The sequence below is a fragment of the Thermostichus sp. MS-CIW-25 genome (assembly GCF_054060015.1).
Window position 1 is genome coordinate 1 of the sequence record NZ_JBSSCS010000011.1, and the last position, 57,037, is coordinate 57,037.

Annotated in this window: 49 protein-coding genes and 1 tRNA gene (1 of these 50 cut by a window edge); 18 read left to right on the forward strand and 32 right to left on the reverse strand. The window is 59.4% G+C overall.

The annotated features are described in order from the left end of the window. Positions 1-177: 177 nt before the first annotated feature. From ACVWZ1_RS05835 to groES, 5 genes are all read right to left on the reverse strand, one after another. Positions 178-249: transfer RNA gene (locus ACVWZ1_RS05835), tRNA-Val, on the reverse strand. A 41-nt stretch (positions 250-290) separates the two neighbouring features. Further along, the gene (locus ACVWZ1_RS05840) at positions 291-1,454 is read right to left on the reverse strand and encodes a GuaB3 family IMP dehydrogenase-related protein (protein ID WP_457466510.1); all 1,164 of its coding nucleotides are present in this window, start codon (positions 1,452-1,454) and stop codon (positions 291-293) included. Between the two features lie 115 nt (positions 1,455-1,569). After that, positions 1,570-2,364 carry a DUF429 domain-containing protein gene (locus ACVWZ1_RS05845; RefSeq protein ID WP_457466509.1) on the reverse strand — a complete coding sequence of 265 codons (795 nt, stop codon included), beginning with the start codon at positions 2,362-2,364 and terminating at the stop codon, positions 1,570-1,572. Between the two features lie 334 nt (positions 2,365-2,698). After that, positions 2,699-4,333, reverse strand: coding sequence for a chaperonin GroEL (gene groL, locus ACVWZ1_RS05850; protein ID WP_011433224.1), 1,635 nt, complete (start codon positions 4,331-4,333; stop codon positions 2,699-2,701). A gap of 90 nt (positions 4,334-4,423) precedes the next feature. Further along, complete coding sequence (gene groES / locus ACVWZ1_RS05855; RefSeq protein WP_011433225.1) at positions 4,424-4,735, reverse strand: co-chaperone GroES; 312 nt, start codon at positions 4,733-4,735, stop codon at positions 4,424-4,426. Between the two features lie 214 nt (positions 4,736-4,949). On the opposite strand from groES, the gene ACVWZ1_RS05860 reads away from it, so the two are divergent. Continuing rightward, complete coding sequence (locus tag ACVWZ1_RS05860; RefSeq protein WP_457502860.1) at positions 4,950-5,762, forward strand: PhzF family phenazine biosynthesis protein; 813 nt, start codon at positions 4,950-4,952, stop codon at positions 5,760-5,762. Positions 5,763-5,826: 64 nt separating this feature from the next. Here ACVWZ1_RS05860 and ACVWZ1_RS05865 read toward each other — a convergent pair whose 3' ends face one another. Then, complete coding sequence (locus ACVWZ1_RS05865; protein ID WP_457385192.1) at positions 5,827-6,810, reverse strand: apocytochrome f; 984 nt, start codon at positions 6,808-6,810, stop codon at positions 5,827-5,829. Positions 6,811-7,038: 228 nt separating this feature from the next. Continuing rightward, positions 7,039-7,557, reverse strand: a complete 519-nt coding sequence (locus ACVWZ1_RS05870; RefSeq protein WP_457502830.1) for a cytochrome b6-f complex iron-sulfur subunit — start codon at positions 7,555-7,557, stop codon at positions 7,039-7,041. A gap of 183 nt (positions 7,558-7,740) precedes the next feature. On the opposite strand from ACVWZ1_RS05870, the gene ACVWZ1_RS05875 reads away from it, so the two are divergent. After that, positions 7,741-8,058 (forward strand): DUF3067 family protein, encoded by a 318-nt coding sequence (locus tag ACVWZ1_RS05875; protein ID WP_414375168.1) that lies wholly within the window; start codon positions 7,741-7,743, stop codon positions 8,056-8,058. A 123-nt stretch (positions 8,059-8,181) separates the two neighbouring features. Here the strand turns inward: ACVWZ1_RS05875 and ACVWZ1_RS05880 are convergent, their stop codons facing one another. The 4 genes from ACVWZ1_RS05880 to ACVWZ1_RS05895 all read right to left on the reverse strand — a co-directional run bounded on the left by ACVWZ1_RS05880 (position 8,182) and on the right by ACVWZ1_RS05895 (position 12,445). Further along, positions 8,182-9,522, reverse strand: coding sequence for a hypothetical protein (locus ACVWZ1_RS05880; protein WP_457502831.1), 1,341 nt, complete (start codon positions 9,520-9,522; stop codon positions 8,182-8,184). 414 nt (positions 9,523-9,936) lie between these two features. Further along, the gene (locus ACVWZ1_RS05885) at positions 9,937-10,461 is read right to left on the reverse strand and encodes a hypothetical protein (protein WP_457502832.1); all 525 of its coding nucleotides are present in this window, start codon (positions 10,459-10,461) and stop codon (positions 9,937-9,939) included. A gap of 16 nt (positions 10,462-10,477) precedes the next feature. Continuing rightward, positions 10,478-11,032 (reverse strand): phycobiliprotein lyase, encoded by a 555-nt coding sequence (locus ACVWZ1_RS05890; protein ID WP_414356093.1) that lies wholly within the window; start codon positions 11,030-11,032, stop codon positions 10,478-10,480. A gap of 135 nt (positions 11,033-11,167) precedes the next feature. Beyond that, positions 11,168-12,445 (reverse strand): S41 family peptidase, encoded by a 1,278-nt coding sequence (locus tag ACVWZ1_RS05895; RefSeq protein WP_457502833.1) that lies wholly within the window; start codon positions 12,443-12,445, stop codon positions 11,168-11,170. Positions 12,446-12,633: 188 nt separating this feature from the next. Between ACVWZ1_RS05895 and petB the strand changes: the two genes are divergently transcribed. The 3 genes from petB to leuB all read left to right on the forward strand — a co-directional run bounded on the left by petB (position 12,634) and on the right by leuB (position 15,203). Then, complete coding sequence (gene petB, locus ACVWZ1_RS05900; RefSeq protein WP_041436518.1) at positions 12,634-13,281, forward strand: cytochrome b6; 648 nt, start codon at positions 12,634-12,636, stop codon at positions 13,279-13,281. Positions 13,282-13,379: 98 nt separating this feature from the next. Beyond that, the gene (gene petD / locus ACVWZ1_RS05905; protein ID WP_011433236.1) at positions 13,380-13,892 is read left to right on the forward strand and encodes a cytochrome b6-f complex subunit IV; all 513 of its coding nucleotides are present in this window, start codon (positions 13,380-13,382) and stop codon (positions 13,890-13,892) included. A gap of 195 nt (positions 13,893-14,087) precedes the next feature. Next, complete coding sequence (gene leuB / locus ACVWZ1_RS05910) at positions 14,088-15,203, forward strand: 3-isopropylmalate dehydrogenase (protein WP_457502834.1); 1,116 nt, start codon at positions 14,088-14,090, stop codon at positions 15,201-15,203. Between the two features lie 71 nt (positions 15,204-15,274). Here the strand turns inward: leuB and dusB are convergent, their stop codons facing one another. From dusB to rnz, 5 genes are all read right to left on the reverse strand, one after another. After that, entirely contained in the window at positions 15,275-16,360 is a 1,086-nt protein-coding gene (dusB, locus tag ACVWZ1_RS05915; protein WP_414427437.1) for a tRNA dihydrouridine synthase DusB, read from the reverse strand. Positions 16,361-16,376: 16 nt separating this feature from the next. Further along, positions 16,377-16,592 carry a 30S ribosomal protein S18 gene (rpsR, locus tag ACVWZ1_RS05920; RefSeq protein ID WP_011433239.1) on the reverse strand — a complete coding sequence of 72 codons (216 nt, stop codon included), beginning with the start codon at positions 16,590-16,592 and terminating at the stop codon, positions 16,377-16,379. Positions 16,593-16,621: 29 nt separating this feature from the next. Beyond that, complete coding sequence (gene rpmG / locus ACVWZ1_RS05925; RefSeq protein WP_011433240.1) at positions 16,622-16,816, reverse strand: 50S ribosomal protein L33; 195 nt, start codon at positions 16,814-16,816, stop codon at positions 16,622-16,624. Positions 16,817-16,907: 91 nt separating this feature from the next. Beyond that, positions 16,908-17,771 carry an RDD family protein gene (locus ACVWZ1_RS05930; protein WP_457502835.1) on the reverse strand — a complete coding sequence of 288 codons (864 nt, stop codon included), beginning with the start codon at positions 17,769-17,771 and terminating at the stop codon, positions 16,908-16,910. 29 nt (positions 17,772-17,800) lie between these two features. Beyond that, positions 17,801-18,787: a ribonuclease Z gene (rnz, locus tag ACVWZ1_RS05935; RefSeq protein WP_457502836.1), complete on the reverse strand. Its 987-nt coding sequence runs from the start codon at positions 18,785-18,787 to the stop codon at positions 17,801-17,803. 374 nt (positions 18,788-19,161) lie between these two features. Here rnz and ACVWZ1_RS05940 point away from each other — a divergent pair, with 374 nt between their 5' ends. Beyond that, positions 19,162-19,533, forward strand: a complete 372-nt coding sequence (locus ACVWZ1_RS05940; RefSeq protein WP_457502837.1) for a HesB/IscA family protein — start codon at positions 19,162-19,164, stop codon at positions 19,531-19,533. Between the two features lie 35 nt (positions 19,534-19,568). On the opposite strand, the gene ACVWZ1_RS05945 is transcribed toward ACVWZ1_RS05940, so the two are convergent. The 4 genes from ACVWZ1_RS05945 to ACVWZ1_RS05960 all read right to left on the reverse strand — a co-directional run bounded on the left by ACVWZ1_RS05945 (position 19,569) and on the right by ACVWZ1_RS05960 (position 28,651). Further along, positions 19,569-20,801, reverse strand: a complete 1,233-nt coding sequence (locus ACVWZ1_RS05945; protein WP_457502838.1) for a hybrid sensor histidine kinase/response regulator — start codon at positions 20,799-20,801, stop codon at positions 19,569-19,571. A gap of 34 nt (positions 20,802-20,835) precedes the next feature. Continuing rightward, positions 20,836-25,158: a PAS domain S-box protein gene (locus ACVWZ1_RS05950; RefSeq protein WP_457502839.1), complete on the reverse strand. Its 4,323-nt coding sequence runs from the start codon at positions 25,156-25,158 to the stop codon at positions 20,836-20,838. Between the two features lie 241 nt (positions 25,159-25,399). Beyond that, entirely contained in the window at positions 25,400-28,189 is a 2,790-nt protein-coding gene (locus ACVWZ1_RS05955) for a cation-translocating P-type ATPase (RefSeq protein WP_457502861.1), read from the reverse strand. Positions 28,190-28,300: 111 nt separating this feature from the next. Further along, a complete protein-coding gene (locus ACVWZ1_RS05960; protein ID WP_414408361.1) occupies positions 28,301-28,651 on the reverse strand; it encodes a hypothetical protein in 351 nt (116 codons plus the stop codon). Positions 28,652-28,885: 234 nt separating this feature from the next. On the opposite strand from ACVWZ1_RS05960, the gene gltX reads away from it, so the two are divergent. From gltX to ACVWZ1_RS05975, 3 genes are all read left to right on the forward strand, one after another. Next, positions 28,886-30,325: a glutamate--tRNA ligase gene (gltX, locus tag ACVWZ1_RS05965; protein ID WP_457502841.1), complete on the forward strand. Its 1,440-nt coding sequence runs from the start codon at positions 28,886-28,888 to the stop codon at positions 30,323-30,325. A 79-nt stretch (positions 30,326-30,404) separates the two neighbouring features. Beyond that, positions 30,405-33,662, forward strand: a complete 3,258-nt coding sequence (locus ACVWZ1_RS05970) for a GAF domain-containing sensor histidine kinase (RefSeq protein WP_457502842.1) — start codon at positions 30,405-30,407, stop codon at positions 33,660-33,662. Positions 33,663-33,829: 167 nt separating this feature from the next. After that, positions 33,830-34,912, forward strand: coding sequence for an isocitrate/isopropylmalate dehydrogenase family protein (locus ACVWZ1_RS05975; RefSeq protein ID WP_457441722.1), 1,083 nt, complete (start codon positions 33,830-33,832; stop codon positions 34,910-34,912). A 56-nt stretch (positions 34,913-34,968) separates the two neighbouring features. On the opposite strand, the gene ACVWZ1_RS05980 is transcribed toward ACVWZ1_RS05975, so the two are convergent. After that, entirely contained in the window at positions 34,969-35,895 is a 927-nt protein-coding gene (locus ACVWZ1_RS05980) for a D-isomer specific 2-hydroxyacid dehydrogenase family protein (protein ID WP_457466500.1), read from the reverse strand. 336 nt (positions 35,896-36,231) lie between these two features. On the opposite strand from ACVWZ1_RS05980, the gene ACVWZ1_RS05985 reads away from it, so the two are divergent. From ACVWZ1_RS05985 to queA, 4 genes are all read left to right on the forward strand, one after another. Continuing rightward, entirely contained in the window at positions 36,232-37,443 is a 1,212-nt protein-coding gene (locus ACVWZ1_RS05985; protein ID WP_457502843.1) for a phosphodiester glycosidase family protein, read from the forward strand. A gap of 1,065 nt (positions 37,444-38,508) precedes the next feature. After that, the gene (locus ACVWZ1_RS05990) at positions 38,509-39,216 is read left to right on the forward strand and encodes a cob(I)yrinic acid a,c-diamide adenosyltransferase (protein WP_457466498.1); all 708 of its coding nucleotides are present in this window, start codon (positions 38,509-38,511) and stop codon (positions 39,214-39,216) included. Between the two features lie 123 nt (positions 39,217-39,339). Continuing rightward, entirely contained in the window at positions 39,340-39,921 is a 582-nt protein-coding gene (dcd, locus tag ACVWZ1_RS05995; protein WP_011433274.1) for a dCTP deaminase, read from the forward strand. Between the two features lie 83 nt (positions 39,922-40,004). Beyond that, complete coding sequence (queA, locus tag ACVWZ1_RS06000) at positions 40,005-41,168, forward strand: tRNA preQ1(34) S-adenosylmethionine ribosyltransferase-isomerase QueA (RefSeq protein ID WP_457502844.1); 1,164 nt, start codon at positions 40,005-40,007, stop codon at positions 41,166-41,168. A gap of 311 nt (positions 41,169-41,479) precedes the next feature. Here the strand turns inward: queA and ACVWZ1_RS06005 are convergent, their stop codons facing one another. From ACVWZ1_RS06005 to ACVWZ1_RS06020, 4 genes are all read right to left on the reverse strand, one after another. Continuing rightward, entirely contained in the window at positions 41,480-42,289 is an 810-nt protein-coding gene (locus ACVWZ1_RS06005) for an HAD family hydrolase (protein WP_457502845.1), read from the reverse strand. A 77-nt stretch (positions 42,290-42,366) separates the two neighbouring features. After that, on the reverse strand, positions 42,367-42,636 hold the full coding sequence (locus ACVWZ1_RS06010; RefSeq protein ID WP_414380955.1) for a hypothetical protein: 270 nt from the start codon (positions 42,634-42,636) through the stop codon (positions 42,367-42,369). A gap of 12 nt (positions 42,637-42,648) precedes the next feature. Further along, the gene (gene fabF / locus ACVWZ1_RS06015) at positions 42,649-43,929 is read right to left on the reverse strand and encodes a beta-ketoacyl-ACP synthase II (RefSeq protein WP_457502846.1); all 1,281 of its coding nucleotides are present in this window, start codon (positions 43,927-43,929) and stop codon (positions 42,649-42,651) included. 45 nt (positions 43,930-43,974) lie between these two features. Further along, positions 43,975-44,220 carry an acyl carrier protein gene (locus ACVWZ1_RS06020; protein ID WP_041436540.1) on the reverse strand — a complete coding sequence of 82 codons (246 nt, stop codon included), beginning with the start codon at positions 44,218-44,220 and terminating at the stop codon, positions 43,975-43,977. Positions 44,221-44,451: 231 nt separating this feature from the next. Between ACVWZ1_RS06020 and rpsF the strand changes: the two genes are divergently transcribed. The 4 genes from rpsF to ACVWZ1_RS06040 all read left to right on the forward strand — a co-directional run bounded on the left by rpsF (position 44,452) and on the right by ACVWZ1_RS06040 (position 46,692). Beyond that, complete coding sequence (rpsF, locus tag ACVWZ1_RS06025; protein ID WP_011433268.1) at positions 44,452-44,742, forward strand: 30S ribosomal protein S6; 291 nt, start codon at positions 44,452-44,454, stop codon at positions 44,740-44,742. Between the two features lie 73 nt (positions 44,743-44,815). Further along, positions 44,816-45,214 carry a single-stranded DNA-binding protein gene (locus ACVWZ1_RS06030; RefSeq protein ID WP_414373698.1) on the forward strand — a complete coding sequence of 133 codons (399 nt, stop codon included), beginning with the start codon at positions 44,816-44,818 and terminating at the stop codon, positions 45,212-45,214. Between the two features lie 27 nt (positions 45,215-45,241). Continuing rightward, positions 45,242-45,946, forward strand: a complete 705-nt coding sequence (locus ACVWZ1_RS06035; RefSeq protein ID WP_457502847.1) for a M14 family zinc carboxypeptidase — start codon at positions 45,242-45,244, stop codon at positions 45,944-45,946. Positions 45,947-46,158: 212 nt separating this feature from the next. After that, positions 46,159-46,692, forward strand: a complete 534-nt coding sequence (locus ACVWZ1_RS06040; RefSeq protein ID WP_457502848.1) for a universal stress protein — start codon at positions 46,159-46,161, stop codon at positions 46,690-46,692. A 4-nt stretch (positions 46,693-46,696) separates the two neighbouring features. Here ACVWZ1_RS06040 and ACVWZ1_RS06045 read toward each other — a convergent pair whose 3' ends face one another. From ACVWZ1_RS06045 to purM, 5 genes are all read right to left on the reverse strand, one after another. Further along, positions 46,697-48,181: a DUF4340 domain-containing protein gene (locus ACVWZ1_RS06045; protein WP_457502849.1), complete on the reverse strand. Its 1,485-nt coding sequence runs from the start codon at positions 48,179-48,181 to the stop codon at positions 46,697-46,699. 18 nt (positions 48,182-48,199) lie between these two features. Next, positions 48,200-49,759: a GldG family protein gene (locus ACVWZ1_RS06050; RefSeq protein ID WP_457502850.1), complete on the reverse strand. Its 1,560-nt coding sequence runs from the start codon at positions 49,757-49,759 to the stop codon at positions 48,200-48,202. A gap of 47 nt (positions 49,760-49,806) precedes the next feature. Continuing rightward, a complete protein-coding gene (locus tag ACVWZ1_RS06055; protein WP_414343288.1) occupies positions 49,807-50,592 on the reverse strand; it encodes an ABC transporter permease in 786 nt (261 codons plus the stop codon). Continuing rightward, complete coding sequence (locus ACVWZ1_RS06060) at positions 50,589-51,599, reverse strand: ABC transporter ATP-binding protein (protein WP_457387269.1); 1,011 nt, start codon at positions 51,597-51,599, stop codon at positions 50,589-50,591. Before ACVWZ1_RS06060 ends, ACVWZ1_RS06055 begins: the two co-directional genes overlap by 4 nt. A gap of 215 nt (positions 51,600-51,814) precedes the next feature. Next, entirely contained in the window at positions 51,815-52,879 is a 1,065-nt protein-coding gene (gene purM, locus ACVWZ1_RS06065; RefSeq protein ID WP_457502851.1) for a phosphoribosylformylglycinamidine cyclo-ligase, read from the reverse strand. Positions 52,880-53,023: 144 nt separating this feature from the next. On the opposite strand from purM, the gene ACVWZ1_RS06070 reads away from it, so the two are divergent. Beyond that, a complete protein-coding gene (locus ACVWZ1_RS06070; protein ID WP_457502852.1) occupies positions 53,024-54,202 on the forward strand; it encodes a septal ring lytic transglycosylase RlpA family protein in 1,179 nt (392 codons plus the stop codon). On the opposite strand, the gene ACVWZ1_RS06075 is transcribed toward ACVWZ1_RS06070, so the two are convergent. Both ACVWZ1_RS06075 and ACVWZ1_RS06080 read right to left on the reverse strand, forming a co-directional pair. After that, on the reverse strand, positions 54,203-55,213 hold the full coding sequence (locus tag ACVWZ1_RS06075) for a response regulator (RefSeq protein WP_457502853.1): 1,011 nt from the start codon (positions 55,211-55,213) through the stop codon (positions 54,203-54,205). Next, positions 55,210-57,037: the 3' portion of a PAS domain S-box protein gene (locus ACVWZ1_RS06080; RefSeq protein WP_457502854.1), read on the reverse strand. The gene runs 1,094 nt beyond the window's last position; 1,828 of the gene's 2,922 nt are visible here — the last part of the coding sequence; its start codon lies off the right edge, out of view; the stop codon is at positions 55,210-55,212. The genes ACVWZ1_RS06075 and ACVWZ1_RS06080 overlap by 4 nt, the downstream gene beginning before the upstream one ends.

The window sequence follows — 57,037 nt, forward strand, 5'->3', positions numbered from 1 at the left end:
TCCAATTTGGCGGCTTGCGACTGGGACACCTTGAGCTTGCAGGAGACGGTCAGGACTTGGGTCATGGTTCTATCATAACTTCCGCATTCCTCCCGGCACTGACCCTACGGGTACAGTGCGGGGCTCCTGCGATTTCTAGCTGAGACAGAGCTCTCAAGCTGCAAGCTCCGGTGGGGATGGGCGGTACCGGACTCGAACCAGTGACATCCTGCTTGTAAGGCAGGCGCTCTACCGCTGAGCTAACCGCCCCTGAAGGATCCCAGTCCACCGAGTTTAGCATTCCCAAGGGACTATTTCCCCATGCCCAAGCTCTGCGCCTTCTGGTACACCTTGCCCTCGGTCAGGAGGGAGGGGGCGATGCAGATCTCCACCTGCTGCATTTCTCGGAGATTGGCAGCCCCCAGGGTGGCCATGCTAGTGCGCAGAGCACCCCAGAGGTTGTGGGTACCGTCGTCCAGGCGGGCGGGGCCGCGCAAGATTTCTTCCAAGGTGCCGGTGGATCCCACGCGGATGCGGGTGCCGCGGGGCAAGATGGGGCTGGGGGTAGCCATGCCCCAATGAAAGCCGCGACCGGGGGCCTCATAGGCGCGGGCCAGGGGGGATCCGATCATCACTGCATCGGCTCCACAAGCGATGGCCTTGCAAATGTCGCCACCGGTCACCAATCCCCCATCGGCAATGATGGGAACGTAGGCGCCGGTTTCCGCCAAAAACTGCTCCCGTGCAGCGGCACAGTCGGCAATCGCTGTAGCCTGTGGTACCCCCACCCCCAACACGCCGCGGGAGGTACAGGCAGCCCCCGGGCCGATCCCCACCAAGACACCGGCAGCTCCGGCCTGCATCAGCTCCAGAGCGACATCGTAGGTAACGCAGTTGCCCACCACAACAGGAATGGACATCGACCGGCAAAATTGGGCCAGATCCAGCTTCTGCATGCCCTCGGGCACCTTGTGGTGGACGGAAACTACCGTGGCCTGAACGAAAAACAGATCCCCCCCGGCTTCAGCCACCAGGGGGCCGTATTGGGCGGCGTGGGCGGGCACGCAGCTAGCGGCGGCAATGGCGCCGGAGGCTTTAATCTGGCGGATGCGTTCTTGGATTAGCTCTGGCTTCACCGGCTCGCTGTAGAGGCGCTGCATTAGGGGCACAAACTCGTCTTTGCCCACCGACGCGATCTGAGCCAACACCTCATCGGGATCGGCGTAACGGGTTTGGATGCCATCCAGGTTCAACACCCCGAAAGCTCCCAGCTCCGAGAGCAAAATGGCCATTCGCACATCCACCACGCCATCCATGGCGCTGGCGATGATGGGGATTTGCCGTTGGATCCCTCCCAGGGTGAAGTGGGTATCCACCAGGCTGGGATCCAGCGTTCGTCTGCCTGGGGCCAGCGCGATTTCATCCAGCCCGTAAGCGCGTCTCGCCTGCCGATTGCGGCCCAGTTGCACGTCCATTTTTCCCCTGTTCTGCGGATCCCTTGTTCTTATCATGCCGCCAAGGAGGGATCCAAGGCTAGCGAGAGTTTTGTTCTTCTGGTTGGGATTTCCACCTGCGATCCCGGAGCGGGTCTCAATCCGCCCCAAAGGTTCGAGGGGGCAGGGGCGTGAAAATGTGCCCTTCTTGCAGGGTGCCGAAACTGCGGCAGCGCTCGGATCCCCAACGGAACCCGTAGAGGGCGATGTAAGCACACATCAAGGCATCCACTTGATCTTCGTAGTTTTTGAGCCGACGGCTCTTGAGGGATCCCACCTCCACTTGGAGCAACGCTTCGTGGCCCCGGAGAGCTGGGTCAGCGGCAGCCAGAGAGCGCAGATGATGCTGGTAAAGCTGCCAGGCTTGTTGCCGTTCCGGCCAGGTGCGTCGAGGGCGGGCCTTGTATTTTAGAGTGCGGCTGAGGCCAAAGAGGCTGACCAAGGCGCTGTGGGGGAAGACCTCGGTCACTTGGCGGGTAAGTTTTCCTCGCTCGATGCTGGCCTGCTCCCGAAAGCCATAACTGGCTAGGGCTTGCACCAAGGCTTCCCCTCTCACCTGGCCGTCTTTTTCTAGAAGCCGGCGGTTGGCTGGGTGGGCCCCGGCTGCATAGGCGCGAAACACCTGGTTCAGTTCTGCCTCGGCCCGCCGTTGTCCTGTGAGGTTGGGAACCCGCAAGGGCGCATCCACCGCCACCAAGCAGGGATCCCCTCCCGCCTGAGCTTGAATGTAGTCCAGGATCTCCTCATCCGTTTGGAGAATGCGGCTATCGACCAGATGGCCTGTCAAGTTTTGCCTGCCGGGATCCCCGAGCTGGACTCGCAGCGTGGCCAGACCGGAAGGGTTGCGGGTTGACCAGGCCAGATCCAGGCCAATGCAGATCAACTGAGCCACACCGCCTTCCCCTTCTCTTCAAGTTGGACAGAATCAGAGTCGTTATCAAAAAACCAGTTTGAGGCAGTTCCCGATTGCATGGCTCCGGCGCCCTCACCCCCAGCCCCTCTCCCAAAGGTAGAGGGGGATCAACGTCACAGACAGTTGCGCTGCTGTTGCATGGGTATTGGGAATGATCCCGCCGGATTGCCTGCGTCTTGATGAAAATCCACAAGAAAAGGGATCCCACCAGGGGATCCCGAAAGATTCATCCAAGATGCCTGGCCAGGAAGCGAAGTGCCCATGGGCTCTTCGGTGAGCCTCAGGGACCCACCTCGCTGTGGCGGTCAACGGATTAGTAGTCGTAGTCACTCATGCCGCTGCCGCTGCTTGCCGGTGTGTTGGTTTTGGGCTCCGGCTTGTCCACCACGATCGCTTCAGTGGTCAGCACCATCCCCGCAATGGAAGCAGCGTTTTGCAGGGCAGAACGGGTAACCTTGGCCGGGTCTACAATGCCCGCTTCGAACATATCCACGAAGGCGTCGTTCTGGGCATCGTAGCCGGTGTTGAAGGGCTTGTCTTTCACCCGCTCCAGCACAATGGAGCCGTTTTGGCCGGCGTTCTCAGCAATGCGGCGCAGCGGAGCGCCCAGAGCGCGGGCGACCAGGTTGGCCCCCACCAGTTCATCGCCGGACAGGTTGGCTTGCGCCCACTCAGTCACCACCGGGATCAGGTGTGCCAAGGTGGTGCCGCCGCCGGGAACGATCCCTTCTTCTACCGCCGCTTTGGTGGCGTTAATGGCATCTTCCAGGCGCAACTTGCGGTCTTTCATCTCGGTTTCGGTGGCCGCGCCCACTTTGATCACCGCTACACCGCCGGAGAGTTTGGCCAAGCGCTCTTGCAGTTTTTCTTTGTCGTAGGTGGAGTCGGTTTCCTCAATTTGGCGACGAATTTGCTCGCAACGGGCTTTCACAGCCGCTTCGTTGCCTTCCGCCACGATGGTGGTGTTGTCCTTGGTCACCGTGACGCGACGGGCAGTGCCGAAGGAATCGAGGCGAGCGTTCTCCAGCTTCAGGCCGCGCTCTTCGCTGATCACCTCACCGCCGGTCAGGATGGCGATGTCTTCCAGCATGGCCTTGCGGCGATCCCCAAAGCCAGGCGCTTTCACCGCCACCACGCTCAGCACACCCCGCAGCTTGTTCACCACCAGCGTGGCCAGCGCTTCTTTCTCAATGTCTTCGGCGATGATCAGCAGGGGACGACCGGCGCGAGCCACTTGCTCCAAAACCGGTACCAGGTCTTGAACCAGGGTGATCTTCTTGTCGGTGATGAGGATGTAGGGGTTTTCCAGAACCGCCTCCATCCGCTCGGTATCGGTGACGAAGTAAGGGGAGATGTAGCCCTTGTCGAAGCGCATCCCTTCCGTCACTTCCAGCTCGGTGGTCATGGACTTGCCTTCTTCCAGGGAGATCACCCCTTCGCGGCCCACCTTGTCCATGGCCTCGGCAATCATACGGCCCACTTCTTCATCGTTACCGGCGGAAATGGCCGCCACCTGGGCAATGGCTTTGGAATCTTCGACCGGGCGGGCATGTTCGGCGATTTTGTCTACCAAAAACTTCACCGCCTTGTCGATCCCCCGCTTTAGGGCAATCGGGTTGGCGCCGGCAGCCACGTTTTTCAGACCTTCCTTCACCATGGCGTGAGCCAAGACCGTGGCCGTGGTGGTGCCATCCCCAGCCGTGTCATTGGTCTTGGAAGCCGCCTGCCGGATCAAGGAAACGCCTGTGTTCTCAATGTGGTCTTCCAGCTCGATTTCTTTGGCAATGGTTACCCCGTCGTTGATGATTTGGGGGGCGCCAAACTTCTTCTCCAGCACGACGTTGCGCCCTTTGGGACCCAGGGTAACGGCTACGGCTTCTGCCAAAATATCCATGCCGTGCTCTAGAGCGCGGCGGGCTTCCTCGCTGAAAATGATCGATTTCGCCATAGTCAACCTCTCAGATGCAAACGCAGGTAAGGGTGAAACAGAATCTCAAGGATTCAATCGTTCGTTGAACTGCTGCTGAATCACTGACCATTACTGAACAATGGCGAGAATGTCCCGCTCGGCCAACAGCACATATTCATCGCTGCCCAGCTTGACTTCGGTTCCGGCATACTTGGAGTAGAGCACTTTGTCGCCGGCTTTCAGTTCCATCGGGATCAGCTTGCCCTCGTCGTTGCGCTTGCCAGGGCCAACAGCAACCACTTCCCCCACCTGGGGCTTTTCCTTGGCAGTGTCCGGCAAGAAGATCCCACCTGCGGTTTTCTCGTCCTGCTGAGCGATTTTGACCAGCACGCGGTCGCCCAGCGGCTTCAGGGTAGAGACGTTAAGAGCCACTGCAGCCATGACGAATGTCCTCCTCTTTCCATTAATTCCGCTTCCCGAGGGGAAGCGACTTAGCACTCTCGACTTACGAGTGCTAGTTTATCAGCCAACTTTCTGGCCTGACAATAGCCTTTGTCAGCGGGATCCCGCTTTTGGCAGGTGCGGTCGGGGTGCGGATCCCCCTACTTTGGGGTCTGCTGTGGGATCATGACCTGAGTTGGGCTTGGTTGAGAAGGTGTGGATCCCGTTGTTTCAGGTGGATGCGTTTACGGCAGTGCCTTTTGCAGGTAACCCCGCGGCGGTGTGTTTGCTGCCTCAGGAGCTGCCGCAGGCGCTGATGCAGGCCATTGCCGCAGAGAACAATTTGTCGGAGACGGCTTTTTTACTTCCCCAGGGATCCCAGGGCGAGGTTCCCCACTATGGTCTGCGCTGGTTTACTCCCACCACCGAGGTGAATCTCTGTGGCCACGCCACCTTGGCCAGCGCCTATGTGCTGTTGACGGAGGTGCATCCCCAGGCGGAGAGGGTAGCCTTTTCCACCCGCAGTGGCCTGTTGCAGGTGCGGCGGCAAGGGGATCGCCTGGCCATGGATTTTCCTGCTCAAACTCCGGAACCTTGGCCAGAAGCCAAGGAGCAGGTGGCAGCGGCTTTAGGGATCCCACCCGTGGAGCTATACCGGGGGGACATGGGGGTAGCGGTGCTGGCTTCGGCGGAACAAGTGCAGCAGGTGCAGCCGGATCTGGTTCAGGTTCAAGCGCTCCCCGTTCCGGGGTTGATCGTCACAGCCTCTGGGGCGGATCTAGAGGATGGGCCGGATTTCGTCTGCCGCGTTTTCGCTCCTCGGCTGGGGATCCCGGAAGATCCAGTGACGGGATCCGCCCAGTGTCTTTTGATGCCCTATTGGGCCAAACGCCTGGGTCGCTCTGAGTTACAGGCCCACCAGCTATCCAGCCGCGGCGGGGAGCTCTGGTGTCGCGATCTCGGCTCTCGCGTGGAGATTGCCGGGCAGGCTGTGCAGGTGATCAGAGGAGAGCTGAGGCTGCCTTAGAACCCTACCGAACAAAAAACACCCCGGATATGCTTCCGAGGTGCAGGCTAGGAAAGAGCTTGAGCTAGCCGAGGATTTCGGCGGCTTGAATGAGCTCCACCTGCTTTTTCTTCAGCACCAACAGCACCTGGGTAATGGTAATGGCTGCCAGGAAGGCCACCAGCCATTTCACCCGATCCGGGCTTTGCAGCACCAGATCCCGCTCCACCTGGCCAAAGCCGCCCACATTGGGATTGTTGGTGACGGGATCCCCTTCTTTGACGCTGTCTCCAACAGCAACCACCAGTTCCGGCCCAGGCGGCACCACCAGGTTTTGGATCCCGCTTTCGGTCTCGAAGCTGAGAACTCTCGTGCCCGGCAGCTCGTATTCCGGGGGCACCAGGCTGGCCAATTCAGCCGGCAGATCGCTGATATCGGAGTTGAGGGTGGCGATGTTGACTAGACGCCCGGTGGCCGGAGCGCGGAAAACGTTGTTGTTGCTGAGGCTGCCGTCGGGGTTAAGCTGACCGCGACCTCGGTTGGCCCCGATGTAAACGCGATACTTCATGAAGGCCACCGAGGGATCCTCTTTCGGGTCAGGGGCCACCACCGGGAAGACGATTTCTTGATGCTGCTCGCCCGGCAAAGGCCCGACCAGGAGGATGTTGGGCTTCGCGTCGCTGTAGGGGGTGATGTAGGTCTCGGCGGTTTCCTGCCGCTGTTCCTCGGTCATTTCGGCTTCGGTGGCCAGGCGGAAGCCCTCCGGCAAGACCACCACCGCGCCCACATTCAACCCACCCTTGCTGCCGTCTGCCAGCACCTGCTGCTTGCTCAGGTCATAGGGGATCCCAACTTTGATGGTGAACACCTGGCCGGGGGTGACTGCCTGCGGCACCTCGGCGCGAGTGGGCATGGCGTTCAGGTGGCAGTTGGCACAGACAATTTTTCCGGTCGCCTCGCGGGGGTTGTCGTAGGCCATCTGGGCGTAATAGGGGTAGGCTGCCGCCGGACGTGCCCCCATCCCCAGCAACAGCAGCAGCCCACAGAAGGCCAAGCAGATTCGCTTCATAACTCTCAGCTCAGAATGAATTTCCATCACAGGTTTAGGACACAGTCTTGGAACAGCCATCTCGACAATTTGCCCCAAATCGTTCGGCAAAAGCCGGCACAGCCAGGATCCTTACCTCACCATCCTTCTAGATCAGGGAGATCAGGGGCCGGTCAACAGTTGGACTGGAAAGGTGCTCCGCACCGCTGACGCAATTGCCTGGGCAGAACCGGCGGGATCCCTTGCCCTTTAGGTCTCCCGGAAATCAGGGCCTTGCCAGGGGCTGAAGCGAACGTTGTCGCCATCCACCGTGGCGCTCACCAGCTCCAGCGAGCGGGGAGCCGGCCCCCGAATCACCTTGCCATTGGCCGCGTACTGGGATCCGTGGCAAGGGCACTTAAACAAATTTTCCCCCACATTCCAGGGCACCACGCAGCCAAGGTGGGTGCAAACCGCGTTGAGGCCGTAGTTGGCCACCGCCCCATTGTCGATCACGATGTAGGTGGGATCCCCTTTCAAACCTTGGGCCAGCACCCGGTCCGTGGCAGCATGGGCGGCCAACAGCTCACTGACGCTGATGGGCTTGCCGAGGGCGTCCTGAGCGATGAGGCCCTCACCCCCTCCACCGGAAGAGGGCGGGATAAAGTACTTCACCACCGGGTAGAGGGCGCCCACCACTACGACTCCCACAGAGCCACTGAGCAGGGCATTGAGAAGAACCCGCCGGCTCATGGGGGGCGCTTCAAAGTTGCTAACCGCTTCCGTCATAATGGCAAATGCAAACCTGAGAAGTTTTAACGTTCGTTGACAAGCGACATCATCCTAACCGACCCCTCTGGCCAATATCGTTAAGAAATGCAACGCTGGAAGAGGCCGTAGCCTTTCTTCCCAAGGTGAGCGGCCCACCCGGCAAGGTTGGAGCCAGATCCAAGCCAGTCTCAAGCAGTCCTGATGAAGGGATCCGACTTTCAAGCTTTGTTGCGCGAGAAGTGGGGCTGTTCCTACGACGTACAGTTGCGCCGTATCCAGCAGAAGGTGGTGCTGCTGGTGATGTGGCGCTACCTGGAGCAGCCCTCCTTTCCCTTGAGCGAGGCGGAGTATCTGGCCCACTTGGAGAGAGTGCTGGCCCATTTGCAGGCTTGGGGGGTGTGGGAATCGGTGCGCCGGGAGATCGAGTCCACCCGTCAGAGACCTCGTATGGGCAAGGCGGTGGCCATTCCTCTGGATTTGCAGAAGGTGGGGGAGCGGGTCTCGGAGTGGTTGCTGTGAGTTCTCCGGGGGAGAAAGAAGTCCAAGCAAACCCAAGCGCTGGATTCGCCGGCTGGCCAAGAAACTCGAATCTGTCTCGGCCTAAACGGTAGACCGGGAGTTTGCCCAAAGGCCATGCCCTTTCTAGAGCGGACGCTGCTGGCGCACTTGTTCGGTTTCCGGGTACTCCTGCTGAGCTTTGGATTCCAAAAGCTGGCGGAACACCGGCTCGTCCAGACGGTAGTCCCGCTGCTCGATCAAATCCCGATCGGTTGAGTAAATGGTGTCCGACTCTTGCACAACTTCTTGACGGCGGAAGCGGCGGGCAAAGTTGAGTTTGCGCAGCAGCGCCTCTGTGGGATGCTGCAGATGCTCTCGCCAAAGCTGCCGGACACGATTGCGACGCTCCACTCCCTGGTTGCGGATTTGCAAGGTCAACCACCGAACGGCGGGCACCGCCAAAAAGAGGCTGCCGTAGAGAAACAGAAACCCAATCAACGGGTAGATGAAGGCTAAAAAAGCATTGCTGCCGGCTGCCGCTGCCACCTCTTCCCGTGCCCCATAGAGAATGGCGGCCAGAAAGAAATTGAGAACTCCCAAACCCCCTGCCAGGGTCAGTTGACCAGGCGTGGCCCGGCTGAACACCCAAGGTTTCTCCTGCAACACTTCGGGGATCCTCTTGGGCTCACGCTCTGAGGCGGCCACCTGCAGTTCCGGAAAGCGGTAGACAATGTCCCCGTCCTCGCTGACCTCCGGCTGACCGTCGAACTTGAGCAAAATGGGCAGCATGTAATCTTCGTATTCCAAGGCCGGGGATCCCGGCTCCACATCCAGGTAGGGCAACACCTGTTCCGCTGCGATCACCCCCCCATTGGCACGAATCAGTTGGCCAATGAGGGCATAGCGCTCCTCCTCCAGGTTGGCATTGGGATCCCCGTCCCCAAAGAGGAAGCTGTACACCGCTTCCAGGAAGTTCAGCTCGGATTTTTGCGGCTGGCGGGGGCGCGTCCGACCGGAGTAGCTCCCATAGTAGGGGTAAGGATCCCAGAAGGGGTTGCCGATCCAAAGATTGGGGAAGTAGTAAAACCCTATCCCCCGCGACCGGCTGCGATTGTCCTGCTCGCGGCTACTGGCCATCTGCAAGGCAATCAACGCCAGGACGAGCAAGACAATTGACACCACCAGCAGAATGCCAAAGGAGATGCGCAACCCATAGAGGAAGCCCCCCCACAACCGGCGACGCAGGGCTGCTAGCCGATCCTGCTGCTCCTTGCGCTTGAGAATGCTGCGAAAATCCGGTGGAAAAACGTAGGTAATCTCCCCCTGCCGGGAAACCTGGAGATGCCCCTCCGCCTTTTGGGCCAAATTCAGTAGCTCTTGTTTGGCCTCGTGTAAAGCTAAGCCCGTGCTGGATGCAATATCTCCCAGCGTGACCCGCAGGCCCAACTGTTCCACTGCATCCATCACCAATGTTTGGGTAGCCACTCTTAACCTCCGCTTTCTGCCCCAATTGCCGAGGAGCCTGTCGGGATCCCTAGGACGCAGATCCGCTCCCCTGAGCTAGACCTAGCGTCTCCTCTATTCCCAGTATCTGATACATTCACGCTGAACTCTCCTGAACATGGTTCAGGAAAGAAGCGATCGCATCCTGCCTATCTCTGAGCAGGAAGGCGGTATCCCGCAAAGCCCTGAGGAATACCCCCCGAGCGCTTTCCCCCTTCACTTCCCGGCAACCGTTGCGGTGGACTCAAGGATCAGGGGGAAACTTGGTCTACTATATCCCTCTCAATGACTTTTGCCAAACCGCCTAAAGCTCAGTAAATTCAGCAAAGTTCAGGGTTTTGGGGGTTAGAGGCATGCTCCCCACTAACCCAGCAGCGGCGAGGGTTATACCCCCCTCTAGGGCAGCCAAGCCATCACGGCCAGCAGGGTCGAGAGGATCCCGATCAACACCCAGATGAGGGGCTTAGTGTCCAACGGGGGATCCGCTGCCCGGCGGCTGAGGGGATCCCCAGAAGGATCCCCAGATCTTGGGGAAGGGCCTTTGCGTTGGGAGCGCCCATAGGCCAAGCGGTACTCTGGGGGATCAGCTTCCTCCAGCCGGCTGAGATCGGGAATTTCGCTCAACCACTCCGCTGGACGCCGCAGACGAGGGGCTTGCCAGATACCCAAGACATAGCGAGCCTGCTGGGCAACTTCTGGATCTGGGTTGCGCAGCAAGGTTTGGGCCAACAGGATGGCCTCCTGCGTTTCGCCAAGGGCTTCTTGGGCCAGGGCCTGCCAGAGCCGTAGCTTACCCGACTGCGGATAGCGGCTTTGGGCCTGCTTAACCTCCTCTAGCGCCTGCCGGTATTGTCCTCGCTCGAACCTCAACTGGATCAGAGCTAAGTGCTGAGACAATCTCAGGTCTTTGGGAAGCGTCATGCTCAGGATCCGCAGGCTAGGTCAGCTTCTGTTCTACCCCAAACCCCACCAGCAACAGCTCCTGCAAAGGCTGACCCTGAGGGGGACGTTGGTAGGTAAGGATCTGCCGCAGGCGCAGGCGCGGATTCAGTAGAGTGATGGTATCTACAGCAACCACACGAGTGTAGGTGGTGGTCATCACCAGTTGCAGGGATCCGGGATCAAACCGGAAAGTCGCCACCATCGGGCGATCTTCCTCATAGGCCCGATCCCGCAGGTAGTCTCCCTGCAGCCCCAGGGGGGTTTCCTGCCGAGGGACGAACAGCATGTTCAGCTCTTGCCCGGCCTCCTCACCCTTTTCGGAAACCGTCTCAAAAGCCAAGTGAAAGCCCAGAAAACCATCCACGTTGTGGTTGGGGTAGTTGTTGTCGGCGAGCACCTTGTGCTTGAGCTCAGGGGTGAGGGTGCGAATGGTGAACTCGGTGCGGGAGCGCTCCACCTCGCCACGGTCTAGGTAATGGTAGGTGCGCTCTGTGCGCCAAGCTCCAATGCAGCAGTTGAAAAAGTGGTGAAATTGCTGGATAGCGTTCATGCGGGCGGGAGCGGACAGAGTCAGAGATCAGCGCTGGACGGGAAACCCTGCTTTCGATCCTAAAACGAATCGAAAACAACCAGGAATCCAAATCCTGAATGCCAACGATTGAGTTCTACCGTGGGATCCCCTTCCTCACGGGCTTTTGGCCACCCGGATCCCTTGGAGCTGCCCCAACAACTCCAGGGCTCGCTGGAGCTGGATGTCCTCCGGCCCGGCCAAGGTTTCCGCCGTCAGAGGAACGGATCCCTCCGCCACCACCACATCGGGCTGGATCCCCTGGCGATGAATGTCGTGGCCGCTGGGGGTAAGGTACTTGGCCGTGGTCACCGCCAGCCCCGATCCATCCGCCAGCTCCAGCAGGGATTGAATCAGACCCTTGCCAAAGGTGCGCGTTCCCACCAGTTGAGCTCGCCCACTGTCCTGAAGTGCCCCGGCCAACACTTCACTGGCACTGGCGCTGCCCTGGTTCACCAAGACCACCAGCGGTGCCTCTGTGAGCACCTCGCCGGTGGCGGGAATGCTGTCTTGAATGCCGTGGCGATCCGTCACCAGCACAATGTCACCCTTGGGGATCCAGAAGCGGGCGATCTCAATGGCCGCCTGCAAGAGTCCCCCCGGATTGTTGCGCAAATCGAGAATGTAGCCCCGCACCCCTTGAGCTTCTGCGGTTCGAATGGCTTGGCGGACTTGAGCGGCAGCATTGCCGTTGAACTGGCTGAGGCGAATGTAGGCCACCAATCCCTGAGGCAGCTCAAAAAAACGGGTGCGCACGGGGTTGATGGTGATCGATTGGCGTACCAGCTCCACCTCCCAAATGCGATCCTGCCGCCTCAGCTTCAAAGTAACCGGCGTGCCGCTGCGCCCCCGCATCCGCTCGGCCACTTCGTCCAGGCTCAGCCCCGCCACCGGCACCCGATCCACCGCCAAAATCTCATCCTGGGGTTGGATCCCGGCCTGCTCGGCAGGAGTGCCTTCCATGGGGGCAATCACCCGCACCGCCCCCTGCTCATCGATGGCAATCTGCAAGCCGACACCGCTCAGCTCGCCGGCTGTAGAGGTCTGCAGGCTGAGGTAGTGCTCTCTGTCCAGAAAGCGAGTAAAGGGATCCCCCAGAGTGGCCAACATCTCCTCAATGGCCTGATAGGTCTGCTTGCGCTCCTTTAAGGGCCGGGAGAGAAACCGTTGCCGCACCTGCCACCAGTTTTGCCCGTTAAACCCCGGATCCACATAGGCCCGATCCACATAGGCCCAAGCCTGCGCCAGCAGTTGCTGCTCTTCTCCCCAGCGGCTGGCCTGCCCTGGACAGGGGCCTATGGCCAAACTCGCCCAGAGCAAACACCCAAGCAAGACAAGGCGGATCCCCCACCCTCTCCAGCGGATCCCTGTGTATCTCGGCTTCTGCACAACCATCGATCCCAAAAAACATTAAGAAACATGAACAAAACGCAATATCGAAAACTTGCCTGGCCTCCTGGGATCGAGATCTTCGTCCCCAAGCTGAGCCCGACGCCAGGATGGTGTTAAAAGATTGTGTTACATTGCTGAGTGGAGTGGGCTTGCCCCGCCCTCGAGATCCAATTTCAAGAATTGCAGGCATTATGAGCAAAGTTTACGACTGGTTGGACGAGCGGCTGGAGATTACGCCTTTCGTCGACGACGCAACAGGGAAATTCATTCCGCCTCACGTTAACATCTTCTACTGCCTCGGCGGGGTGACGCTGGTGTGCTTCTTAATTCAGTTTGCCACCGGCTTCGCCATGACGTTTTACTATCGTCCGACGGTGGCTGAGGCCTTTGAATCGGTGAACTACATCATGACCCAGGTGAACTTCGGCTGGCTGTTGCGCTCCATCCACCGTTGGAGCGCCTCCATGATGGTGCTGATGATGATCCTACACACCTTCCGGGTCTATCTGACAGGGGGATTCAAAAAGCCCCGTGAGCTGACCTGGGTAACCGGCGTGATCTTGGCGGTGCTGACCGTCTCCTTCGGCGTTACCGGCTACTCCCTGCCCTGGGATCAGGTGGGCTACTGGGCGGTCAAGATCGTCTCAGGTGTGCCCAGTGCCATTCCGGTGGTGGGCGACTTGTTGGTGCAACTGATCCGGGGCGGCGAAGCGGTTGGTCAAGCTACCCTGACTCGCTTCTACAGCTTGCACACTTTCGTGCTACCCTGGCTGACCGCAGTCTTTATGACCATGCACTTTTTGATGATCCGCCGCCAAGGCATTTCTGGGCCTTTGTGAGAAAGGTTTGACTCCCAGACGCCTTTGACTTTCCTGGTAACTGGGATCTTTACCTGCCACTTTTTCAGAACTTTTGTCCCTAGATAAGGAGAACTCTCATGGCTGTCTCAAAACAGGTGATAGCGACCGAGGCCATTACCCGCAAGGTTGATCTAGACAACCCCAAAGTTGTAGCCAAGCTGAAGAAAAACATGGGCCACATGACCTATGGTGAGCCCGCTTGGCCCAACGATTTGCTCTTTATGTTTCCGGTGGTGATCCTGGGCACTATTGGAGTGATCGTTGGCCTGTCAGTCATGGATCCGGCAGGTGTAGGGGAGCCGGCGGATCCCTTTGCTACGCCTCTGGAAATTCTGCCGGAATGGTATCTCTACCCCGCCTTCCACATCCTGCGGATTGCTCCCAACAAGCTGTTGGGAATTGCTCTGATGTCTGCCATTCCTGTGGGTCTCTTGTTTGTGCCCTTCATCGAAAACGTCAACAAGTTCCAAAACCCCTTGCGCCGCCCAGTGGCGACAACGGTGTTCCTGATCGGCACCTTGGTCACCCTCTACCTGGGCATAGGTGCCACCTTGCCCTTGGATAAGTGGGTCACCTTGGGCTTGTTCTAAAAGAACATCTGGGACTCCCGCTTGATGGGTTGATCGTCATCATCACCATCAGAGTGCAGCAGGTCGGTGGCCGGGCTGCACTTTCTCTTTTGGAGAGCTTTTTGGAGAAGTTGTCTGCAAACCTGTGTGCCAAGGGATGGGCAAGTCCGCCGAAATGGTAGTATCTCTACGCCCTCATCTTCAGCTTGACCGCTCATGAGCACTTCTTCTTCAACTGCTCGAACCTATCGGATCACAGCCCTTGCCGGAGATGGCATCGGCCCCGAAATCATGCGGGTGGGACGAGCCGTTTTGGATGCAGTTGCCCGGCAGATGGGATTTGCTCTCCAGTGGCAAGAGGGCCTAATCGGCGGGGCCGCCTACGAACAGACCGGGGATCCCTTGCCGGCAGAAACCCTGAAAATGGCTCAAGAGAGCGATGCCGTTTATCTGGCTGCTGTCGGCGACTTCAAGTATGACGCTCTGCCTCCTGAGAAACGCCCGGAGCGGGCCTTGTTGGGCTTGAGGGCGGGGCTGGGGCTGTTTGCCAACTTGCGCCCGGTAAAAGTCTTCCCTCAACTGGTGGGGGCTTCCTCCCTGAAGCCAGAGGTGATCTCGGGGATCGACCTGGTGGTAGTGCGGGAGCTGACGGGGGGCATTTACTTCGGCCAACCTAAGGGAATCTTCACGGATGCCCAAGGATCTCGGCGCGGCGTGAACACCATGGTCTATAGCGAAGCTGAGGTGGATCGGATCGCCCGAGTTGCCTTTGAGCTGGCCCGCAAACGCCGGCGCAAGCTCTGCTCGGTGGACAAAGCCAACGTTCTCGAGGTGTCGCAACTGTGGCGGGAGCGGGTCAATGTCATTGCGGCTGAGTACCCGGAGGTGGAACTTTCCCACCTGTACATCGACAATGCCGCCATGCAGTTGGTGCGCTGGCCCAAGCAGTTCGACGTCATCCTCACGGGCAATCTCTTCGGCGATATCCTCTCCGATGAAGCGGCCATGCTGACCGGCTCTATTGGTATGCTGCCCTCTGCCTCTCTGGGATCCTCTGGCCCCGGCCTATACGAGCCGGTACATGGGTCGGCTCCCGACATTGCCGGACAAGACAAAGCCAACCCCATTGCCCAGGTGCTCTCCGGCGCCCTGATGCTCCGCTACTCCCTGGATCAGCCGCAAGCTGCCGACCGCATCGAACAGGCGGTAGAAGCCGTTTTGGCGCAAGGGTACCGCACCCCAGACCTCTACTCTGAGGGAATGACTTTAGTGGGTTGCCAGGAAATGGGAGAAAAGTTGGTGGCAGCCCTGTCCCAGCAGCAGGCGTCGTAGCTTTTTTTCGGGGACGCAGGTCACAGCCAACGCAGCCGTACAGCGATTTCCAATTGCAGGGATCACCGGAGCTACGCCCAACCGGCCTCAGGGAGAAGGTCAACCTCTTCAGTCGCTTCAACCGTCTCTTCCGGTCGAAGTGTGGCTTCTTGGCAGCGCTCCATGGCTTGAAGAAGCAGAGCCTCCCCTTCCTGCACCGTCTCAATGCGACAGAGGAGAGCACGGAATTGAGAGGCTCCGGCAAAGTCTTTGATGTACCAAGTCATGTGCTTGCGGGCCTGACGGATGCCACGTTCTCCCTTGTACTCCCAGAGACCGCGCAGATGCTCTAAGGCCATTTGAATCCGCTCCAGGGGAGTGGGGGCCGGTCTTTCTTGACCGGTTTTCAGGAAGTGATCGATTTCCCCCACCAGAAAGGGATAGCCCATGGTGCCGCGGGAGCACATCACCCCATCGGCTCCGGTTTCCTCCAAACACTTCACCGCTGCGGCTGTCGAGAAAATATCCCCATTGGCGATGACGGGAATGCGCAGGTGCTGTTTGACGCGGCGGATCCAGTCCCAGCGGGCTTTGCCGTTGAAGCCTTGGGCGCGTGTCCGGGCATGCAGGGTGAGCAGTTGCGCCCCTGCCTCCTGCAGACGGTGGGCAAAATCCAAAATGTTGATCTCCTGATCTGACCAGCCCAGGCGCGTTTTTACGGTTACGGGCACCTCCACCGCTTTGGCCACCGCCTCCACAATTCGCGCTGCCGTGTCGGGATCGCGAAGCAGAGAAGAGCCGCCGCCGTTTTTGGTAATCTTGTTCACCGGGCAGCCCATGTTGATGTCCACCAAGGTCGCCCCTTCGTCCACAGCCATGCGGGCTGCTTCCGCCAGAAAGTCGGGCCGACAATCAAACAGTTGGATGCCGATGGGCTGCTCTCCCTCGCCGACCTCCATGATGCGGGGCAACTGGCGGGCATAGTGCAAGCCGGTCGCGCTGACCATTTCCGTGTAGACCAAGCTGTGGGGGGCAAAACGGCGTACCAGCCCTCGAAAGACCTGGTCGGTTACCCCTGACAGTGGCGCCTGAAAGACGCGACTCAAAACCTTCACCCCACCGATATCGAGGGGTGGGGATAGGCGGGCTTGGAGTTCCGGCGAAAGCTGCAGGCCCATCGGGATCTGGAGAAGGCTATCCCTCTTTGTTGACAAAGTAAAGAAGACCCATGATGCGCGCTCGTTTGATCGCGGCAGTGAGCTCCCGCTGCTGTTTGGCGGTCAGGCCGGTGATGCGGCGGGGCAAGATCTTGCCTCGCTCGGTAACAAATTTCTTGAGCAGCTCCACATCGGTGTACCTAATGGGCTCTCCCGGCTTGATGGGAGACAGGCGGCGGCGAGCGTAAACCATAGATCAGGAGAACGGCGAAACGGCTTGAACTACTTAATCTCTTTGTGGACGGTGTGGCGGTTGCAGTGGGGGCAGAATTTCTTCAGCTCTAAGCGGGCTGTTGTGTTGCGGCGGTTTTTGGTGGTGGTATAGCGGTTCACACCTGGAGAACGTTTGTTGACGTTGGTGCGGCACTCGGTGCACTCCAGAGTAATGATGATGCGGGCACCCTTTGCTTTGGCCATGACGGATCCCAAGACGAAGGTAAACGGCAATGAGGAAACTGCAATCCCAGATCCTGAGGCTGGAGATGGGGGTTTACCTCGATAAGCGCGATCACCAATTATCCAACTTTTCCTTGACGGAATCAACCCAAGTTTTCACTTGCTTGCCCGTTTGTTGCCGTAGGCTACGGGCGTTGCGATCCACATCTTTGCTCAGGCGCTGCAACTGCTTGGACAGATCCCGCACGGTGTCATTGCGCTGGGCTTGGCGCAGCAGGTCGCGAGCAGCCGATTTGACGTCGTCAGCAGCGTCCCCCTCTAGGATGTCCTGCAAAAACCGCAAGACTTTTTCATCCAGGTGATAGCCCCGCTCCGCTTCCACGACCAGGGTGCGTCCAGCCCGGTCGTGAATGGTTTGGCGTTTTTCCTTGTCGAAGACGGCAAACAGCCCATCCGCAGCCAGAGGCACCAGCAGGGCCTCCGTGAGCACAAAGAGGGAGAGCACTCCCTCTCGAGCCAGAGAGCGAACCAGGTGCGGCGAGGCTTCGGTTTCGGGATCCAGGGTTTTGATGTTCAGCAGCCATTTGCCGAGGCTTTGCCCCTCAGGACGGGATTGGAAATAGCCGCGGTTCACCAGCCAGGTGGCGAAGAAGGCGAGATAGCCGGTCATGTCCACGGCGCCTGCATTGGCCCCTACCAGAGCAGCCAAGCCTTGGGCTAGGTAGGAGATCCCCAGCCCCAGCCCAAAGTCGAGGGCAAAAGCCCCAATTCGTTTGCTCCAGGGAGCCAATTTTGGCAGGGGTTCTCCCTCAGCAGCCGTTTGCGGGGCTGGCCGCTCGGCTTGAACCGGGGGCAGAGAGGTGGCAGGGGGCAAAGCGCTGAAGGTTCGCCATTCGTTGGCAGTTTGATCCAGTTGTTCGGTTTTGGGCCGCTCTGGAAATTGGGGGCGTTCGGGGTAGGGTCTGGGATCCGTCATTGCCGGTTGAGACAGTCAGTTCTACCATTCTAGCGAGGCAAGCCCACACCCACCGGCAGAGGGGACGGGCTGCGACGGGGGATCTCGTAGGTCAGCCGATCGCGGGCCAGCAGGGTATTGGGAAAAATGGCCTGAGCTTCTGCCAGCAGGTCTTCCAAGGTAATGGGGGCCTCTGGGGTGTAGCGGGGGCTGAAGTGGGTGAGGATCAAAGCTTGGGCCTTGGCTTCGGCGGCCACTTGGGCGGCCATGGCGGCGGTGGAATGCTTAGAGCGGCGGGCCAGCTCCAAGTCAGCCTGAGCGTAGGTAGCCTCGTGGATCACCAAGTCGGCAGCCCGGGAGAGATCAACAGCATTGCGGCAGAAAATCGTGTCGGTGCAGTAGGAAAATTTGCGGCCCGGAATGGGATCCCCGACATAATCCCGTCCGTGAAAGCAGCGGCCCTGCCAGATGATGGATTGGCCGGCCTTGAGCTGCCCATACAGAGGGCCAAAGGGGATCCCATCGGCTTGGGCTTTGGCTGCATTGAAGCTGCCTGGCCGATCCTGTTCCACCACGCGGTAGCCGAAGGCGGGCACCCGGTGATCCAAGGGCGCGCAGAAGACGGAGTATTCCGGCTCTTGCAGGATGAGGCCGGTTTCGACGGTGTGAATGCGGAAGCCGTAGGGGATGCGCGTCTCGCTGTAGCGCAACACGGCCTTCAGGTACTCTTCCAGGCCCGGCGGGCCGTAGATATCGATGTGCTCAGGGGTGCTGCCCAAGCCACAGGAGGCCAACAGCCCTGGCAGGCCGTAGATGTGATCCCCGTGCATGTGGGTGATGAAAATGCGGCGCAACTGGCTGGGGCGCAGCTCGTCTAGGCGCAGCAACTGGTGCTGGGTGCCCTCGCCACAATCGAACAGCCACCATTCCGACCGCTGGGGAAACTGCACCGCCACCCCGGAGACATTGCGCTGGCGGGTGGGCATGCCGGAGCTGGTGCCCAAAAAGGTGATCCGAATGGCATTGGGATCTGTCACAGGGGCAAGACCTCAGGGATTGGGATCCCTAGCTTACCAATTGCTGATACATTTACGCTGAACACTGCTGAACATCACTGTTCAACTATGCAGCGATAGCATTCTGTTTGTTTCCAAACAGAATGGCGGTATCCCGCAAAGCTTTGAGTAGAATACCCAAAGCGCAGTTTCCGTGTCGTCTTACTACCAATTTTCTGCTTTGCTTTGGCTACCATGTTGGCAGACTCGAAAGTAAACAGAAAGATCAATTGGTAGTAATCCGTACTGAACATATTATACATTATTTTCAGTATAGTTGAGCTTATTATTGACTAGAGTCATGCTCTCGCTGGCCGAGAAAAAACCCTTGATAGGATGGGGAGTAGAACGTACCCTTGAGCCTTCTCGTCATGATTACCCTGACCGATAGCGCCATCCAAGAGTTGAAGCGCCTGCGCAGCAAGTACGAAAAAGAGGGATCCCAGCCCATCCTGCGTCTGGGGGTCAAGCCGAGCGGCTGCTCTGGCCTCTCTTATGTGATGAACTTCGAGTCTCAGGCCAACTCTGACGATCATACCTTCGACTTTGGGGATATCCAGGTGGCAGTGGATCCCTTGAGTATGACCTTGATCAGCGGCACCACCGTCGACTTTTCCGAGGATCTGCTGGGGGGCGGTTTCCGCTTCAGGAACCCCAATGCAATAGCTAGCTGTGGGTGTGGCACCTCCTTTGCCACTGCTGAGACTGCTGCTGTCGTTGGTCACTAAAGTCTCAATCGCTGCCTCCCACCCGCCTTTGGGCGTCAACGGTTGGAGGGCTCTAGGCTGGGCAGCCAAAGGACAAACCAAGTCCATCCCTTCTGGCTGGTGACCCGGACTTGGCCCTGCAGATACTCCACCCAATGCTTCACCAAGGCCAGTCCAAGGCCGCTGCCCGGCTGCGCCCAGGGATCCTCAGAGGGCACCCGGTAAAAGCGTTCGAAAAGGTGGGGCAGGTGGTCAGGCTCGATTTGGGCGGTGTTGCCAATCCTTAGCTCAACCCCACCGGGAAAGGCTTGCACCTCCAAGCGGAGGGTTCCGCCCGGCTGGGTAAACTTGCAGGCATTTTCCAGCAGTTCCTTCAGGATCAGGGTTAGCTGCTGCGGGTAGCTGTAGAGCACTGCGGGAAGTGAGGTCAGCTCCGCCATCTCCAGCTTCAGTTGCCGAGCCTGAGCCCGTTCTCGCACCCCGTCGAGCAGGCTTGTGCAAAGGCTGTGGAGATCGATGGCGGCAGCCGCAGAGCTCAACTCTTTGGCTTCTAGGCTCTGCAGATCCAGCAATCTGTTGATTAGCTCGATTTCAGCTTGACATTCTTCCAGGGCAATGCGGTGGTATTGGCACTGCTTCTCGTTGAGAGGAGTGCGGCCCAACAGTTCCAGGGCCAGCTTGATCTTGGTGAGGGGAGTGCGCAGCTCGTGAGAAACGCTGGCCAGAAAGCTATCCTTAAGGCGGCTGAGCTGCTGCAAGTCCTGTACCTGGCAGGCCAGCTGGGCGGTACGTTCCTGCACTTTGGCTTCTAGGGCTTGGTTGAGTTCCCGCAGGTGGCGTTGGGCTTGGCTGGCCTGGATCAGGTGACGGATACGCCGCTTCAAAACCGCCCAACGAATGGGCTTGGAAATGTAATCGCTGGCCCCGGCAGCAAAGGCTTCATCCACGCAGGACTCATCTTCCAGCGCCGTGACGATGAGAATGGGCAGATCCGAGTTTTGAGCATGGAGGCGGCGACAGCACTCAAACCCATCCACATCCGGCATGACCGCATCCAGCAAGACCATATCCACTGGGTGTTGAGCGGCTAGCTGCAGACAGACTTCGCCGCTGCTGGCTTCCAGGACTTGGTAGCCTTCTCGCTCAAGGGCGTAGCGAACCAAGATTCGCTGGCTGGGCTCATCGTCCGCGATCAACAACAACGGCTTCTTTTCAGGAGAGGGGGATCCCGCCTTGGCCCCAGGAACCGCCGGCGAGCTGGCCGGAGGGTGGGGATTGGGCTTCAGCATAGGCATCGAGAGGAGAGGGAGAAAAGCTCTGCACTCAGAGACTGAGGATAACTTGCCGATATGCCACCTCCAGCTTCTGCAGGGCTTGCTCTATAGTATCCCATTTTACAGAACTGGCTGGCTCGGCATGAACCAGCTTTTCCAACTGCTGACACAGCTCGGCCAGACGTTTGGCGCCTAGGGTGCTGCTGCCGCCTTTGAGGCGGTGGGCCAACCGAGCAATGGCTTGGGGATCCCGCTGCTCTAGGGCCTGCCGCAGGGATCCCAATAGAGCTTCGCTGTCCTGCCGGTAGGTTTGGATCATCTCCTGCCAGGCTTCTGGAGAGCTGAAGACTGCCCGCATCTGGGCGAGGATAACGGGGTCGAGGGGCGGATCCTCTTCTTGGCTGGCCGGGATGGGAAGGGGAAGGGATCCCTGAAGAACCCGGACTAGGGTAGCCGGCTCCAAGGGTTTGGTTAGATAGCCATCTACCCCAGCAGCTTGGGCAGCAGCACGGCCTTCCGAAAACACATTGGCCGTGAGGACAACAATGCGAGGCTGGCGCTCAGGAGGCAGTTCAGCGCGGATGCGACGGGTGGCCGCAAGACCATCCAGCTCCGGCATTTGCATATCCATCAACACCAGATCGTAGGGTCGCAGGCGCAGAGCTTGGACGGCTTCCAGACCGTTGCCGACTATGTCGGGCCGGTAGCCCAATCGCTCCAGCATGAGGCGAATCACCTTCTGGTTAACCGGGTTATCCTCTGCCACCAGGATCTGAAGCGGGTAGCGGCTGGCCAGGGTCGCGTCCCAAATGGAGGGAGGAGCGGCGGGAGAGGAAGATAAGGAGGAAGGAGCTTTTTCTCCCACAAGCCCCAGCAGCAGCTTCCGCAGTTGGGAGGCTTTGACCGGCTTGGCCAAAGTGGGGAGAGGGTCTGCTGTGGAGATGAAGTTGCGCCCCGTCAGCACTAGCGGTAACAGGCGGGGTTGCGCTGTCTGCAGGTCAGCCGCCAGGGTCAAGCCATCCCGGTCTGGCAGGGTGGCATCCAGAAGGGCCAGGTCAAAAGGACGAGTTCTAACTGCAGCCTGGGCTTCTGCCGCCAAGGCACAACAGGTTACCTCCATGCCCCAAGCGCTCAGCAGTCGGGATAGCAACTGCCGTTGACTGGCGTTGTCTTCCACCAGCAAAACCCGCTTGCCGGCCAAGCACGGATCCGGTGCGGCGGTTGGCAACAGCTCCTGGTCTGGCCTCTTTAGGGGGATGCGAAAGCGAAAAGTGGATCCCTGGCCCGGCTGACTTTCCACCCCGATTGCTCCCCCCATGAGCTGGCAGAGACGCTGGCTGATGGCCAAGCCCAGGCCGGTGCCCCCAAACTGGCGGCTGATGGAGCTATCCACCTGGCTGAAGGGCTTGAAGAGGCGATCCAATTTTTCGGGGGGAATGCCAATGCCTGTATCCCGCACCTGAACGTTGACCCATTGCTTTTCAGGATCCCTCTCCCCGGCCTCGACGGTCACCACCACCTCTCCCTGGGGGGTGAACTTGATGGCGTTGCTGAGCAGATTGGCCAGGATTTGGCGCAGCCGGTTGGGATCCCCTATCAAGGTTGGCGGCAGGTTGGGATCCACCCAGGCCATCAGCTCCAGATCCTTGCTCTGGGCTTGGGCGGCCATCAAATCCAGCAGCTCTTCCACCAACTGCGGCAAGGAAAAGGGTATTTCCTCCAGTTCCAGCTTCTGGGACTCGATCTTGGAGAAATCGAGGATGTCGTTGATCAGGTTCAGCAGCACCTCGCCTCCATAGCGGATGGTCTGTACCCAATCCTGCTGCTGCGGATCCAAGGAGGTGTCCAGGAGTAGACTGGTCATCCCCAAAATGGCGTTGATGGGGGTGCGGATCTCGTGGCTGATGGTGGCCAGGAACTCGCTCTTGGCGCGGCTGGCGGCTTCGGCAGCTTCCTTAGCTGCTTTCATCTGCTCTTCTGCCAGCTTGGCTAGGGTGATATCCCGTCCGGCGGCGTAGACCAGGGATCCGGCCAAAAAGGCTCGCCACTCGATGAAACGATAGCTGCCGTCCTGGGTGCGGTAGCGGTTGACGAAGTGATCCAGCCGTTTCTCTTCGACAAGCTGCTGCATGGCGGCCTGTGTGGCGGGGACATCTTCCGGGTGAACCCACTCCAAAAAGGGTCGGCTCTGCAGCTCCTGCAGAGAATAGCCCAGCGTAGTCTCCCAGGCGCGGTTGAGACGGCGAAAGTACCCTTGGGCATCGGCAATGCAGAGCAAATCCAGAGCCACCGAGAAAAACTGCTCCAGCTCCGCTTCTGCCGACTTGCGGGCAGTGATGTCCACCGCGGTAAACACCCAACACGGGATCCCGCGCAAGACAAGGGGCTGCACAAACACGTCTTCCCAGACAACTCGGCCATCCTGCCGCTGCCATTGCCACTCAAAGCGGGCGGATCCCTGGCAGCGGGCCTGCTCCAAGTAGGACTGCAGCGAGAACTCCCCGCCCCGAAGAGCCTGGCGATAGGGAGACTGCTCGGAAGCGTCGAAGGCTCGCAGCTCCTCCAAACTGGAGAAGCTATAGGCCGCAATGGCCTGGGAGTTGGCCTCCAGGATCTCGCTCGTCTCTGCATGGCGGATGAGGATGGCCACAGCGGCATTCTCAAACAGCGCCCGGAACTTCTGCTCGCTTTCCTGGACGGCCTGCTGGGATCGCACCCGGTCGGTTACATCGCGGACGATCACCACCACCTCTTGGGCGTTGAGGGGCACAATGCGCACCTCTTCGTGGCGGGTCTCTCCTTGAATCTCGATGCTTTGGTCGTAGCGCTGCCGCGTCTGGGTAGCTATAGCCTGCTGAACAAAGAAAAGCCGCCGCTCGGCCAACTCCGGTGGCAGGAGCTCTTGGAGGGATCGGCCCACGTAGGTGTCGGGTGAGCTATAGGGAACAACCTCGCCCCCCCAGACAAAGCTCAAGCAAATGCCCTGGCTATCCAGGCGGAAGATCAAGTCGGGAATGGCTTCTAGAATGGCTCGCTGCACCTGTTCAGCGGCTTTCAAGGCCAGCTCTGCCTGCTTGGCTTCTGTAATATCCCGCACGATCACCAGGACTTCCTGGCTGTTCAGAGGCACAATGCGGGCTTCTTCGTAGCGTACCTCCCCTTGAACTTCAATGCTGTACTCGTAGCGCTGTTGGGTTTGGGTGGCCAGGGCTTGCTGAACATAGAAAAGCCGCTGCTCTGCCAGCGCTGGCGGCAGAATCTCCTGGAGGGATCGACCTAAGTGGCGCTCTGCTGGGCACTCAAGATGGACATCGCCGCCGGAAATAAAACTCAGGCAGATGCCCTGGCGATTCAGGCGAACAATAAGGTCGGGGATGGCTTGGAGAATGGCCCGCTGGGTGGCTTCCATTTCTCTAAGGGCCAACTCCGCCTGTTTCCGCTCGGTGATATCTCGCACCAGGATGTAAACTTTGTCTCTCCCGTGAGCGACAACGCAGGCTCTCCGATAGCAGCGGATCCCCGGCTCAATCTCAACTTCGTACTCTAGGTACTGCGGCGTCTGGCTGACCAAGGCCCCCTCCGCCAGAGATGGATACTGCTCTTTCAGCGAGCCAGTAAACACGTCTTGGGCGCGGCAACCCACGTAAAACTCAGGCGGATGTCGGGTGGGAACGTAAGGGGAAGGCTTGCAATGAAGAATGACTCCCTCGGCGCTGAGCTCAAAAATCAAGTCGGGAATGGCCTCGTAGAGGGCGCGGTAGCGAGACTCGCTTTCCTGTAGAGCCCGCTCCATCTTGACCCGCTCGCTGATGTCGCGGCTGGTGATGAGGATCCCGTCTCCCACCGGCACCACTTGGTGATGGATCCAACTGGCCTTCAAGCCCGGCTGCCCCGAAATGGGGAACTCCTCTTCCAGAGGAATGCCGGTTTCCACCACTCGCTTGTATTTCTCAAAAAAGCCCCCCCAGCGGTTGATGGGCAGCAGCTCGCACAGCCGCTGGCCGATGATCTGCCGGCGCTGGAGGGAAATGAGCTCTTCCCCCTTGGCGTTGACATCCACAAAGACAAAGTCGCGGATCTCGCGGGTAGCGGGATCCCGCACCGCCTCCAGCAGGTAAATAGCATCCAAGCTGGCTTCCAAGGCTGCCCGAAAACGAGCCTCTGGGCTGGGGGTGCCTCTAGGAGGTTGGAAGGGAAATCTTCGAGAAAGGGATCCCAGGATCCCTCTGAAGACAGAAAGCGGCTGACTTTCCCCCAGGCTGACGCCAAGCAGCAGGAGAGCCAAGAAGAGGGATCCCAGCAGCCAAAAGGCAAGGCCAGAGGGATCCACCAGGCCCACCGTTTTCCCTACCGCCCATAGCTCTCTGTGCATAGAACCCGGAGATTCCTGCCCCCTTTCCACAGTATCCCAGCAAGTCTTTCCAGCTTATCTTGGAGGTCAAAAGGGGAAGCTCAGCTAACTTGCGGAAATGGCCTCTATGCAATGGGCAGGATTCCTCAAGAGTGGCTTTTTGGGGAAATGAGTCTTGGCTCAAAGCTTTGTTTCTGGGTGCAGTAGGGAGAGAGACTCTTTATTGTGAAGATGCTTTATTGTGAAAAATAATTGTGAAGATTCAGCGGGATCCCTTGCGCCAGCGGCAATAGAGTTTTTCCAACTCCACCCAGACCATAACCACGGTGCTAAAGCCCAAGCAGATCAAAAGTTCAGTGCGGGTTAGCTCCTCTGTGCCAAAGAAGCTGCGCAAGAAAGGCACATAGAGCAGAGCCAATTGCAAGAGCAGAGTGGTCAGGACCGCGCCCAGCAGGTAGGGGTTGGAGAAAGGGTTGGTCTCGATGGTGAGCTTCTCGTTGGAGCGCACGGCCAGCGCATGGCCCATCTGGGCGATACACAGGGTGGTGAAGACCATTGTGCGCCAGTGGGGGATGTAGGCTTCCACAATGGCCATCATGAGGATTGTGGAGATGGCAAAAACCACGCCGATGCGCACCATGTAGGCTCCCAGCCCCTGGGCGAAGATGCTCTCTTTGGGGTTGAAGGGGGGGCGCTGCATCACCCCTGGCTCCGCCGGTTCCAAAGCCAAGGCCAGAGCGGGCAGGCCATCGGTCACCAAGTTCATCCACAAGATCTGTAGGGGTGTCAGCGGCACATCCCCCAAGCCCAGGATGGGGGCAGCAGCCACTGTCAGCACCTCACCGATGTTGCTGCCCAAAATGTACTTCACAAAGCGGCGGATGTTGCTGTAGACCACTCGCCCTTCTTCAATGGCTGCCACGATGGTGGCGAAGTTGTCGTCCAGCAGCACCATGTCACTGGCCTCTTTGCTCACATCGGTGCCCGTGATGCCCATGGCGATGCCAATATCCGCTTGGCGCAGGGCAGGGGCGTCGTTGACCCCATCCCCGGTCATGGCCACAAACTCGTTTTGCTTTTGCAAGGCCTGGACAATGCGCAGCTTGTGTTCGGGTGCCACGCGGGCATAGACCCTGACGGTTTGTACCGTTTGCAGCAGCTCCTCGAAACTCAAGCGGGAGAGGGTACGCCCGTCAATCGCCTGATCCTCCGACTCGAGAATGCCCAGCTGGCGGGCAATGGCAACAGCTGTCAGTTGGTGGTCGCCGGTAATCATCAACGTGCGGATCCCGGCTTCTCGGCAGCGGGCCACGGCCTCTCGTGCCTCTGGTCGCGGAGCATCGTGCATCCCCACCAAGCCCAGCCAAACCAGGTTGTGCTCCACCTCTTCCCCGTTGTCCGGGATCCGCTCTAGCCTCTGGGTGGCTACCCCCAGAACCCGGATACCTTGGGCGGCCAGGCGGTTATTGGTGCCGAGGATGGCCTGGCGATCGGTTTCCGACAGTTCCTGCCAAGTTCCCCCTTTCTGGATGCGATCACACCGCTCCAGCACCAGCTCTGGGGATCCCTTGGTGTAGACGCAATAGCCGCCGTTTTCCTGGATCACCACGCTCATGCGTTTTCGTTCTGAGCTGAAGGGAAGCTCCTGCACCCGTGGGTAGCGCTCCTGTAAAGAGCCTTTGTGGAGGTTGGCCTTGGCGGCTGCCACCAGCAGGGCGGCCTCGGTGGGATCCCCCAGGATGGACCAGGTGGGCGTTGAAGGGGGGGAAGAAACTGCAGACCGAGGGTTACGCCCGGCAACAGGTTGGAGACTGGCCTGCAACAGGGCATCGTTGCAGAACACCACGGCCCGCAAGATGGCCTGCAAATCTGGGGCGCTCTCCGGATCCATGAGCTGGCCGCCGCAGTAGAAGGAGCCCTTGGGGATGTAACCGCTGCCGCTGACGTGGTAGTGGCGGTCGGGGGTAACGATGTCGGTCACCACCATTTTGTTTTCCGTGAGGGTGCCGGTTTTGTCGGAGCAGATGGTGGTCACGGATCCCAGGGTTTCCACTGCTGGCAGGCGGCGGATGAGGGCATGGCGGCGCACCATGCGTTGGGTGCCAATGGCCAGGGTGACAGTGATCACCGCGGGCAGCCCCTCTGGTACCACGGCCACGGCCATGCTCAAGGAGGTTTCCAGAAGCGAGGTAAAGGGGGCCATGCTCCCGGCTTGCAGCAGCCCTATCCCCACCACCAAGGCCACCAAAGCCAGGGATCCCGACACCAGCACATTGCCCAGTTGGCTCATGCGCTTCTGCAGCGGGGTGGGCTCGGTCTCCACCGTTTGCAGCAGCTTCGCCACCTTGCCCAGCTCCGTGTTCATGCCGGTGGCAGTAACCAAGAGGATCCCTCGCCCCTGAATCACTTCGGTGCCCATGAAGGCCATGTTGCGCCGTTCCCCCAGCTCGATATCCGGCGGGAGGACGCAGTCTGCCTGTTTGGTTACAGGGGTGGCTTCTCCGGTCAAAGCTGCCTCTCGCACCTGCAAGTTCACGGCCTCGGCCAAGCGCCCATCGGCTGGGATCTGCACCCCCGCCTCCAGCAACACGCGATCCCCCGGCACCAGTTGGCTGGCTGGAACTTCTTGCCACAGGCCATCCCGCTCCACCCGCACAGTAGGGGAAGCCAGTTTTTTCAGGGCCGCCAGCGCTTTTTCCGCCCGACTTTCTTGCAAATAGCCCAGGCCACCGTTAAGGCCAACGATCAACAAAATGGCCAGGGCATCTTTGGGAAACTCGCCTTCTTGCAAGTCCAAAGTGGCTGAGATCGCGGCTACAGCGATCAGCATCAGCAGCATGACGTTGCGGAATTGATCCAGCAGGACTTGCCAGGAGCTACGGCCAGAGGAGGTGATCAGCTCATTGGGGCCATACTCCCGCTGCCTCTGGATTACCTGCTGAGTGGTGAGGCCGCGATCGGGATCGGTCTGCAACTTCTGGATGGCGGCGGCAAGGGTGAGGCTATGCCAAGCAGGGACAGAGGAAAGGGAGGATCCATCCGGTGGGATCATTGCGGCCACTCAAGGGTTCTTGCCGAATTTTGACATACTCCCCGCCCCACAGGAGGAGGATTCTGACAGCAGCAGACCGGTGCTGGAGTAGGCCCTGAATACCTGCCTTGCCTAGCGCAAGATTTCAAAATCCAAAACGGGCTCTGTCTGGGTGACGCGGTAATATCCGGCCTGGGTACGAACCGAAGCCTGATAGGGGCTGGGCAAATCCAGCGAGCGCAGGGGTGGGATGTTGGTGCGCTGGTTCAGCAAAGTCGTGAAGAAGGCGGTGGTTTGTCGAGCCTGGGAGCGCACCACTTCTTCAGGGAAAGTGACCGGATCCACATTCCTACCTGTATCCAACAGGATCCTGTCTAGGGCATCTCCCACCGGATAAGAAGGATAGGCAATTTGGGCCAAGGCGGATCCAGCCGGGATCCCGGCGGATAGACAACCCAGAAGAATGGCCGAAGTCAGACGCATGTGCTGTGATTCCTCCTGCGCTACAGCTTTTCCTCAACACCGGAAAAAAGCGGGGTTTGAACGTTGCTCATTGACTTGGATCCCCATGAAGCCTACCTTTTGACCGGCAGCTAAGGCGGATTCTACTCGAAATGCCTCGATTGGCAACCGCCTGCAACCCAATAGAACGCCAACATGACAAAGGATCTCGCCGCCGACTAGGATCGGGATACTCTGCTTGGGATCCTTAGACCTGTGAGTGTTTGTGTTCGCATTGCCCCCAGCCCAACCGGAAATCTGCACATCGGCACCGCCCGAACGGCAGTGTTCAACTGGCTGTATGCCCGTCGCCACGGTGGCCGGTTCATTTTGCGCATCGAGGACACCGACCGCGACCGCTCTTTGCCCCGCTACACCCGCAACATTTTGGCGGGCCTGGCCTGGTTGGGCCTAGACTGGGACGAAGGGCCGGTCTACCAATCCAAGCGCATCGAGCGCTATCAAGCGGTGGTACAGCAGCTTCTGGATCGAGGGTTGGCCTACCGCTGCTACGTCAGCGAGGCGGAGCTGGAGGAGATGCGCGCTGCCCAGAAGGCCGCCGGCAAAGCCCCCCGCTACGACAACCGCCACCGCTTTCTCACCGAAGCCCAGCGACGAGCCTACGAAGCCGAGGGTCGGCAGCCGGTGATCCGCTTCAAAATCGAGGAGCCCCTGGAAGTGTCTTGGGTGGATCTCATTCGCGGCCCCATTACCTGGAACACCCAGGATTTGGGAGGAGACATGGTCATTGCCCGAGCGGATGGCTACCCTCTCTACAACTTGGCGGTGGTGGTGGATGATATTGACATGGGCATCACCCATGTGATTCGCGGCGAAGATCACATCGGCAATACCCCCAAGCAGATTTTGCTCTACCGTGCTCTTGGCCACGAACCTCCCCAGTTTGCCCATTCTCCGCTAATCCTGAACCCGGAGGGGAAAAAGCTCTCCAAACGGGATGGGGCAACTTCGGTGACGGAGTTCCAGCAGCTGGGCTTTTTGCCGGAAGCTCTCAAGAACTATTTGGCTTTGCTCAGTTGGTCGCCCCCGGATGGGGAAGAGCTTTTCTCTTTGGAAAAGGCGGCTGCGCTGTTCGACTTTGACCGGGTTAACCGTGCGGCTGCCCGCTTTGACTGGGACAAGCTCAACTGGATCAACAGCCAGTACATCAAGCGGCTTTCTCCGCCAGAACTGGTAGAACGGCTCACCCCCTTTTGGCAGGCGGCAGGGTTTGACCTTTCCGAGGTGCCGGATCCCACCTGGTTAGAAGATGTGGCCCGCCTGATTGCCGATGGCATCGACCGCCTGGCAGAAGCTCCTCCGCTCAGCCGCTTTTTGTTTCAGGAGCCCCTCTGCTACACGTTGCCAGCTCTGGAACAGTTGCGCCTGCCCGGGGCGGCAGAGGCTATGGCTGCAATGGCCACCACGTTGGCTGCTGCCGAGCTGCCCCAGGTTTCGGCGGACAGCTTAAAACCGCTGGTGGATCAGGTGGCCAAGGGCCAGAACATGAAAAAGGGCCTGCTGATGAAGAGTTTGCGGGCCGCCCTGACAGGGGATCTGCAGGGGCCGGATTTGCTGCAGTCTTTTGCGCTTCTGCAGCGGCGGGGCTGGGCCTTGGGGCGGTTAGAGGCTGTGCAGAAGTTGGTTTCTTGTTGATGGAAGTTTATCTCTTGCTGTTAAGCCTTCGGTTGCCTCTGTTGAAAGTGCTCCGCACCGCTGCCGCAATCGGGATCCCATGCTGTCACGCCAGCTACAGGCTGCAAACCAAATTGTCCAAGAACTGGTGCTGCTCTCTTCTCAGTTATCTTCCCCATCCTCTTCGGACTCTGTAGAGATGGGGGAGCTGGAGCAGTGTGTGCTCAAGCTGGCCCAGACCTTGGTACAGCAGATGGTAAATCGCCTGGGCGCGGCCTCAGCTCGCCTTTGGATTTTCGACCCGCAGGAAGGATGTTTTCAGTCGGTGGCCCATGCCGGCCTGCTCAGCCCTGCTCACGACCAAATTCAGCGGATCTATCCTGACGACAGCCCTTTAGGACGGGTGGCCCAGGAGGGGCTGCCGCTTTTGAGCAACAATCCCGCCCAAGAAGCCTGGATGCCCGCCCCGGAGTGGGTGAAGGCCAATGGCTTGCGGGGCTTTGTTGCCTACCCGATTAACCGAGGGGAGGAGCGGCTGGGGGCTTTGGCTCTGTTGAGCCGGACACCTCTGGAAGCCAGCTTTCTGGAAGTGGTGAAGTTCCTCTGTTCCTATATCGCCAGCGCCATCATCAATGCCAAGCTGCTGGAGCGCAGCCGACGGCAGGCGGTGCGGGAGGTGCTGCTCAACCGCATCACCAGCACTGTTCACCGCTTTTTGCAGTGGGATCAAATCGTCAGCACTGCCCTGAAGGAGCTGCAGCAGGCCTTTCTCTCGAAAGGGGTGAAGGGGCTGAGCCGCTGCTGTTTTTACAGTCTCAGCCCGGATCAGCAGACGGTTCGGGTCAGCCATGAGGCCCTGAGCCCTGGGCTAACCCCCTCCCTAGGAGAGGTGTACCGGATCCAGGACTTTGGCTCGCTGTGCGAGCGCCTGCGGACGGGGCAGGTGGTGCAAATAGCCTTGCCTCTGCTGCCGGATCGAGATCTCCTGACCCCAGAGGGGTTGGCCGCTCTCCAGGCGCTGCAGGCTTGCTCGGCGGTGCTGATCCCGGTGCAGTCGGTGGGCTCGGCAGGAGTAGGGCTTTCGGAGGTTGGCGGGAAGGATGGGGGACGGCCCGGTTTGGCTGCAGAGCCAGGGGAGATGATTGGGTTGTTGGGAGTGTACGTCACCACACCCCACCTTTGGCAGCCGGAGGAGATCGAGCTGTTGCGCTCGGTGGCCTCTCAACTGGCCATTGCCCTCACCCGTTCCAGCCTGTTCGAGCATGCCCATCAGCAGACGGAACGGCTGGCTCTGTTGCACTCGATCACGGCGGCGATTCGCTCCAGCCTGGAGCCCACCACCCTCTTCCATGCGATCACCCAGCAGATCGGGGCGGCTTTTCAGGCAGATGTGTGTATCTTGGCCCTCTGGCAGCCGGAGCAGGAGCTGCTACACCCTGTTGGCCTTTATGCGCCGCAGCTTTCCCCCACCGTTCGCGTGGGCGGGACGGAGTCGTTGCTGGACACTCTGTTGCCGACAAGGGGGCCGTTGGTGGGATCCCCAGATTGCCCCTGGGTTGAGCCTGGGATCCCGCCGGACTTGCCGGAGACGATTCGAGCCAAGTTGCGCTTGGGGGCCAGTTTGCTCGCCACCTTGAGGGGGCCTGTGGTGGTGCCGGAGCCGCAGACGGCTCAGTCCTGGGCCGATCTAAAGCCTCAGAGCCAGGGGAGTGGGCTGTTGTTGGTGCCCCTATTTGCTTCTGAGCATCCGGACAGGCCCCAAGAACTGTTGGGGGGCATTGCCCTAATCCGCTACCCTGGCAGCGATTCCCTGACCCCTCGTCCTTGGCAGCCGGAGGATCTGGAGTTGGCAGAAGCCGTGGCCGAGCAGGCGGGGATCGCCCTCAAGCAAGCGCGGCTTTACGAGCAAACCCGTAGCTCTGCCCAGCGGGAAAGCCTTTTGCGCCAGATTGCCCAGCGCCTCAGCGGCACCTACAATCCCCAGGAGGTGGTGCAGATTGCCCTCGAGGGCATGGCAGAGGCTTTGCAGGTTGAGCGGTGCAGTTTTGTGGCGCCCTGCAGTGGCCATGAGCCGTTCGCAGCCTCGTCGCGACAGCCTTGCGGTTCCCCTTCCCCTGCCGTAGGCAGAGCAACAGCCCCACCAGAGGCGGGACGGAGTCCTTTGGCTCAGCAACCCTTGGCCGGCGCTCCTGCAGAACTTCTGGCCATCATCCAAGAGTATTGCCGTCAGCCGGGGATCCCTTCCCAAAGGGGACAGACGCTGCCCCCTGAGCTAAGCCAGCTCCTCTGGGTCAATTGCTACAGCCACCTGAACACGCTGCTGATTCCAGATGTCAACACCTTCCCATTGTCTGCCCACGCCCGCCGCCATCTGCTGCAAAAGGGCATCCGCTCCCTGTTGGGTGTGCCGATAGTCACCGATGCTCGCCAGGTGGCCGGGGTGCTTTGCGCCTTCATGCCGCCGTTTGAGCCGGCAGTTCGGGGAAGCAAAACCGCCGATATCGCCTCAGAAGCCGCCGGATTTTCCCCCAGAGATACGGACTTGGTGAACGCGCTGGCGGACATTGCGGCAGTAGCCTTGCAGCGGGCCTCTTTCTACGAGCAGGTTCGCCGTCAGGAGGCGACGGCAGCAGCTTTGCGGGGCCTAACCGAGGGGCGAGAGGCGGAAAGTCGTCGGTTGGCCGCCGATTTGCACGACCAAACCTTGGCAGATCTGGGAGCTTTGTCTCGCCAGATCCAAGAGCTATCCGGCGATCCGACCATTGGCCCAGCCGGACAGGCTCAGTTGCGGGCCATGAGCGCCCAACTGCGAGAGACCATGGCCGAATTGCGCGGGATCGTGGAAGATTTGCAGCCGACGGCCATGCGGGCCTTTAACCTTGGCCCGGCTCTGCGCAGTCTCCTGGAACGGGCCGCCCAACGTTCCCCCCATCCTCTCCTCACCCGTTTCGACAACCAAGCCGATGGCCTGCTCTCCCGTCTCAGCCCCACCTGCCAGAGCAACATTTTCCGCATCGTGCAGGAGGCTCTGAACAACATCGTCAAACACGCAGGGGCACGGCGCATCGATCTCATCATTCAGCCCAAGGCGCAACAGGACGCGGGTTCCTCTACCAACCCTCAGGCTCCCTACACCCACTTGGAGCTGAAGATCATCGACGATGGCTGCGGTATGCCGGCGTCCAAGAGTGGGGTGGATCCCGCCCAGCCGTCTGGCCATGGACACGGGTTGCTCAACATGCGCTACCGAGCCGAGTTGATCGGGGCAAGCATTGCTTGGCGTAATCGCCGCTTTGGCAGTGGCACAGTTGTAGAGCTGCGAGTCCCTCTGCCGCCGAGTCCCCGATCTTGCGGCTAGCCCCCCCTTTTCTGAGGTAGCAGACGCAGCATTTTCAGTCTCAACCTGTTCTATAGTCGTTTAAGCTCAAGGGTTCCCGGTTCTCTAACCTGTCTGGTGGAGGGATCCTCTCACGCTGGCAAGGCGGAGTTTTTGCGCTGTCGTTAACACTGCGAGGAGAAGCATCTGTGGCCTATCGTGTGACTTTGATCCCTGGGGATGGCATTGGCCCGGAAGTGGCCAAGGCGATGACCACGGTCTTGGAGGCTACTGGGGTTCGGTTCGAATGGATCCCGGTAGAAGCAGGAGTGGAGGTGATCGAGAAATACGGCACCCCCTTGCCACCCCAGGTGTTGGAGTCCATTCGGGAAACCAAAGTGGCGATCAAAGGGCCGATTGGCACTCCCGTAGGTACTGGCTTTCGTTCGGTCAACGTGGCCATTCGCAAGGAGCTGGATCTTTTCGCCAACCTGCGCCCGGCCAAATCTATGCTCGGTGTCAAAAGCCCTTTTCAAGACATCGACCTAGTGGTGGTGCGGGAAAATACCGAAGATCTCTATGCCGGGATCGAGTTTGAACGGGGCACGCCGGAAGCCATCCAGGCGCGGGAGGAAATGATGCGCCTTTCCGGCAAACCCATCCGCGAGGGATCCGCCATCGGCATCAAGCCCATTTCGGACTTCGGCAGCCGCCGCATTGTCAAATTTGCCTTTGAGTACGCCCGCCAGAATGGCCGCAAGAAGGTGACGGCAGTGCACAAAGCCAACATCATGAAATTCACCGATGGCTTGTTTCTGCAGGTGGCGCGGGAGGTGGCCCAGGAGTACCCCGACATCGAGTTTGAAGATCGCATCGTGGACAACATGTGCATGCAACTGATGCAAAAGCCGCAGCTCTACGATGTGCTGGTGCTCACCAACCTCTATGGGGACATCATTTCCGACTTGTGCGCGGGGATGATCGGCGGGCTGGGGGTGGCGCCGGGGGCCAACATCGGCGACGGCATTGCGGTTTTTGAGGCCATTCACGGCTCTGCTCCCAAATATGCCGGCCAAAACAAAGTCAACCCCTGCGCTCTGATCCTCTCCGGGGCGATGATGCTGCGCTACCTGGGAGAGCGGGAGGCTGCCGCAAGGGTGGAGGCGGCGGTGCAGGCGGTGATCGCCGAGGGCAAGCAGGTCACCTATGACCTGGCCACAGGGGATCCCGTCGGCACTCAGGAGATGGCAGAGGCCATTGCTGCCCGCGTGCAGGAGATGGCTCCGCAGTAGGGTTTGGCGTCAAATGTTCTGATCCCAGGTTCCTCAAAAGGGAGGGACTGGGGGCCTCAGTACCCCAAAGCCAGATCCACCACCCCCAGCAAGGGATCCCCGGCCCGGAAGCGCCGCACATTTTCTCGCACCCGCTTAGAGAGGGCTGGGACAATCATGGCATCGGTAAGAGCAGTGTGGGGGGTAATCAGGCAGTTGGGCAAGCTCCAGAGGGGATGCCCATCCGGTAGGGGCTCGGGATCCGTGACATCCAAGGCGGCCCCGCGAATGACCCCCTGCTGCAGGGCGGCCACCAAGTCGGAGGTCACGATGTGCTTGCCTCGCGCCACATTCACCAGCCAGCACTGGGATCCCATCTGCTCCAACTCAGCTTGGGCGATGATCCCCTCGGTTTCCGGCGTGAGGGCCAAAGCCAGGATCACCACATCTGCCCCTGCCAACACCGTTTGCCGTTCCGCGAGTGTCACCACCCGCGTGGCCCCCGGCAAGGGATCCGCCTTGCGACGCACCACGTCGATGGAGCACTGAAAAGGCTGCAACAGCTTGATCAACTCTTGGGCGATGCCCCCGGCTCCAAAAATGACCACGCGGCTGCCCCAGAGGCTGGTACCGGAGCCTTCCTGCCACGTTTGGGCCAAGGCGCGGATCTTCAAGTCGCGCAAGCCGGCCAAGGTCAAGGCCAAGGCATGTTCTGCCACCGGTTGAGCATAGACTCCCTTGCCACAAGTCCACACATAAGCGGGATCCAAGACTCCCGCCCGGACAAAAGGCTCTACCCCCGCCCAGGGCAACTGCACCCAGCGGATCCCTTTCCCTTCCGCCAGACAGCACTTCAGGCCGGGCACATCAAAGGCATCGGCCCAGACCAAGGCTTCTGCTTCTGCCAGGGGCACAATTTCGCCACCCCCTGCCAAAGCAGCCTCTTTGAGCCAGGGGCGAAGATGGCCGGGTTCGACGGCAATGCGTTTGCCTTGGATGCCCATAGGAACCGTTGGATAAGGCTTTCCCCTTGCCAGGATACTGTCGGCAGAGCGAGAGATGGCATGCACGGGCAGCCGCAAAAACCGGTGATCGAGTGTTAAGGGATCCCAAAGGGATCCTGGGCCACTTCCATAGGATCGCTAGGGTGAAAATTAGGGCTGCTGTGTTGGCTCAATCCTTAAGTAGGTAGCATTCCCCAATGACCCTATCCGAACTGCTGATCTTGGTGACGCTGCTCTTTCCCGGGATCCTGCTGTCGCTCATTGTGATGGGAACCTTTGCCGCAGGGGGATAATCATCTCCCAATGACAATGGTGAAGCCCTAAAGACGTGAAGACATGTCCAAAACCAAGCTGAGCGCCTGGGTCATGGGCTGGGGGTTAGCCTGCACTGCTGCTCTCTTTTTGCCCAGCGTGGCTGCTCAAGCTCAGGTGACCCTCGGTGTGCAGCCGGTGCGGGTGGTGCAAGGGATCCCTTTGTACCAGAAGGAGGTTTGGGTTGGAGACAATCGGATCCCCGTTTCTATCGTGGTCATTTCTCTCGCAGCGGGCCAACTGCGGCCTATCTGGGCTGCACCTGCGGGGCTGGTGGGTCTGGGGGAGCTGTCTTCCTTTGGCCCCGAACAGGGAGCAGTAGCCGCCATTAACGGTGGGTTTTTCAACCGCAACACCCGTCAGCCGCTGGGGGCAATTCGTCGGGATGGCCGTTGGATCTCCAGCCCCATTTTGGGTCGTGGGGTCATCGCCTGGTCGGATGGGACGGCAGGGCAAGAAGGGGGATCCGTGCGCTCTGCCCGTTTGCGGATGCAAGCAGAGCTGCGCAATGCCATTGGGGATCAAATCCCAGTGGTGGGCATCAATACAGGCTATATCCTGCCCGGCATCTCCCAGTTCACCCCCGACTGGGGATCCACCTACACCACCCAAACGGACGACGAAATGCTCGTGATGGTGCGGGAGGATCGGGTGCAAGAGATTCTGATGGCTGGCCTGGCCGGCAGTTTAACGGTACAGATTCCCAGTGAGGGGTATGTATTGGCAGGGCGGGGGCTAGAAGGTGCCCTAGAAGCCCGCAAGCTGGTTCCTGGGGATCGCCTCAGCCTTCATCTGCGCTTGGATCCGCCCGAGCTGGAAGCTTATCCCCACATCCTAGGGGCAGGGCCGCTCTTGCTCTTGGATGGACAGGTGGTTTTGGATGCCCGATTGGAGGGATTTCAGCCTCTCTTTCGCCGGCAGCGAGCCGCCCGCAGTGCCATCGGCCAACTGGACAGCGGACATTTGCTGCTGGTGACCGCCGGCAATGCCCAGGAAAACCAAGGGCTCACCCTGCTGGAGATGGCACAGTTGATGCAGCAATTGGGCTGTCGCCATGCCTTGAACTTGGATGGGGGCAATGCTTCCACCTTGGTGCTGGGGGGAGAAGCCGTCAATTTGGAACACCGACACCCAGAAGCCAGCCCACCCAACAGTGAGACGGATCCCAGTCCCTCCCGGCGGCGCACACCCCGAGTTCACAATGGCCTAGGGTTTTTCCCAAGTCCAAGTCGGTAGCAGAGAACAAAGGCAGCCTTTCGTACTGGCAGGAAGTGTCTTTTTGATCCAGGGATCGAGGGTGGGATCCCTGGACTTCCCGGCTGCTTGGATGAGGGATCAGGTATTCTCCAGGATTGGATCTACCTTGCTAGGAGAAGACTTCTCAAGAAGGAAAGGACTCGGCTCTGGATCCCGGCAATCTCGGCACCCAAAGCTCCGGAGCTTGTGCAGGTCAATCTTAAATGGGATCCAAACTGAACGCCCAATGCTCATTTCTCATAACAGAAATAGAGATTAAATTAAGTAGAAAACATTGGCCTTGAGACCGGTAAGAAAAATGATCAAAGAGGCGATCTCTTGAAGAAGAAGACCCCAGAGTATAAAAGGCACGCAATTCTTTACGCTTCTGCTAAATCAGATGCTGGTTTTCAAAAAAGTATTGTCAATAATCCATTTTTTGACGAAGATGATTGACGAATTTATATTTCTTCACTCTCGAGGTTAGAAATTAACTCCTTGGACTTTTGGTTACAATTCTCTCTACTACGAATGTTCGCTAATGTGTAGGCCTACCCGGCTCCCGACCAAATGTATAGTTATTTTAAAAATGACTATCTCTCCTGGTGGACAAGGCTTTTGGGGTAGGTTGACCCTTGCTCCTCTCTCGTGGGTGGGCTGCTGGTACTGGCATTCCTGTTTGTGAGAGTTAATCTTATTTGGAAGAAATTGATCTTTTTCTCAAATTTTTATAGAGCACCTCTATACTCAAGTGAGATAGCCCCACACACAAGCTTCTGGGCTAGGCCTGAAATTTTATTGAGATCCCCTGTCAAAGCTTTTCAGGTATTGCCTCTTGTGCCAAAAGGCTAGGATGGGCAAGGATTGTATTTTCTATTACTCTATTGGGGATGATTTGTATGCCAGCTAGAAGCAGAACCGACTCATTGACGGATACGCACAGGTGGTGTTTCATGGAATCCATAGCCGACGCTCTCCACCACTTGTAGGCCCTATAACCTAGGGCCGTGTCCACTAGCCTGCTCGTGAGATTAGAACGTGGTTTGCACTGCCTCCCCAAATCCTATGCCCTCCCCCAAGGATGCCTTTCCTGTGGCCCGCGTCAAACAGCCTACTGCTCAAGCCAGCTCTGCTGCCGGCGACCGCTTCCTTCAGCGGGATGGAGCCCTCTCCGCCCAGTTGGTTCCCCAGGGATCCCTGCAGCTTTACACCCACCCCAGCCGAGGCATGTTTACGCCTGTCATGGCCCAGGCGCTGCGCTTGGCCGGCCAGGGAACGCGGGTGCTGATCGTGCAATTTCTCAAGGGTGGGATCAACCAGGGGCCCGCAAATCGTCTCTCCTTGGGCAGATCCTTAGAGTGGGTTCGCTGTCGCCTGCACCGGTGCATCGATACACCTCACCTAGAGCCTGAGGAGCGGGTGGCATTGGATGAGCTGTGGCAATTCACCCAGGAGGCCGTCAGGAGTGGCCGCTACGACTTGGTGGTGTTGGATGAGCTGAGCTTGGCTGTGAAGTTGGGCCTGATCTCAGAAGCTGAAGTGCTGAGCTTAATCGACCAGCGCCCCATCTCCATGGACATGGTGATCACCGGGCCGGAGATGCCGGATTCGTTTCTGGAGCGGGCGGACTTGATCACGCAGTTGCGCCTACGTGGAACCCCAGGCCCAGGGCTGCGCACTGCCGATGCGAATGTTGCCTGCTCTCTGGATCCCCCTCAAGTCAGCGGCACAGGTGCTATGCCTACAGCAGCCCATGTTGCTCCGCACCGCTAGCGCAAACAGTTTCCGCTCCGAAGGACCTAGGCAACACGGGTCGCGTCAGGGGGGCGGAGTCCCAATAAGACTGGAGCTTGTCCACCAGATGTGCCCTCACTCTCCAGGAAGCCGGCTGTAGCCATGTTGAAAAACGACCGCTGGATCTGTGAGCAAGCGCGGCGAGGGATGATTGAGCCCTTCTGTCCTGAGCTGGTGCGCGCTGTTGAGTCTCGGCCTGTTTTGAGTTACGGGCTGTCCTCCTATGGCTACGACATCCGCCTGTCGCCGGTGGAGTTCAAGATCTTTCGCCATGTGCCCGGCACGGTGGTGGATCCCAAGCGGTTTAACCCCAAGAATCTGGAAGCGGTGGAGCTGCACCACGACGAGATGGGGGATTACTTTATCATCCCGGCCCATTCCTATGGGTTGGGGGTGTCCTTGGAACGGCTGCAAGTCCCGGATAACATTACCGTGATCTGCATTGGCAAATCTTCCTATGCCAGGGTGGGTCTGATTGCCAACCTGACGCCGGCTGAAGCGGGATGGCGGGGCTATCTCACTCTGGAGTTTTCCAACGCCTCCAGCGCCGACTGCCGTGTGTACGCTAACGAAGGGGTGGTACAGCTTCTGTTTCTGGAAGGGGATCCCTGCCAAGTGACCTACGCCGACCGCGCCGGCAAGTATCAGGATCAGCCGCAGCAGGTGGTGGTGGCCAAGGTTTAGCTGCTTCCCTCAAAAGGGAGAGGGTTGGCGGGATCCGGTTGGCTATGCTGGATCCACGTAGAACCCCATCTTGATTCATCTCCATGCCTGACTCTTTTTCGCCTGCTGCCGCTCCCCCCGGTGAGGCTGAGCCTTTGGGCGATAGGGAGCCCAATCCGGATCTGCTCACAGCTTCCTACGACTACACCCTCCCTCCAGATCGGATTGCGCAAACGCCGGTGGAGCCCAGGGATCAGGCGCGGATGCTGGTGGTGTACCCGGATAGGCACGAGCATCGCCGCTTCTGCCATCTGCCTGACTACCTGCAGGAAGGGGATCTGCTGGTTCTCAACGATACCAAGGTGATCCCGGCCCGCCTGTTCGGGGCTAAGGAACCCTCTGGGGCGCGGGTCGAAGTGTTGCTGCTGGAGCCTTGCCTGGAAGGGATCCCTGCCGCCGCCCAACCTCTGCCGGATCAGGCGTGGAACTGGCGGGTTTTGGTCAGGCCGGGCAAACGGGTGAAGGTGGGGGATCGGATTGGTTTTTGGAGCAAGCAGGGATCCCCCTCTGGGCTGAGAGCCACTGTCCTGGATTTGGATCCGGAGACCGGTGGGCGAGTGGTGCAGTTTGAGTGGGAGGGGGCACAGCCTTTTGAGGAAATCCTAGAGCAGGTGGGCCGGATCCCGCTGCCTCCCTACATCAAGGCTTCCGGACAGGTTCGCCCTCAAGACTACCAAACCCTCTGGGCGAAACACCCCGGCTCGGTGGCTGCTCCCACGGCAGGGCTGCATTTTACCCAGGAGCTGCTGGAGCGGCTGGCCCAAAAAGGGATCCAAACCGCCTACATCACCCTGAACATCGGCCTGGGTACCTTCCGACCGGTGGAGGCGGAGCAGGTGACCGAACATCGTCTCCACAGCGAGTGGCTCAAGGTGCCGGCAACAACGGTAGCAGCCATCCAAAAAGCCCAAGCCCGAGGGGGGCGGGTGATCGCGGTGGGAACGACTGTGGTGCGCTCTTTGGAAACCGCGGCAGCCTCTGGCACCTTGCAGCCTTGGCAGGGGAAAAGCGATCTATTCATCTACCCCGGCTACTCCTGGCGGGTGATTCAAGGACTGGTCACCAATTTTCATCTGCCCCGCTCCAGCCTGATGATGCTGGTGGCTGCGCTGATCGGGCGGCAAAGGCTGCTGGATCTCTACCGAGAGGCCGTCGACCAGGGGTATCGCTTCTATTCCTTTGGGGATGGCATGCTGATCCTGCCCTAGGGCTGGGGCTGACCTGATACATTTACGCTGAACACTGCTGAACATCACTGTTCAACTATGCAGCGATAGCATTCTGTTTGTTTCCATTCGCGTTAGCGGGACGGAGTCCAAACAGAATGGCGGTATCCCGCAAAGCTTTGAGTAGAATACCCAAAGCGCAGTTTCCGTGTCGTCTTACTACCAATTTTCTGCTTTGCTTTGGCTACCATGTTGGCAGACTCGAAAGTAAACAGAAAGATCAACTGGTAGTAATCCGTACTGAACATATTATACATTATTTTCAGTATAGTTGAGCTTATTATTGACTAGAGTCATGCTCCCTGGGATCCCTTGAAGGAACCGGCCTCCGCTTCTGCTTCAACTGGGGTCGAAGGACGGTTTTGCCCGCCGGCAAACCAGTTCCGGATGCGATCCCATTCCACCTGGTGGTAGCCGTCCACCGCCCAATTGGCCCGCCGCTGCAGCATGTGCAGAGGAAAGAAGGTAGCCAGCGCCAGGACTGGGATCCCTGCCGAACGGGCTGCCTGAATGCCGGGGTAGGTGGCCTCAATGCTCAAGCACTCCTGGGCAGGCAATTCCATCCGCTGCAAAAGCAGGCGGTGCAAGTGTCCTGGGGAAAGCATTGGGCCTGCATCATCCCCCGTCACTCGGTAGGATCCCCCATCGGTCAACCGCGTCAGGGCCGGGCAGCATGGCTGGAAGCGCTCTAGAAAAGCGGCCACCTCGGCTGCCGATTGGCCGCACAGCAGGCCGACCTTCAGTTGCAGCCGCTCCAGCGTCTCCAAAGTTTCCGCCAAACCGGGAATGAGAGGCAATTCCCTCTGCCCCTGCAAAGCCTGTCGGTAGTATAGGGCCTTGCGTTTCAGCAGCTCTTCCAGTTGTTTGGGGCTGAGCACCCGCCCTTGATCCCCCCACAGAGCCGGCAGGCGCTCTCGATCCGGTCGGCCCAGGTATTGCAGCCGATAGAGCTCCCGCTGCCCAGGGGATCCAGACTTGGGCCAGCACAGGTTCCAGGGGCGCAGGTTCTCTTCCACCAGCAGTTGGTTGATGGCCTGTAGGTGCAGGCTCTCGTCATCGGCCACCACCCCACTCCAGCTCAAGATCACCCCTTGCAGCCCCATATGGGCGACATCACCCTCTGCTAACGACCGCAACCCAACTGCCGGATCCCTGCTTCAGATCACAGCAGATGGCTTGTCTATCCATTTTGAACGCGACGCTCGAACTCTTCGCGGGTGGCGTCCACCAATTGCACCGCCTCTGGATAGAGTTCAGGATGGTTTTGCTTCAGCCAACTGAGCACCCGCGCCAGTTGGGCTGCACACAGATCCAAGTCCGCTTGAAAAATAACCGCCGCTGCCATGTGCTGGGCATATTCGGGCGGGTGGCCTTGCTGCGCCAGCTCCGCCGTCAAAGCGGCCAAGGCTTGTTGACGAACTGAGGGCGACGAACTTTCGGGAGAAGACATAGGCCAAGCCTTTCAATCGGGAGAGTAGCGGCGCAAAGCCAGCGTGACGTTGTGCCCACCAAATCCAAAGGCATTGACCAAAGCGGCCTCGACAGCCATCTGCCGCCCCTTGTGGGGTACAAAATCCAGCCCTTCGCACTCGGGATCAGGGTTGTCCAAGTTGAGGGTAGGAGGAACCCAGCCGTGGTGGATGGCCAAAGCTGTGGCCACCGTGGCAATGCCGCCCGCTCCCCCCAACAGGTGGCCGGTCATGGACTTGGTGGCGCTGATGGCCAAACGGGGGGCATGTTCGCCGAAGACCGACTTGATGGCCTGTACCTCGGCAATATCCCCTACAGGGGTGCTGGTGGCATGGGCGTTGATGTGTTGCACGTCCCCAGGTTGAAGCCCGGCATCTTTGAGGGCCAGCCGCATCGCCCGAGCTGCTCCCTCACCACCAGGGGCAGGGTTGGTCATGTGGTGGGCATCGCAGGTGAGGCCATAGCCAACCATCTCGGCATAAATTTTTGCCCCACGGGCGCGGGCATGCTCCAAGGCTTCCAGCAGCAGGATCCCGGCTCCTTCCCCCATGACAAAGCCGTCCCGATCCCGATCAAAGGGCCTACAGGCTTGCTCCGGGGTGTCGTTGCGGGTGGAAAGGGCCTTCATGGCACTGAACCCCGCCATGGACAAAGGGGTGACCGCCGCTTCCGTGCCACCGGTGATCGCCGCTTGCACCTCTCCCCTCTGGATGAGCCGAAAGGCATCGCCAATGGCGTTGGAGCCAGAGGCACAGGCCGTAACTGTGCAGGAATTGGGGCCTTTGGCGCCAAAATGAATGGCCAGGTGACCCGCAGCCATATTGGCAATCATCATGGGCACCATGAAGGGGCTACAGCGATCCGGCCCTTTCTGCAGATAGATGGTCTGCTGCTCTTCCAAGACGCGGATGCCGCCGATGCCGGTGCCCAAGATCACCCCCACTTGCTCGGCGTTGAGAGCGGTGATGTGAAAGTCGGCGTCCTCCAAGGCTTGCCGGGTGGCCGCCATCGCCAGGTGCACAAAGCGGTCGGTGCGCTTGACATCCTTGCGATCCAAATAGTCGAGGGGATCAAATCCCTTCACCTCTCCGGCAATACGGCAGTCGTGGCGGGAGGCATCGAAATGGGTAATCGGCCCAATGCCGGAGCGCCCTGCCAGCAAGCTCTGCCAAAACTCGGCAGGAGAGTTGCCGATAGGAGTGACCGCACCCAGGCCCGTAATCACAACGCGGCGGGTTGGTCTGTAAGCAGTGGCGGGATCTGTGGTAGCCATCGTCCGGTGTTAGCCCGGGGGTATAGAGTCAGAACTGGGGGCAGACTAGGCAGCTTTCTTCGAGAGGATGTAGTTAACAGCGTCTTGCACGGTGGCGATCCCCTCTGCATCTTCATCGGGGATCTCCAGATCGAATTCCTCTTCAAAAGCCATGACCAGCTCCACCGTATCGAGGCTATCGGCCCCCAGGTCGTTCTGGAAATTGGCTTCCGGGGTCACTTTGTCGTCTTCCACGCCCAGTTGATCGGACACGATCTTGCGAACACGGCTATAAACTTCGTCTGCGCTCATGCTTGGAATCCCAACTCTCGATTCAGCGTGTCTTGGCCGGGCCAACCGGCGGCCAATGAAGCAATCCCTATTGTATCGGACAACGGATCCCCTCTTGTGAGCAGCCTCACCTGCATTTGCCGCTGCGGCCAGAGTATGGGAATTGGGCGGCAGCCTTTTCGGTTGTGGGAAAGAAAAGCTAGTATAGTCCACTGCGTCTCTACCACTGGATTCTAAGGAGAACTTGCTTCCATGCCCCGCGCTTACGAAACGATGCTGATTGTGCGTCCTGATCTGTCAGATGAACCCCTCGAACAACTGCTCAGCAGTCAGGAGGCAATCCTGCGAGAGAACGGAGTAACCCACGTGGAGATTACCAATAGGGGCAAGCGCCGCTTTGCCGGGTTTGAGATGAAAAAGTTCAAGGAGGGTCTGTACATCCAGTTCAACTACGAAGCCGAACCCAATGCGGTGGCTGCCTGGGAGAAAAACCTGCGCATCAACGAGAGTGTGCTGCGCCACATGACTCTCCGCGTCGGCTAGGTTTGACGGGATCCCCGCCTGCGGGCATGATGGAAGTGCGCTGAGCTGCCCCTTATCCCTGGATGGCTCTGTTATGAACTCGATTGTGTTGATGGGCGAGGTTCTGTCTGAGCCGGAGCTGCGCTACACCCCCGATAACTTGGCTGTTACATCCTTGGTGATCGGCTTTCCCAGCCTGCGCCCGGATGAGCCGCCCTATCGCGTGCGCGTTTCCTCTTTTGGAGAACTGGCCAAAAGGGTGGTGGACACCTGCCATGTGGGCGACCAGATCACGGTGGAGGGCCAACTGCACATGAATGTGGTGGAGCGAGATGGGCGCAAGGAAAAGCTGGCCGAGATCACCGCGCGCCGTGTCCATCAACTGGGATCCGCTCGCGTTCTCTCCCTGACGGGGATGGGCGAACCGGCGATTGTGGAATCCTCTGAGGGGGATGTGGTTTCCCCACCGGAGCCGGACGATCTCCCGTTCTAACGGTTGCGAGACTTGCCGGGATCCCCCATGTCTCAGGAACTTGCTGCGGGTGAACCTTTGGGATCCCTGCGGGTCATCGGCTACTCGGTGCAGGGGCGTCCCATTCACCTTTGGCAGCTCACCCAAGGGATCCGCTCCTTGCTGCTGCTCGGCGGGGTACACGGGGATGAGGTGGAGGGCTATGCCCTGATCGAGCGCTATGTGGCTTCTGGGAAATGGGGATCCCTGGCCGGGAAAGCGACCCTATGGGCGATCCCACGCCTGAACCCGGATGGCTGTGCCCTGGGGCAACGGCTCAATGCCAACGGCGTCGATCTCAACCGCAATCTGCCCACCCAAGATTGGATCCCGGCCTCCTTGGAAGCTCGCTATCCGCCCGGAGCAGCCCCAGGCTCCGAGCCCGAGACGCAAGTGTTGTTGACGAGTTTGGCCCGGATTCAGCCCCAGTTTATCCTTTCTGCCCACTCCTGCCAGGCGCACCCCTGCGTGAACTACAACGGCCCTGCCCTTGAGCTGGCCCAGGTGATGGCTGCTCGCAACGGCTTGCCCGTCGCCGCCGACATTGGCTATCCCACCCCCGGTTCTCTGGGCACTTGGGCGGGGCAGGAACGGCACATCCCAACCCTAACGCTGGAAATCCTGCGGGGCACTCCCCTCGATCAAGTCTGGCAAGAGCAGGCCGAGGCGCTGCAGGCGGTGTTGGAGTGGGCAGCCCAAGGCGATGCCTTCTGACCGGTGTCAAGATCTCTGAACTTTCGTTGCCAATCTGGTGGTTCATTCAAGATGTTCGGGGGTTTTCTCGCCCAAATCTTCTACAACACAGATAGGTACGAATGAGGGCAAAGAAGAAAGGAGCTTTGAGTCGAAGGAAGATGGGTCGAATGAGTCAAAGTTAAGCTGCTTCTGTCTTGTGTCCCTCTGTTAGCCATCTGGAGGAAGCCGATATGTTCAGCAGGATTTTGGTGGCATTGGATCGGTCGGAGCTAAGCCAAGGAGTGTTTCAAAAGGCCGTCCAAGTGGCCAAGGCCATGCAGGCCAGCATGATGATTCTCCATGTTCTGTCTCAGGAAGAGCCGGGTGCCCCAGAGCCGCCGATGATCCTGGGGGTGGACTATAGCTCCGCCATCAGCGCCGAGCTGTGGCAGTCCTATCGGGAGCAATGCGCCATCTTCGAGCAAAACCAGATCGACTACCTGCGCTCGCTGGTGGGGAAAGCGGCTGAGCACGGGATCCGTGCTGAGTACAGCCTCAACTACGGCAACCCCGGTCGAGTCATCTGCGATCTGGCCCGCTCTTGGGAGGCGGACTTGGTGGTGGTGGGCCGCCGCGGCCACTCCGGCCTGAGCGAGCTGTTTCTGGGCAGCGTCAGCAACTACGTGCTGCACCGCGCCCCCTGCTCGGTGTTGACGATACAAGGGGAAGCCCTGAAAAAAGAAGCCCAAACTGCGGAAGAGAAGACAGCTACCCCTGCTGGCTAAGGCTCTAGGGACTCGGGGGCGAGGGGGTGGAAGGCGGTTGCGTGAGTGGGGCAGAGTCCTTGCTCTCCGGCTGGCCCTCCAAGAGGCGATTCACTTCGGTTTCCAGGCTGTTGAAGGTGCTCAGCTCGATCACGGCAATGTCCGGCTGGCGGCTGCTTTGCACGTAGGCCTGCAAGCCAGAGGCGGCCAAGGTCAGGGCCAAGGGATCCTGCTCGGCGTCGGGTTTGGGCTCAAAGGTCAGCCGTAGGTCGGGCTCAGACAACACCCTTTGGGCTTCCGCGTCGGCCTGTTCCACAAACTCCTTGGCGCGGGCAGCATTTAGGCTGGAGAACAGAGAGCCGAGATCCACAGGCTGGCCCGGTCGCTCCGGGTTTTCCCAGCGCAGCTCCAAGGATCCCTTCTCTGAAGGCCGAGGGGTGAGGGTGACCTTTTCCCCTTGGGATTCTAAGGTGACTTGGCCCACTTGGTTGGCGTTGAGGCGGGCAATGCGGTGATCCCGCAGCTCTTCCAAGTCGGAGCGGAGAATATCGGCGGTGGAGGTGAGCAAGGTGGCTACTGCCGGGTGCTCAGAGGTGATGACGTACACCTGGCCATCTTTCTCCGATCCCAAAGCGACCTTCAGGGTTTTGCCCTCCTCCAGCTCTACCGTCAGCCGGGCGGAAGGCTGCTCCAGGCCATAGGGGGCGAGCTCGTCTTTGGTCTCGGCGGGGAACTCCACGGCCTGCAGGCGGGCCAGAGTATTGAGCAAGCGGTTGACGTTGATCTCATCGGCAGGCAGCTCTCTGGGCTCGACAATCTGCCAAGTAAAGTGCTCCGCACCGCTGGCGCGAACGTCTTGTCGCTGCAGGCGAACAACTTCCGGCTCCGCCTCTGCCAACTGCACTTGCAGGGCTTTCACCTCGGCTGTATCAAACTGAAGCAAAGTCTTGTCCCGCAAAGCCAGTAGGGAGGGCAACAGGGATCCCTTCTGGGCACTGCTTAGAAGCACCACCTGTCCCCCTTCGGGCTGGGCGTAGAAGCCAGAGCCGTCGAAGTTGTCGTTGCCGATGGCCAGGCGGTAGGGATCCCCTTCTTTGGGGAAAAGGGCGATTTGGTGTCGCGGCTGATCCAGGCCAAAAGCGGCCAGGTCAGTGACCCCCTCCAGAGTGATTTGGGGGGTGAGGCGGGAGAAGGTGTTGAGCAACTGCTCAATGGGGAAGTCCAGCGCCGCTGACTGAATGGGACTGACAATCCGCCAGCGGGATCCCTCTTCTTCCGGAGTGCGCTCCAAAAGGATTTCCAAGTGCTCCGCACCGCTGCCGCGAACGGGTTCCCCCTCTTTCTGTTGGCGGATTTCAATGCGGGCAATGGTATCGGTGGCAAAGTGGAACAGCCGCGCTCGCTCCGCCTGTTGCTCCTGGCGCAGTTGCTGGATGTTGTCCAAGAGGAAGTAGCCCAGCAGACAGGCCACCGCCAAACCTAAAAGAATCCAGGTGGTTCGCTTGAACATGCCTGCTTTCCTCCAGCTCTACCGTCTTTGCCACCACAGGGCAGCTCCGGATCCCAGGGCCGCCAAGGGCAAAAGCACCGTCGATCCCAGCACCAGCCAGCGGAAGGTTTGACCGGTCAGGGTGAGGCGGCGATCCGTGATGGATTTGGGGCGGATGGAGATCTGCTCCGTTTGCTCAGTCAGCCAGTTGAGGGTGTTCAAGAAGAGATCCCGGTTGCCCTGCTGCCGCAAGTTGCCGTTGAGGGCGAAGTTGACATTGCCGATCACCACCAGGCGGGCCTCCTGCGGGGATCCTGTGTCGGCCTGGTCGGCGTCCAAACGGCGGGTTAAAGCAACACCCAAGGTGAGGGGGCCGGGCTTGTCCTGATCCGGATCGAATTGCAAGGGGCCACGTTCCAGCTCAGGACTGGTCTCCCCCCAACTTTGCGGGCCGGTGCGCAGCAAGGGCGTGGCTTGGATCCCTTCCCGAGCTTGGGTTTCTACCGAACGAGCTAAGGGAAAGAGGGTCATCAGCCGCTGGGCGGCCAAGGGGGCGGTAATGGGGTGATCCCCGTAGTCAGTAACCAAAGCTACGGCTGGCCCTGTCCCCAGAAGCTGGCTGATGCTGCTCGCCTCCAGGATGATGTCATCCCCCAAGACCACGCCCCACTCTTCCAGCAAGGGATCCAGGCCGGCATCCACCCGTGGCCCAATCAACAACAGCAGCCGTCCTCCCTCGGCCAGGTAATCCTGCAGTTTCTCCACCTCGCCGGGGAACAAAGCCCGCTGTGGCCCCGCCAGCACCAGGACATTCGCATCCTCTGGGATCTCCGCTTGCACCAAGTTGAGGGGCTCTACCCGATAGCCTTCCTGGCCCAGGGCTGCCGCCGCCTGAGCCAGAGTTGGGGCGCCTTCCCTCGCTTGCAGCCCCACTTCCCCATGCCCTTGCACGAAATAGGCCACTAACTCCCCTCGGTTGACCACTTTGGACAAGACAGGGGTCAGTCTGCTCTCCAGGTCAGGAGCAGGGGGCTGGGGCAGTTGTTGTCGGCTTTCTCCGGCCTCCACCACCAGGGTGTTGTTTTGCGTCACCTGCAGCCGTTGAATGGTCAAGGGATCCCGATTGGGATCCACAAACTCAAACTGAAAGCGGTTGGGGTTAAGGCGGCGATAGCGCTCCAGTTGTTCCCGCAGATTGGGATCCGGCGCAGTGGTGACCACCCAAACTTTGACCGGTTGCACCAATCCCTGCACCAATTGCCGGGTTTGGGGCGACAGGGTAAACAGGCCCTCCTCGGTGAGATCCAGCCGCAGGTCGTAGCGCACCGCCACCACATTCACCAGCACTAGAATGACGGCCATCGCCGCCACCGCCACCAGGATGTTGGCGTTGGTCTGGGTGGAACGCAAACCGAGGAAGACCCCCACCTCCTGCCGGTGGGTGATGCCCCAAGCCACCAGCAGGGCCAAACCTGTTTCCAGCATGCTCAGGGGCACAGCCGTCCAACCGGTAAAGGCGGATCCCACCACCAGGCCAATGGCGATGACGCCAATGCCCAGGATCCCTGTCCAGTCCAATAGCGCGCGCCAGTCCTTCATAATGCTCCGCACCGCTGCCGCAAACACCACACTCCTCCCATCTGACCTCAGCTCTGTTGCCAGCGCAGGCTTTCCACCGATTGCACCGTGGCAAACAGCCCCAGGACGATGATGCTCAAGAAAAGAATGAGGCTGCTGCTGCTGAGGATCCCTTGCACCCAGTTGCTGTATTGCTGCAGCAAAGACACATGCCGCAGCGTCGCGGCAATCCAGTTCTCCTCCTGGCCGGCTGCCGCGTCGATCACCCAGAGCAACAAAATCAAGCCAAAGGTGGCCACTGCTGCGATGAGGGTGCTGTCTGTCAGAGAAGAGATAAACAACCCCAAGGCCATAACGCTACCCGCCAGCAGGGTTAGGCCCACATAACCCATCAGGGTCAGGCGGTAGTCCACTGCCGGGTTGGCGCTGCTCAGCACCAGCACATGGTAGACCAGCGGCGGCAGCAGCAGCGTGATGAAAAACACCCAGACCGCCAACCATTTGCCTAGGGCCACCTCCAAGTTGGTGATGGGAGAAGTAGCCAGCAGCTCCATCGTGCCTCGCCGCCGCTCCTCGGCATAGGAGCTCATGGTGAAGATGGGCAATAGAAATAAGGAGAGGGTGCCCAAGAGGTTGAGAAACTGCTGTGACAGGATGGTGGCGGCGTCAAAAGGGTTCTCCTGGCCGAACTGGGCGAAAAGATCCACCTGCTGAGAAAAGCTGATCACCCGCACCAGAATATTAAAGAAGAAAAACCCCGCCAGTCCCCAAAACACCGCGGCCACCACATAGGCAATGGGGGAGGTGAAGTAGCCGCGCAGCTCTTTGCGAAAAATGGCAACCACTCCGTTCATGCCGCTTCCTCCAATGCGCCCTCAGATCCCTCTTGCGTAGTGAGCTGCAGGAAAATCTCTTCCAAAGAAGCCTGCGGGCGGCCTATCTCGTAGAGGTCGATCCCCGCCTGCACCAGCGCTTTGGCTGCCTCCGGGATCCAGCCGTCCGCGGCAGCGTTGCTCTTGAGCTGCACCTGCCAGCGGGAGGGATCCGCCGCCAAGGGCTGTAGGCTCACCACCTCCACTTGGGGCAAAGGCTGCAGGGCCGTCCGGATGGCCATTGCCTCGGTTGCCCCCACCACCAGCTTTGCCTGCTGCCGATCCTGGAGCTGGGCTGTCAGCTCAGCGGGGGTGCCAATGGCCGCCACCTGGCCGCGGTTGATGATCACCACTCGGTCGCAGGTCATGCTCACCTCGGGCAGGATGTGGGTGGAGAGGATGATGGTGTGCTCCCCCGCCAGGCTCTTGATGAGCTTGCGCACCTCGATAATCTGCTTGGGATCCAGCCCAATGGTGGGCTCATCCAGGATGATCACCGGCGGGTCGTGAACCAGAGCTTGGGCGATGCCCACCCGCTGCTTAAACCCCTTGGAGAGCTTGCGGATGAGGGTGTGGCGCTTTTCTTCCAGGCTGCACCGCCGGATCGCCTCGTCCACCCGCCTGGGCCGATCGCCAGCGCTGACCCGCTTGATCTGGGCCACAAAGTGCAGATACGCCTCCACCGTCATGTCGGGGTAGAGGGGTGGGTTTTCCGGCAGATAGCCAATGCGCTGCCGCACCGCCATCGAGTTTTCGTGAACATCAAACCCGGCCACCCGCGCCGTCCCCTCGCTGGCAGGCAGATACCCCGCCAAAATGCGCATGGAAGTGGTCTTGCCAGCTCCGTTCGGCCCCAAAAACCCCATGATCTCGCCGGCGTTCACCTGGAAGGAAACATCGCGGATGGCAGTGAAGCTGCCGTAGGTTTTGCTCAGATGCTCAACTTCGATGGCACCCGCGGTTGCACGAGCAGTGGGTAAACCTGTCATCAGCAACTCCTAACCTAGAGGGTCAGCAGCGATTAGCAAACGGTCCAAGGCCGAGTTACCCCTATTCCCAAAGAGGACAAATGTCGGGAAGCAGGCTCGGGCAAGAAGGCGGGCAACAGCGCTGAGGCCACATGCCAACTTAGCATAGCGACGGCGAGGATGAGTCGAGGGAACTGGGATCCCTTTCCCCCTTTTGGTGGGGATCCATCGGTTGGCTAGTCGGCAGGGCTTGTGAGGGATCCCCACTGTTCCAGTCCCAGAACGCGGCTTTCCCCTGGACAGGCCGCCACCACCTCCCCAATGGGGAAGGCTTCGGGGAGCAGGGATCTCACCTGATTTTCCGCCTCAGGGGGGATCACCAGCACATAGCCCACCCCCAGGTTGAAGGTGCGGAACATCTCCAAGGTCTCCACCTGGCCCTGTTCTTGGAGCCAGAGAAACTCCTGTGGGATGGGCCAGCTATGGGGCTGCAGCCGCGCCGCCTGGTTGGGGGCCAAACAGCGGGGCAAGTTTTCCGGGATCCCGCCGCCAGTGATGTGGGCCATGCCGTGGATGGCGATCCCTGCTGCCTGCAGCCGCTGCACCGCCTGCACGTAGATGCGGGTGGGGGTGAGGAATACTTCCGCCAAAGGCCGATCCCAGCCGGGAGGCCGGTGATCCCAGCGCCAACCCCGGTCGGCCACAATCCGCCGCACCAAGCTGTAGCCGTTGCTGTGTAGGCCGCTGCTGGGCAAAGCCAACAACCGATCCCCAAGCTGTACCCGCGACCCATCCAGAATGGCCGCCTTCTCCACAATTCCCACACAAAACCCGGCCAGGTCGTACTTCCCAGGGGGATAAAACCCCGGCATCTCCGCCGTTTCCCCGCCCAGCAGTTGGCAGCCCGCTTCCTGGCAGCCCGCCAAGATGCCATCGATCACCTGCAACAGGGCTTCTGGCTCCAGCTTGCCAGTGGCCACATAGTCCAAGAAAAACAGCGGCCGGGCCCCCACCGTCAGCACGTCGTTGACGCACATCGCCACCAGATCAACACCTACCCCCCGGTGCTGACCCCACTGCTGGGCAATGTCCAGCTTTGTCCCCACCCCATCGGTGCCCGCCACCAACACCGGCGCTTGATACCCCGTCGGCAGCTCAAACAGACCGGCAAAGCCGCCGATGCCGCCCAAGGTTCCTGAAGAACCTGAGGACGGAATTTGAATCCGTTCAACGCGCTCGCGGATCCCCCTGACAAAGGCGTGGCCCAGATCGATGTCAACCCCTGCTGAGCGGTAGTCCAAAATGCCAAAACCCCTTATGCTATCAAGACTTGAGCTCCTGTGTCCGACCGTACAAACGGGTCAACTCAGAAACCTATGGTACATTAACTTCTGTTTTAACCGTCGCACTGGAAGTTGTACGAGATTGGAGAGGAGCGCGGCCTCATGCGAAATTGGAAACAGCTTGGACAGGGACTGGATCCCGCCCGCAAAATGGGCTTGGTCAGTTGTCTCTGTGTCACGGCTTTGGGCTTGCCGGCAGGCATGTTGGGCAGCTTGACTTCGCGAGCACAAGCCTCAACGCGAACCGGATCCCCCAACACCCGAGCAGCAGAGCTGTCATCTGACTCCCAATTGCCCTCCCCGGCCACCGACCTCGTTCCCCCTTCCCAACCCGCCACTGCTGCCGCAGCCCCAGTCAGAACGCTGCCGAGAATTCCCCAAACCTCTATCTCCGACCACAAAGGTCTTGCCCCTGCCAAACTGGGTACCCTGAACTTGGATCATCCCTTGAACCGATCTCGCCGGGCGATCCTGCCCCGTCGAGCAGAAGAACCCATTCTCAAGATCGGCGAACAACAGCAGCACACCAACCAGCCCATCTCCACCCTCTACGACTATCAGATGGACGGGCAACAGGTGGTTACTGTCTATGTGCGGGATCTGCCCATTGTCAGTTTTGTCGAGCACCCTGGGCTAGAACCACCGCTGATGCGGGCCAGCACCCTTGTGGCCCAGCTCAACCAAATGGCCCAGGGATCCCTGAAAGACACCACCATCACCCTAGGTTGGGCAGGTTTGGAATTGGCCGAACAAGGCTTGGGTGTTCCTCTCTACACCATTCAGGTCAACAACAAGGAATTGCTGCGCATCGACGATGGAGTGCTGTTGATCGACAACCAGCGCCCGGTGGATGTGGCTGTTTTGGCTGCCAATCGTCTGCGCCGTCTGCTGCTCGATGCCCCGCCCATTGCAGCTCCGGCCCTGCCTCAACCGGCTGCTCTGACCGCCAAAGCCGCTGTTGCAGGTTCCAAGCCGAAAACAGCCCCTCAACAGGAACCCGCCCCTGTCCGCGTGGTTGGGCCTGTGCAAGAGGGCATTGCTTCTTGGTATGACCTGCACCCAACCCGCCATGAGATGACGGCTGCCCACCCCACCCTGCCCTTTGGCACCGAGGTACGGGTGACCAACCTGAAAAACGGACGCCAGGCTGTCGTGCGCATCAACGATCGCGGCCCTTTTATCCCCGGTCGGATCATCGACCTCTCCCTGCGGGCGGCAGAGGTGTTGGGGATGGTGCGCTCGGGGCTGGCACCTGTGCGGGTGGAAGTGCTGCAACGCTAGCTAGGGCACGGGCGAAAAGCGCTTGGAATCGGGGGAATAGCGCCAAGAAATGCCCTCGGGATCCCGGCTGCGGCTCCACTCCGGAAACCCGGTTTTGAATTTCCAATAGGTAATGGCGGAAACCACCACCCCCAAACGTTCCGCCAACTGAGTCTGGTTGAGGGGGCGCAGCGGTGCCCGTGGCGCTGTGGCGGCAGTGGGGCTGGGTGCGGGGGCAGAGCCTGCCGACTCCTGGGAGGGCGTGGTTGCAGGGGTGGGTGCTTCCTGCTCCAACCGGTGACCAGGGCTGGGCTCCTGGGGACGCAGCAGGCTGAACTGGCTCAACAGGCCGACATTTTCCAGGTTCAGGAGATTTTCCAGGTTAGAGGTCTGGTGGATCAGCTCCAGCTCACGGCGAAATTCATCCTCCAGCACCTGCAGGTAGTGTTCCCGCTTCTGCTCCGACTCGGCATCTTTGAGCAGCCCCAAGGCAAAGCTGAGGTTCGAGAGGGGCTCGCTCAGATCCTGCAAGAATTTCTTGAACAGAGTGCCCTTCACGTCCGTGAACTGCTGCAACTGCTGCAGTTTTTGCCGCAGCTCCTCGATTCTTTTCTCTTCCAGCTTGCGGTTCTCGAGGCTCTGGCGGTGGTTGTGCAGGGCAATTTCGATGGTGGTGTAGAGTTCCCGCTCTTTGAAGGGTTTGATGATGTAGCCAAAGGGTCGGGTCTCTTTGACGCGGGAGAGCGTGTCCTCATCGGCGTAGGCCGTCAGATGCACCACCGGAATGTTGAAGCGCTCGGTGATCCGCTTGGCGGCTTCTATGCCATCGATATCGCCTTTTAGGACGATATCCATCAAGACCAAGTCCACCGGCATCTCTTCCAGCCTTCGGATCGCTTCTTCCCCGGAAGAAGCAATGGCGGGCACAGCGTAGCCAAATTTTTTCAGAACGTTGGCAATGTCCTTGGCGATGATCTTCTCGTCTTCGACGACCAGGATACTGCCTTTGACAAGGGGTGGAATTCTCTTCAAGGCTCGCTCCTCGGAAAGGTAATGATGAAGGTGGTACCCGGTTTGCTCCTCAATTGTATCTTGCCCTGTAGCTGATCGGTGAGGGTTGCAACCAGTTGTAAACCCAGAGATTGAGTTTCCTTGAAGTCAAAGTTCGGGGGCAAGCCAACGCCATTGTCGGAGACTCGCAACTGAGTATATTTGCGGGTTTGGCTGAAACAAACCTCTATCTCTCCACTGCGGCCCTTCGGGAAGGCATACTTGAGGCTGTTGGTCACCAACTCGTTGATGATCAGGCCACACAAGACCGCATCGTCCAGGTTGAGGCGGATCCCTTCGGCGCGGATGTTGGCGCGAATGCTCTCGGGGTTTACCCCGTAAGAGTGAAAGAGGTTGGAGATCAAATTGTGTAGGTACTGCTTGAGATCCACAGCGGCCAGATTGTTGGATTGGTACAAACCTTCGTGGATCAAAGACATGGCTTGAATACGGCTGCCGGCATCCTTAAAAACGCGGGCGTACTTGCGGCTTTTGATTTGGTCAGCTTGGAGCCGCAGCAGGCTGGAGATGATTTGCAGGTTGTTTTTGACGCGGTGGTGAATCTCCCGCAGCAGGACTTCTTTTTCCTGAAGGGCAGCTTGGATCTGCAGCTTTGCCCGTTTTTCTTCGGTAATGTCTTCGCAAATGCCGATGATGAAGAGGTTTTTGCCCTCGGGATCCCGGACTGCAGAGACTGCCAGGCGGCACCAAACCACCTTTCCGCTGCGGTGGATGTAGCGTTTTTCCAGGTGGTAGCGATCCCGTTGGCCGTTCAAAACCTCCTGGAAGAGTTGCCAATCTTCCTGAATGTCCTCGGGATGGGTGAGGTCGCAGAAGCTCATGTGGGTCAGTTCGGCAGCGCTATAGCCCAAGATCTCTTCCAGAGCGGGGTTCACTTTTAGGTAATGGCCCCGATGATCGACGATGGAAATGCCCAGGGCTGACTGCTCGAAAATGCCCCGCAAACTCAGCTCGCTTTGGCGAAGGGCTGCCTCAGCTTGCTTGCGCTCGGTAATGTCCAAAATCTGGCTTAGAAAGTAGCTGGGATCCCCTTGGGCTGTGCGCACCAGAGTGATGCGGAGAATGGCATAGACAATTTGGCCGTTCTTGTGGATGTAGCGTTGCTCCTGTTCCCACTGATGCACCTCGCCGGCCAGCAGGCGGTTGCTGTTTTCCAGGGTGGTGGCGATGTCGTCGGGATGGGTGATGTCAAGGACGGTTTTCCCCTTGAGATCCTCCAGGGTGTAGCCCAGGGTTTCGGTAAAAGCGGCGTTGATCTGCAAATAGGTGCCATCCAGGTGGGTCATGGCCTTGGCGATGGGAGCCCACTCAAAGGATTGGCGGAAGCGTTCTTCACTTTCTTTGAGGGCAATTTCTGCCTCCACACGGGCGCTGATGTCGATCACCTGGTTGAGAAACTGGGTGGGCTGTCCTTCCTCGTCGGTGAGAAGGGTGGCCTGAAACAGCACATGAACAACCTGGCCGGAACGATGGGTGTAGCGAATCTGGCGCTGGCTGACGGAGACCTTCCCCGCCAACAAAGCCTCATTGGCCCCCAGCAGTGGGTTGACATCTTCGGGGTGGAGAATGTCCAGTTGCTGCCGATGCTTCAATTCTTCGGGGGTGTAGCCGACAATCTGGGCAAAGGCATCGTTGACCTGGATAAACCGCCCCTGCAAGTCCACAAGGGCAATTCCATTGGGGGCCAGCTCGAAAATCTGCCGGAAATGGTTGGCGCTTTGTTGCCAGGCTTGCTCTATCCGACGACGTTCGGCCTCCAGTTGCTTGGACTCGGTGATGTCTTCG

Coding starts and splice junctions, on each gene's coding strand:
- ACVWZ1_RS05840 (WP_457466510.1), bottom strand. CDS start 1,454: ATGGACGTGCAACTGGGCCGCAATCGGCAGGCGAGACGCGCTTACGGG.
- groL (WP_011433224.1), bottom strand. CDS start 4,333: ATGGCGAAATCGATCATTTTCAGCGAGGAAGCCCGCCGCGCTCTAGAG.
- groES (WP_011433225.1), bottom strand. CDS start 4,735: ATGGCTGCAGTGGCTCTTAACGTCTCTACCCTGAAGCCGCTGGGCGAC.
- ACVWZ1_RS05865 (WP_457385192.1), bottom strand. CDS start 6,810: ATGAAGCGAATCTGCTTGGCCTTCTGTGGGCTGCTGCTGTTGCTGGGG.
- ACVWZ1_RS05870 (WP_457502830.1), bottom strand. CDS start 7,557: ATGACGGAAGCGGTTAGCAACTTTGAAGCGCCCCCCATGAGCCGGCGG.
- ACVWZ1_RS05875 (WP_414375168.1), top strand. CDS start 7,741: ATGAAGGGATCCGACTTTCAAGCTTTGTTGCGCGAGAAGTGGGGCTGT.
- ACVWZ1_RS05885 (WP_457502832.1), bottom strand. CDS start 10,461: ATGACGCTTCCCAAAGACCTGAGATTGTCTCAGCACTTAGCTCTGATC.
- ACVWZ1_RS05890 (WP_414356093.1), bottom strand. CDS start 11,032: ATGAACGCTATCCAGCAATTTCACCACTTTTTCAACTGCTGCATTGGA.
- ACVWZ1_RS05895 (WP_457502833.1), bottom strand. CDS start 12,445: ATGGTTGTGCAGAAGCCGAGATACACAGGGATCCGCTGGAGAGGGTGG.
- petB (WP_041436518.1), top strand. CDS start 12,634: ATGAGCAAAGTTTACGACTGGTTGGACGAGCGGCTGGAGATTACGCCT.
- petD (WP_011433236.1), top strand. CDS start 13,380: ATGGCTGTCTCAAAACAGGTGATAGCGACCGAGGCCATTACCCGCAAG.
- leuB (WP_457502834.1), top strand. CDS start 14,088: ATGAGCACTTCTTCTTCAACTGCTCGAACCTATCGGATCACAGCCCTT.
- dusB (WP_414427437.1), bottom strand. CDS start 16,360: ATGGGCCTGCAGCTTTCGCCGGAACTCCAAGCCCGCCTATCCCCACCC.
- rpsR (WP_011433239.1), bottom strand. CDS start 16,592: ATGGTTTACGCTCGCCGCCGCCTGTCTCCCATCAAGCCGGGAGAGCCC.
- rpmG (WP_011433240.1), bottom strand. CDS start 16,816: ATGGCCAAAGCAAAGGGTGCCCGCATCATCATTACTCTGGAGTGCACC.
- ACVWZ1_RS05930 (WP_457502835.1), bottom strand. CDS start 17,771: ATGACGGATCCCAGACCCTACCCCGAACGCCCCCAATTTCCAGAGCGG.
- ACVWZ1_RS05945 (WP_457502838.1), bottom strand. CDS start 20,801: ATGCTGAAGCCCAATCCCCACCCTCCGGCCAGCTCGCCGGCGGTTCCT.
- ACVWZ1_RS05950 (WP_457502839.1), bottom strand. CDS start 25,158: ATGCACAGAGAGCTATGGGCGGTAGGGAAAACGGTGGGCCTGGTGGAT.
- ACVWZ1_RS05955 (WP_457502861.1), bottom strand. CDS start 28,189: ATGATCCCACCGGATGGATCCTCCCTTTCCTCTGTCCCTGCTTGGCAT.
- ACVWZ1_RS05960 (WP_414408361.1), bottom strand. CDS start 28,651: ATGCGTCTGACTTCGGCCATTCTTCTGGGTTGTCTATCCGCCGGGATC.
- ACVWZ1_RS05970 (WP_457502842.1), top strand. CDS start 30,405: ATGCTGTCACGCCAGCTACAGGCTGCAAACCAAATTGTCCAAGAACTG.
- ACVWZ1_RS05980 (WP_457466500.1), bottom strand. CDS start 35,895: ATGGGCATCCAAGGCAAACGCATTGCCGTCGAACCCGGCCATCTTCGC.
- ACVWZ1_RS05985 (WP_457502843.1), top strand. CDS start 36,232: ATGTCCAAAACCAAGCTGAGCGCCTGGGTCATGGGCTGGGGGTTAGCC.
- ACVWZ1_RS05990 (WP_457466498.1), top strand. CDS start 38,509: ATGCCCTCCCCCAAGGATGCCTTTCCTGTGGCCCGCGTCAAACAGCCT.
- dcd (WP_011433274.1), top strand. CDS start 39,340: ATGTTGAAAAACGACCGCTGGATCTGTGAGCAAGCGCGGCGAGGGATG.
- queA (WP_457502844.1), top strand. CDS start 40,005: ATGCCTGACTCTTTTTCGCCTGCTGCCGCTCCCCCCGGTGAGGCTGAG.
- ACVWZ1_RS06005 (WP_457502845.1), bottom strand. CDS start 42,289: ATGGGGCTGCAAGGGGTGATCTTGAGCTGGAGTGGGGTGGTGGCCGAT.
- ACVWZ1_RS06010 (WP_414380955.1), bottom strand. CDS start 42,636: ATGTCTTCTCCCGAAAGTTCGTCGCCCTCAGTTCGTCAACAAGCCTTG.
- fabF (WP_457502846.1), bottom strand. CDS start 43,929: ATGGCTACCACAGATCCCGCCACTGCTTACAGACCAACCCGCCGCGTT.
- ACVWZ1_RS06020 (WP_041436540.1), bottom strand. CDS start 44,220: ATGAGCGCAGACGAAGTTTATAGCCGTGTTCGCAAGATCGTGTCCGAT.
- rpsF (WP_011433268.1), top strand. CDS start 44,452: ATGCCCCGCGCTTACGAAACGATGCTGATTGTGCGTCCTGATCTGTCA.
- ACVWZ1_RS06030 (WP_414373698.1), top strand. CDS start 44,816: ATGAACTCGATTGTGTTGATGGGCGAGGTTCTGTCTGAGCCGGAGCTG.
- ACVWZ1_RS06035 (WP_457502847.1), top strand. CDS start 45,242: ATGTCTCAGGAACTTGCTGCGGGTGAACCTTTGGGATCCCTGCGGGTC.
- ACVWZ1_RS06040 (WP_457502848.1), top strand. CDS start 46,159: ATGTTCAGCAGGATTTTGGTGGCATTGGATCGGTCGGAGCTAAGCCAA.
- ACVWZ1_RS06045 (WP_457502849.1), bottom strand. CDS start 48,181: ATGTTCAAGCGAACCACCTGGATTCTTTTAGGTTTGGCGGTGGCCTGT.
- ACVWZ1_RS06050 (WP_457502850.1), bottom strand. CDS start 49,759: ATGAAGGACTGGCGCGCGCTATTGGACTGGACAGGGATCCTGGGCATT.
- ACVWZ1_RS06055 (WP_414343288.1), bottom strand. CDS start 50,592: ATGAACGGAGTGGTTGCCATTTTTCGCAAAGAGCTGCGCGGCTACTTC.
- ACVWZ1_RS06060 (WP_457387269.1), bottom strand. CDS start 51,599: ATGACAGGTTTACCCACTGCTCGTGCAACCGCGGGTGCCATCGAAGTT.
- ACVWZ1_RS06070 (WP_457502852.1), top strand. CDS start 53,024: ATGCGAAATTGGAAACAGCTTGGACAGGGACTGGATCCCGCCCGCAAA.